Raw genomic sequence first — 54,381 nt, forward strand, 5'->3', positions numbered from 1 at the left:
CAGGTCGGCCCCGCGCTGCAGGAGATCCATGGCGCCATGGAGCTCGCAAAGGGGCAGCAGGCGACGCCATCGGGCGTCCTGCGGATCAACGCCTTCGCCACCGCGGCGCGAGAAGTCCTCTCGCCCCTGATCCTCGAGTACCTGCGGCGTTATCCCGAGGTGCATATCGACCTGGTTACCGAGGGCAGACTGGTCGACGTGGTGGCAGATGGCTTCGACCTCGGGGTCCGGATCGCCGACCTGGTGCCGACCGACATGATCGCCGTGCCGCTGGGACGAACGCTCCACTATGTCGTTGTGGGCTCACCCAGTTACTTCGCGACCCACCCAAAGCCCAAGTTTCCGGGTGACCTCGCCGGACACCGATGCATTCGGGTCCGCCTGCCGAACGGCGCCCTGTTCCGCTGGCCGTTCGACGTCCGCGGCGAGACCGTCCATCTCGACGTGACCGGTCCGATCACCCTGGACGAGGCCAGCCTCTCCAGGGCCACCGTGCTGGAAGGCCTAGCGCTTGGGTTCTTCATGGAGCCCGACGTGCGGAGCGACATCGATGCCGGCCGCCTGGTCACCGTGCTCGACGATTTCGCGGTTCGGCGCCCGCCAATCTGTCTCTACTATCCGAGCCGGCGAAATTCCTCGGCCGCGCTCAAGGCGTTCATCGGTCTGGCGCGCGAGCTGAGCGGACGCCCAACGGGGTAGCATCCAGCCTTCCGATCCCCCTCCCCCACAAGGCGAGTAGCCTCACGCTGCCGCAACGAACCCATCGACCTGCGAGAATATCGCCGACATCGCGTCCTGAGGCTGGCCCGCGTCTGCGCCAATCCGTCCTTCGGCATAGAACAGCGCCAACTGATCTCGAGCACGGCTCACGCGGCTCTTGATGGTGCCGATCGCGCAGCCGGTGATCGCCGACGCTTCTTCATAAGACAGGCCAGCGGCCCCAATCAGCAAGAGCGCCTCTCGGTGATCAGGTGAAAGCATGCCTATCGCGCGCCGCAGCTCATCGAGTTCGAGGCGATCGGTGTCTCCGGTGACCGCCACGAGGGTGCGCGCAGCCACGTCGGGATCAAGCGAGCTTGAGCGCCAGCTGCGGCGTTGCTCCGAGAAGAAGGCATTGCGGAGGATCATGAAGGTCCAAGCCGTCATATTGGTCCCCATCGTAAACCGATGACGCGACGCCCAGGCTTTCGCCAACGTTTCTTGAGCCAGATCTTCACCGCGTTGGACGTCGCCGCTGAGATGGCGGCCAAAGGCGCGCAGGTGGGGGATCAGACTGATCAGTTCGGCCTCAAAGGCTTTCGCTTCGCTCAATTCGGACATGGTCGTTCCTAACGTCTGGCCAGCCGTCCTCGGACGACAACGTCCTGGCCTGCCTCGATGGGAAGCCCCGCCCGGACATGAACCGGGCGAGCCCCCCTGGGGACTGCGCCAGCAGTGACTGGCGATTCATTCGAACATCGATACCTGGAAAGGTCTGTCGGCCAGGCGACAGTGCCCAGATAGCGGGGCGATCGCCGCCCGCCTGCTTCGCGACATTTTCCGTCTGAGGAGAAACCTTGGCTTTAGGTCGGGGTTAATCACCAACGGGTCGGCCAAGCAGGGCTTGGCCCTCAGGTCGAAAGATCTGCTGTAGGAGCGTACATGTCTGTCGATTTCCCGCCCCCTATGAGCGACCCGCGCGTCGCCACCGGCGTCCCTGGTTTGGACGAAATCCTGGGAGGGGGCCTTACACGTGACCGGATCTATCTCGTCGAGGGCACGCCCGGCTCTGGCAAGACGACCTTGGCGCTGCAATTCCTGCTGAAGGGGCGAGAGCTCGGCGAGAGCGGTCTCTACATCACCCTCTCCGAAACCGAGATCGAGCTTCGCGCCGCAGCCGCCAGCCATGGATGGTCTCTGGACGGCATCTCGCTGTTCGAGCTCGTCAGCGAGGAAGGATTGGACCCCGACAGCGAGCAGTCCGTCTTGCACCCGTCAGACGTCGAACTCGGCGAAACGACGCGCGGGGTCATGCGTATGGTTGAGGAAACCAAGCCAATGCGGGTCGTGTTCGACAGCCTGTCGGAGATGCGCCTTCTGGCCCAAAATCCGCTGCGCCATCGGCGGCAGATTCTGGCGCTCAAGCATTTCTTCGTCACGCGCAACTGCACAGTGCTGCTGCTTGACGACCAGACGGCAGAGGACGGCGACCTGCAGCTTCACAGTATAGCGCACGGGGTGATCAGCCTGCAGCGGACGCCTCAGGAATATGGCTCCCAGCGCCGACGCCTGGAGGTCGTGAAGATGCGCGGTGTAAAGTATCGCGGCGGCTTTCACGACTTCGAACTCGATACCGGCGGCGTCACTGTTTTCGAGCGCCTCGTGGCCGCCCGGCATCACACGGTCTTTCCCCAGGAAAAGGTGTCGACAGGAACACCGCGGCTCGACGCACTCATCGGCGGCGGCCTGTCGCGAGGTACAAACACGCTTATCAGCGGCCCGTCCGGGGTCGGCAAGACGACCACCGCGGTGCGCTGCGCGCTCAGCGGCTTGGAGCGCGGCGAAAAGGTCGCCTACTACCTGTTCGACGAAGGCCTGCCGACACTGCTGGCGCGGTCTAAGATCCTTGGGATGGACCTGCAGCCGTTTCTCGATAGCGGTCAGCTGCTGATACGGGCGGTCGATCCAGCAGAGCTGTCGCCAGGGGAATTCGCCTTCCACGTTCGCAACGCAGTTGAGAGCATGGACGCGCGCATGGTCGTGATCGACAGTCTCAACGCCTATCTGCAAGCGATGCCGGGGCAAAAATTCCTGCTCCTGCAAATGCATGAGCTGCTCACATACTTGAACCAACAGGGCGTTGTGACCCTCCTCATCCTTGGGCAGCACGGCTTCATCGGCGAGGTGCGTAGCGACGTCGACCTCAGCTATCTCAGCGACAGCATCCTCTTGTTCCGTTTCTTCGAGGCCGCCGGATCGGTTCGAACCGCAATATCGGTGGTCAAAAGTCGGACCAGTGAGCATGAAAAGACTATTCGGGAGATACGTCTCACCACCAACGGGATCGAGGTTGGCGAGGCCCTCAGCGACTTCCAGGGGGTGATGTCGGGCCTGCCGTCCTACGAGGGCAAGATCCCCATGCTGGGCGCCGAGAGATCTCGCGTCGATGGATGAGCGCATTCTGATCCTGGCTCCTCGCGGCCGGGACGCACCCGTGATCGCCGAGAGTTTGGCTAGTCTTGGGTATCGCTCCCTGATCTGCCCGGACCTGGGAGCCTTGACGGACGCCTTGCACGAGAACGCTGGGGCCGCCGTCCTAACGGAGGAGGCTCTTGCGCAGGACGGGACCCAAACGCTGAGCGCCTGGCTGGCGGCGCAGCCTCCTTGGTCTGACTTCCCCTTCATCGTCCTGGTCACCAAACAGCCAGGCAAGCGTGCCAAGGCGGACGCCGCACGGTTGCAGGCGATCGGCAACATTGTGCTGCTGGAGCGGCCGATCAACGCCGAGACCCTCGTGAGCGCCGCGGCCTCAGCCGTCCGCGCCCGACGCCGGCAATATCTGGCGCGTGATCAACTGAGCGATCAGGTGAAGGCTGAAGAACAACTGCGCTTCGTCCTCGAAGCAGGCCATCTTGGCGCCTGGGACCTGGACCTTGAAAGCCGTCGGCTGACCGCGTCCAAGCTGGCCAAGGCGCATTTCGGCCGCCAGGCGAACGAGCCCCTGACCCTGGATGATGTCCAAGCGGCCGTGCACCCGGACGATGCCGGCCGGCGCCTAGCCAACCTAGACGTGTCGATCACACAGGGCGGCGACTACGAAGTTGAGTATCGCGTCGTCTGGCCAGATGGGTCTGTTCACTGGTTGCAGGTGCGAGGCCGCCCCAACCGCGATCTGCCCGGCCAGTCGCGTCGGATGTCGGGCGTTACGCTGGACGTCACCGAGCGTAAGGCCGCCGAAGCGGCCTTGATAGAGCTGAACGCTACGCTTGAGCTGCGCGTCGCCGAGAGCGTTCACGAGCTTCGGCTCACCAATCAGCGCCTCAGAGACGAAATCGGCGAGCGCGAACAGGCGCAGGCCGCGCTGATCCAGGCTCAGAAGATGGACGCGATAGGCCAGCTCACTGGCGGTATCGCTCATGATTTCAACAACCTACTGACCGCGATCGTCGGCAATGTCGACATGATCGAGAAGCGCACCGACGATCCGCGCATTCAACGTATGGCTGCCAACGCGTTGGAGGGCGTCGAGCGCGCGACCAAGCTGACCGCGCAGCTGCTCGCCTTCTCCCGCAGCCAACAACTCGACCTGCGGGCCGTGGGCGTCGATGCCTTGATCTCGGGAATGGATGACCTCCTGACGCGAACCCTTGGTCACACCGTTGAGATCCGAACGGACCTGCGCGCAGGGGCCACGTGCGCCAACGCTGATCCCAACCAGTTGGAGCTCGCCATCCTCAACCTGGCGATCAACGCCCGCGACGCCATGGGCGAAGGAGGAACGGTTACGTTGCATAGCCGCTTGGCCGACGACTGGCATGAAGGCCTGCAGCCGGGCCAGCACGTCGTCATCTCGGTGAGCGACACCGGCCACGGCATTCCGGCCGACCTGTTGCAAAAGGTGTTCGATCCGTTCTTCACCACCAAAAGCGTGGGCAAGGGCACCGGCCTTGGTCTGAGCCAGGTTTATGGGATCGCAACGCAGTCTGGCGGCACGGTGCGTATCGAAAGCGCGGTGGGCGTGGGGACCACAATCGAAATCTGGCTGCCGGTCAGCCACGCAGACGAGCGTCTGAGGCCAAGTGAACTTCCGCCAAATGAAACCCCGCTCAGCCAGGGCGAACGAATACTCGTCGTCGACGACGATCCCGGCGTGCGGCAGTTCATCGTCCAGTGCCTCAAATCTCTCGGCTATAGAGTCACGGATGCGGCCAGTGGACAGGCGGGGCTCTATCGCCTCGCCAACGATCGGCCGCACCTGATGATCGTGGATTTCGCGATGCCGGGCATGAACGGCGCGCAGGTGGCCGCCCAGGCCAGGCAGGCCTCCCCGGACCTGGCGGTGCTTCTGGTGACCGGGTACGCCGACGCGCGAGCCATCAAGGACCTCGTCTTGTCAGAAGCTGTGCTACGCAAACCGTTCAAGGTCAGCGACTTGGCCGTGGCAGTCCGGCGCGCCTTGGAAGAAGCCAGATGGATCGAAGCCTGAGCAAGGTCCCGGCCCTTCAGCTCTGATCGTCCCCTGCCCCACTACAGTCCGCCGTGAGCGATCAGGCCTTGTTTGCCGGCGAGCTGCGCCGAGGCTTGGGGATCGGCTCTTCCGCAAGCTCGATCCAGGTCGGCGCGTGATCGCTCGTCTTCTCCCAAGCTCGCACGAAGCTGTCGACCTGAGCCGAATGCAGTCTTGGGGCCGCTGCGGGGCTGAGCAGCAGATGATCGATCCGCAGGCCCGCGTCACGGGCGAAGGCGTTCCGGAAATAGTCCCAGAACGTGTAGATGCGCTCGCCCGGATGAAGGCTGCGCAACGCATCGGTCCAGCCTTGGGCCGTCAAATCATGAAAGGCCGCGCGCACCTCGGGCCGAAAAAGGGCGTCGTCGCGCCAGCGTTCAGGTTTGTAGACGTCGAGCTCTGCAGGCATGACGTTGTAGTCGCCCGCAAGGACTACCGGAATATTGTGGGCTATCAGACCTGCAGCATAGGCGCTCAACCGGTCGAACCACTGCATTTTGAAATCGAACTTGGGTCCTGGCGCGGGATTGCCGTTTGGCAGGTAAAGACACCCGACCAAGACGCCGTCAATCGCCGCTTCAATATAGCGGCTTTGATCATCGCCGCCGCCCCCTGGAAGGCCGCGGCGTGTCTCTATCGGCACGCCGCCACGTTGCAGGATGGCCACGCCGTTCCAGCTCTTTTGGCCTAGCCAAATCGAGCCATAGCCGGCCTTCTCGATCTCCCCGACCGGGAACTTCTCCTGCGGAGTTTTCAGTTCCTGCAGGCAGACAACGTCCGGCTGGGCCGCTTCCAGCCACCGCAACAAGACGGGTAGCCGCCCATTGACGCCGTTGACGTTGTAGGTGGCGATTTTCATTGCTCAGGCGTCAGCATCTAATCGACCGTCCAAGCAAAACCCCAGGCCATCCTTTGGGAACGGCCTGGGGCCCCGGAACTAGAAGTCGCGCGGCGCGCCGAGGGGACCGCCGAAGCGATTGCCGTCCGGCGATGTGTCGCGGTCGTGCCGTTCAGTTGGCTCTTGCTGGGTGAAAGAGCGCTCCTCCACACGGTAGAGTTCACGCTCACGGTTGATGTCGTCGGAGCTGTAGGGCGCGGCGGTGTCGTCAAACTGCGACCAGCCCGTCTCGCGATACGCCGCCCCACGCGCCAGGGCGTCTACGCCCCGCGCCCCATCCAGAATGCCTTCAACCCGAACGGCGTCTTCGTCGCTGGTCTTGACGCTGACCAAGGTCCCGCCGCGGCGGACGCCTTCAGCATAGACATTCGCCTCTTCGTCAGAATGGCCCGCTTCCTTCAGCGCTCCTAGAATGCCGCCGGCCGCGCCGCCCGCCGCTGCGCCGACCACTGCGCCGACCGCTGTCGAGACCAGCCAACCTGCGGCCACGACCGGGCCAAGTCCCGGAATGGCGAGCATGCCAAGGCCTGCCAGCAAGCCAGCGCCGCCGCCGACGAGGCCACCCGTCGTCGCGCCCTTGCCCGCGCCGTCAGCTACGTCGTTCTCTCCGTCGCCGTTACGGTCACCGAGCGGCCCGCCGGCCCCTGGAGCGCCGCCGGCATGTTTGTGGCCGGCGTGCCAGTTGTCGGCGTTGTTGGAGACTAGGCTGATCTTGTGGTGATCGACGCCGGCCGCCTCAAGCGCCTCAACCGCGGTCAACGCTTCGTTGTGGCTGTCGAACAGCCGCGTAATGGTCTTGCTCATCGCATCTTCCAATTCTGCTGTTGTCTGTGGGTTAGGCGTCAGGAGGCGGTGACCGCGCCCTTGTAATCGACCGCGACGGTTGTCTGCTTGCCGGCCTTGGTGGCGCTGCCCTTCCAAATGCCGTTGGCGTCCTGCGTCAGGGCGCCGACATTTGTGTAACCGGCCCCTTCGATCGCACTTTTGGCCTGGGCTTCGGTGAACGAGTTCGCGCCGGCCGTAGGACCTGGCTCAGCGGTGGCCGGCGTCGTGTTGACCGCATCGTTTCGGGGGGTCTCGGACGCCGCGACGACCGGACCCTTGGTGTTGTCCGCTTCATCCGTCTTCTGACCGCAAGCCGCCACTAGCGTCGCTGCCAGGGCGACGCTCAAAATAGCTCTCATCATTGTTTCAAATCTCCCAGAGTGTGGGGAATAAGCCCGATCGTCGTGCTTGGTTCCACGGGTCGTTGAATTCAAATCGTGATTCAAGTTGTTGAAATAAAACGGAACTTATCTCGATGTGCGGAACCGCTCCCGCCGTCTGGCGCGGGGGGACGTCAGCAGCGATTGCAGTGTGGAGACGCGATCTCGCCGCGGCGTCCCGGCCCCGCCGCGCGGCGGCGAGGAGCTTCCCAAGCCTATTCGGCGGCCATCTGGAATGGCGTCGTCGACCAGAGCTGTGAGCGGTACGCCTCGAAGCACATGGCTCCGCACTTCAAGCGTATCAGAGCGCCTTCCGCGAGGTGCCGCGCCCGAGACGGGTCCTGGCTGACCAATGGGCGCAGGACATTGGCGATCCAGTCCTCGGCGTGTTTCACATCCAGAACAGCGTGGAGTTCGAAATACTTTCGAACCACCGGCGGCGCCTGGAGGCGCTTCAAACCTTCCGCCACGCGAGAAACCCGTGTCGGCGCGGTCAGTTCGACAACTCCAAGGGCCCCGATCGCGTGCCAGGCATAGCGTCGCGTCGTTGCAAAGGCCGTGAGGGTGTTGGCCAGCGCCAGGGAGGGCCAAACCGTGCCTTCAATGCTGGGCTTTAGCTGCAGCGCTTCAACTGCCCGGTCCAGCATCGGACCATGCATTCCGCCTTCGTTTCCCCTGCCCATCTCGTCCCAATAGTTGCGGGCCAGTTCGAGCTTCGCCGTCGTCGGCGCCTTGATCTGAGCCAAGGCGACAAGATCGTCGAAGCCGGCTTCGCCGGCGGCTTCCTGGGTGAGAAACCACTTCATGTCGTCAAGCGTCGCTGCGGTCGCCAGCCAATCGAATAGGCGGTCGCCCTGCCCTGGGCCATCGTGCTTCAAGGCCTCGAACCAGGCGACAAATTCGTCGACATCTGTCGGGGCGGCGGCCGCCTGCTCGGCTACTTCCTCGCGGAGATTTTCCACCCACACGCCTTCAAGCCATCGCATTCGAGATTCTTCTTTGAGATCAGCCTCCCAAGTGGGGCTGGGGGCGGAAGGCGCCAGTCGACGATGGTTCCAGCGCGCCAGGCTCTGATGCAGCCCCATCGGGTCGCAGATCGCGGGCGCGACATAGGTGGTTTTGGCGGTGTCGGTATATTGGGTGGTCATCTCTGAGCCTCCATTGCCGACGCCCAACGCTTCACCATCTGGGGGGTTTCAATGTCGAGCGTCCGACACGTCGCGCCTGGCGGCAGGAATCCATTTGCTTCGCCCGATGCCCCACGGCCTAGCCATCGCCAGGAATGACGACTAGATCGTTGGCGTGAGCACCGCCTCAAACATCCCCTCGCCGCCTACGCGCCCCCACGAGGACGAGTGCTGCCGACGCGGGTGCGACCCTTGCATCTTTGACTACTATGAGAGCGCGCTAGACCGCTGGTGTGATCGAGTTCGCAACATGGGAGCTGACCCCGACGCTATTCTCCTCCAGCTCGCGCCAATGTCCGGGCAATAGGTCAGCTACCCAGACGACCCATGACGAAATTTTCCAGTCGGCGTTGCTTCCCCTCAAGCCGCGAACCTGACAACGCTGCCCTGAAATGACCGAGCCAAACCTGCCTGTATGTGTCGCCGCCCTGTACCGGTTCTCGCCGTTCAGCGACTGCGAGGGGGTGCGCGACGGGTTGACTGTCGTCTGTGCCGACCACGGGATCAAAGGCACGCTGCTGGTGGCGCGGGAGGGCATCAATGGCACCATCGCGGGAACGCCAGATGGGATCGATGCAGCGCTGGCCTATATCCGCACGCTGCCCGGCTGCGAGGATTTATCGGTAAAGCTCTCCCGCGCCGAGGTCATGCCGTTCTACAGAATGAAGGTCCGCATCAAGCGCGAGATCGTCACCATGGGGCAGCCGCACATCGATCCCCTGGAGGCCGGGCATTATTTGTCGGCCGACGACTGGAACGCCCTGATCAGCGAGCCGGACACCCTCGTCATCGATACGCGAAATGACTACGAGGTCAGGATCGGCACCTTCGCAGGCGCCGTGAACCCAGGGACACGTAGTTTTCGGGAGTTTCCAGACTGGTTCCGCGCCAACCGCGAGGCCCTGCTGGATGGGCGGTCGTCGCCGAAGATCGCCATGTTCTGCACCGGTGGAATCCGCTGCGAGAAGGCGACCGCCTTCTTGAAGGCGGAAGGTCTGGACGACGTCTATCATCTCGACGGCGGCATCTTGAAATACCTGGAGACGGCAAGCGAGCCGACCAGCCTTTGGCAGGGCGAATGCTTCGTCTTTGACCAACGCGTGGCGCTCGGCCCTGGTCTGTCGCCGGGAAGCCATGTGCTGTGTCGCGCCTGCCGCATGCCTGTCACGCAGGAGGAGCGCTCCTCGGCCCTGTTTGAAGAAGGCGTCAGCTGCCCGGCCTGCCATGGTGAGCGGGACGCGCAACAGCGGACGGGCTACGCGGAGCGCCAGCGCCAGGTCGCTCTGGCTGCTTCCCGCGGCGTCGACCACTTCGCCAGCGGGCCACCGGTCAAGCCGGACCGCTAACTTGCGCCAAGCGCGAGGTGGTCTCGCCCGCTTCGAAGCCTCCTGAAGAGTTCGCTAGACCCCTGCCCGATAACGTTCGGCGGCATGAGCCTGAGCAAAACCGGGCAGCATGGCCTGCCGCGCGGCTTGATAGGCGTCCCAGTGGGCGGCGTCGGGAAGCGGCGGCACCGTCACCGGCTCGCGGCGGTCAAAGCCGACCAGGGCGGCGTCCACCAGCTCGCCGACCTCCATGACCGCGCTCAGCGCGTTTACATCAGCGCCGGAGCGCTCCCAGATTTCCGTGCGCGTCGCTGAGGGAAGCACCGCCTGGACGTAGACACCCTTGGGACCGAGCTCGAGGCTCAGGCCTTGGGACAGAAACAGCACAAACGCCTTGGTCGCCCCGTAGACGCTCAGGCCAAACTCCGGCGCCAGTCCCACGACCGAGCCGATGTTGATGATCGCGCCCTCGCCACTCTTCGCGAGACGCGGGGCGACCGCGCTGGCCAGCCGCAGAACTGCGGTGATGTTGAGAGCGGCCAACTGCGCGACGTCTTCCGTGGACTGATCCACAAAGCGCCCTCCCAGACTGGCCCCGGCGTTGTTGACCAAAATCCCGATCCCATCGTCATTGCGCAAGCGCGCCTCCACGACTGCAAGCTCGGCGGGGTTGGTAAGGTCGGCGGGCAGAACATCGATCGCCACCCCAGTCTCTCGGCGCAGATCGGCGGCCATGGCCTCCATCCGCGCGCCGTCGCGCGCGACCAGCACGAGATCATGTCCACGGCGCGCGAAGCGATCGGCATAGGTCGCGCCAATGCCGCTGGAAGCGCCGGTGATGAGGACGGAAGGCTTCTTGGCCATGGTGGTGCTTTCTTCTCTAGTGGATTCAATGCCCATGATGAGCGACCTGATCGAGACGCCATCACCACTTTTCGACCCAGGGCCGAAGGACCACTTCGAAGGCCCAGGTGGAGCGATGCTGGCGATGGAGCTGGAGATAGACTTCAGCGATGTGGGCGGGGTCGGCCATGTTGTCGTCCACCGTCGTCCCCGCCAGTCGATGGGCCCGCGTCCCGTCTTCCTGGATAAAGCCGATCGCGGCGTCGATCGGTACGTTGGCGACGTGAATGCCTTCGGGCATCAATTCTCTCGCCATGCTCTGCGCGAGCCCGGCTTTCGCATGGCAGGTCATCGCGAAGGCAGCGCTCATCGGGAAGCCCTTGAGGGCCGCGCTGGCGTTCGTAAATATGATCGTGCCCCGCGCGCCATTGGCGTCTGGAGGGTTGTCGCGCATCAACCGCGCGGCGCTCTGACCCACCAGGAATGCGCTGAACGCGGCGTTCTGGAACGTCTCGAACGCCATCGCCGGATCGGCGTCGGCGATGCCCTTGCGGAAGATACCGGGCACGCGCCCATCGATATTGTGCACCACCAGCCGCGGCGTCCCCAGATCGTTCGCCACGTTGCGGAACAGCAGATCGACCTCTTCGGCCCGACTGGCGTCGCAGGCGTAGCGGCGCACGCCGTGACTCCCTTCCAGGGCCTGAAGGACCGCCTTGTCCGGCGACCGTGCGGCCACGGCGACGCGCATGCCGCTCTCAGAGAATAGCCGGGCGCAGCTCGCGCTGATGCCCGGGCCGCCGCCCACGATCAGGGCGACCTCTTTCGTGGATGATTGGCTAACCGATGAGGACATTGCGTTGGGCTCTCTGTCTTGGGGGCTCTAGGCCGCCGCCTTGGCTTGTAGACGTCTCTGCCCCACCGGCGCGAAGACTGCTGCGGCCAGCAGCGACGCGCCCAGCATGATCGCGGCAAGCGAGAGAGTCGGCGGCATGGGAAGAACGCTCGCCCCGGTCGAGCCGACGGCGGCGCACCCCATCTGCAGAAAGCCTAGTAGCGCTGACGCCGTCCCGGCCTCCCGTCCAAAGGGCTGGAGCGCTATGGCGGTGCCGAGGGGGTTGATTAGCCCCATGCCGAAGAGAAACAGCGTCAGGCCCATCGTGATGCTGACCAGGTTCGGAGCCCCGGCGAAGGCGAGAATAACGGCGCTCCCCGCGACCGCGAATCCCAGGCCCAGGGCGCCAGCCGCCACCGGGCTCCAGCGCCGCGCCAGCCTCGGCGCCAGAAAGCCCGCAGCGAATACAATCACGACGGTCCCAGCGAAATATAGCGCCAACTGCAGGCCGGTCAGGCCCAGGACGCTGATCAGAACGGCGGGAGCCGCGGCGAAAAACGTGTAGAGCGCGCCGATGACAAGGCTGACCGCTAGAGCCGGCAGGATGAACCGCGGGTTGGTCGCCAACCGAACGTAGGCCAGCCCGACGGCTGACAGGCTCAGGCTCTCTCGGCGTTCGACAGGGTGGGTCTCGCCGAGCATCTTCCAGTAGTACCCGGCCAGGACGGCCGCGAATGATGCGACGCCTAGGAAGATGGTCTGCCAGCCGAACAGGCCGCCCAGCGCGCTGCCGATCAGCGGTGAGAAGCCCGGCGACGCCGCCATCGCGATCATGGTCAGGGCGAGTGCGCGCGCCAGCCCCTCTCCGTCGAAGAGGTCGCGCACAATGGCGCGCGACAAGACCGACGCTGCACAAGCTCCAAGCGCCTGGATGATGCGGCCGAGGATCAGGATGGAGATATCGCCGGCCAGGGCGCACACCAGGCAGCCGAGCACGAAGGTCGCGAGCCCGCCCACGACAAGCCACTTGCGACCAAATCGGTCCGACAAGGGCCCAACCAGAAGCTGCCCGAACGCGAAGGCGACGAAGAAGCTGCTTAGTGTGAGCGCAAGATCCCGCGGCGAGACGTTCAGCTCTGCGCCGATCTGCGGAAACGCCGGCAGGATGATGTTCGTCGCCAAGGACCCCAGGGCCGCGAGACCCGCAAGCAGGAAGAGCGTCCCTGGCGTCAGGCGGGTGCGCGCTTGATCAACGTCGGTGTCCGAAAGCGCTGCCAACACGATGTCCTTGTCTCGATCAGAGCCCAGTCACGACGGGCTTCGATCAGCGGTTGCCTGGGCGGCCTGGGATCGTTACTCCTATTATGAGAGCCACAAGGACGCCGTCAAATGAAAGCGAAATCTTTTGCGGGCATGCGCTGCTCGGTCGCCGGCGCGCTGGAAATGATCGGCGACCGCTGGACCTTGCTGCTGCTGCGCGACTTGGGGCTTGGCCTGTCGAGATACGATCAGTTCCAGGCGAGCACGCAGATCCCCAACACCACGCTGTCGATGCGCTTGAAGGACCTCGAGCGGAATGGGATCGTCGAGCGGACGCGCTATCAAGAGCGGCCGCCGCGCGATGAATATCATCTGACCGAGAAAGGTCGCGACCTCTGGAAGGTGATCGCGGCCCTGCGGGAATGGGGAGATCGTTGGGACGCGTCTGGCTACGGCGCGCCGACCATCGAAGTCGTCGATAGAGACACCGACCGGGAGCTGCGCTTGGCCCTGATCGATCCCCAAACTGGTCAGGCCGTTGCGCGCGAACGCGTCAAATACCGCCCCGGACCCGGCGCGGACAGCGCCGTGCACGCCCTTCTCGAGCGCTCCACCAGCTAGGTGGCGTCTGCTCTCCAACCCTTGAGAGAACCGAATATGTCGGGAAGCAGTTTCGCGAGCCTGTTGTCGTCCATGGAGGCCGATGCTGGAACGTTCTCGACGGTCTTGCCTGACGACTGGCTCCAGGGGCGCACGGCTTTCGGCGGACTGTTGGCGGCCCTTTGCTGGGAAGCGGCGCAGCGGGCGGACGATGCGCTGCCGCCTTTGCGCTCGGGGCAGTTCGCCTTCGTCGGCCCGGCCGGAGGACGCTTGCGGGTCGAACCCACGCTGCTGCGTCGGGGCAAGTCCGCCGCGTTTTACAGCGTGGACCTACATGGCGACGGCGCCCTCGCCGTCCGCGGCCTGTTGTGTTTCGGCGCCAGCCGTCCATCGCTGCTCAATCAGGTCGACCTGCCGGCTCCCACAGTTCCTAGCTGGGATGACTGCCCGACCTACTTCGAGACCAGTGATCAACGCCGTTTCCTGCAACATTTCGACAGCCGCTTTGCGGCTGGAGCTCGTCCGTTCACGGCCGGCGCCAAACCCGAAATGGTCGTCTGGCTGAGACACCGCGATACCGCGACGCCGTCAACCATGGCGGCCCTGATCGCCTTGGCGGATGCGTTGCCGCCTGCCGCCCTCGTCAACTTTCAACCGGGCGGCGGCCCGATCAGCACAATGACCTGGTCGATCGACGTACTGTCGGATGCGCCTCGCAGTGCGTCGGGATGGTGGCTCGTGCGATCGACCGCGCAAACGGCGGTCAACGGCTATTCAGCGCAGGACATGGTGGTCTGGGATGATCAGGGCGCGCCTGTCCTGGCGATGCGCCAGACCGTCGCGATATTCGCCTAACTCAGGCGTCAGCAGCGGCAGGCTAGCCCACGGCTACTCGGTCGGGATGAACTACAAAGCTGTCTAGGTCGACCAGCGTGCGCCGCCAGGCGCCGGCCATGGCTGGCGTCCATTCTGGGCCGCAGGCTTCTTCGACCACCTCGGCGACCAGGCCGAAGAAGGTGGCGAACACGTCCGGCGGCACGTCGTAGCCGGCGTGGTTCACGACCTCAGTCTTGATCAGGTGATCGGCGAATTGTCGATCGCGAATGAAGTCGAGAATGGCCTCGAACGTCCGCATCAGCATCTCGCCGCGGATGGCGTTGGTGGTGTCGCGCCAGAACAGCAGCTTCATCGCCGGTTGGCGTTCAAAGAGCCGTTCGTAGACGACCGGGGTCAAGTCCCCGCCCCGCTCGGCGGCGATCTCCAAGCTTGTCTCGATCGCGTCGGCGTCTTTCGGATCGGTGCGCATGATCGCCTCGCTGAGCATAGTTAGGGTCATACGGCCGGCGGCGGGCGCCCGCCGGCCGCAGTAGCGTCAGTTCTTGTAGGGAATGATCACCGGCAGGGTCTCGAACCCGTGCACAAAGGCCGACCAATTCAGGGTCGGCTCACCGACCACCTTGATCTCTGGGAAACGCTTGAGGATTTCTTCCCAGATGATGGTCAGCTGCATCTCGGCGACGCGATTACCGACGCAGCGGTGGACGCCAAAGCCGAACGACATGTGCTGGCGCGGCCGTTCGCGGTCGATGATGAACTCGTTCGGACGATCGACCACCTCTTCATCGCGGTTGCCGGAGATGTACCACATGGCGACCCGGTCGCCCTTCTTGATGGTCTTGCCGCCCATCTCGACGTCCCGCGTGGCGACACGAGCCATATGCGCCAGGGGCGTCTGCCAGCGGATCGTCTCCGACACCATCGGCAGCACCAGGTCGTGGTTGGCGCGCAGCTTGGCGTATTGATCCGGGTTCTTGTTCAGAGAGTAGACGCTGCTGGAGATGGTGTTGCGGGTGGTGTCGTTGCCGCCGACGATCAGCAGGATGACATTGCCCTGGTAGGTCGCCAGTTCCATATCGCGAGTGGCGGGATTGTGCGCCAGCATGGAGATCAGGTCCCCGGCCGGCTCGGCGTTGACGCGCTGATCCCACAGCTCCTGGAATGCACCAAAGCACTCCATCATCGCTTGGCCCTTGTGCTCCCAGCTCTTCACCGGCCCGTGCCCGGGCTGATTGGTGACCATATCGGACCAGTAGGTCAGCTTGCGCCGGTCCTCGAACGGGAAGTCGAACAAGGTGGCCAGGGTCATGGCCGTCAGTTCCTTCGACACAAGGTCGACCCAGTCGAACTCCTTACCGATCGGCAGGGAGTCGAGGATCTGGCCGGCCCGCTCGCGCACCAACGGGGCCATGTTGTGCAGGTTTGAGGGCGCCACCGTCGGGCTGACCGCTTTACGCGCCGGGCCGTGTTGGGGTTCGTCCATGGTGATGAAGCCGGCGCCGCCGCGGCGGCGAAAGCCCATGACCTTTTCCTGTTCGGCCATGGCTACCTGATTGATCAGGGTGATCCCCTCAGCCGAGGAGAAGGCCTCATGATCGGTATCGACCGCCATGATGTCGTTCCACTTGGTGATCGACCAATATGGCCCGTACTCGCTGTCGGGCGTAAAATGGATGGGATCCTCGCGGCGCAGGCGCTCGAATACCGGCCAGATGGTGTCGTCATAGAAACGCGACACCTTGGCGGGGTTCAGCTGCTCCAGCGGCATGGCGGCGATTTCGGCTGCGGCGTCGGCAGCTTGGATTTTCGCTGAGATGTTCATGGCTTCCTTCCCAGGTCGTGATCCGACGGCGTCTGAACGCACCGCTTTGGACTTCAGAAGGTAAGTTGAGCGCGCTCAGCATCTATGTCAACGGCGATTGACTTAGCGGGTCTGGCGGGCGCTTGTAGCAGGAACGCATCTAGGCGGGTCCGGCGGGCCAGTCTGCCCATTGGCCCCCGTTCGTGTAGAGATATGCAGATGACCGACCCTGCACTACTCGTTCGCTCAAGGCCTCGCAGGCGTGACGCCGAAGCCACTCGCCAGGCCATCCTTGAGGCCGCGAAAAAGCAATTCGCGCTCGTGGGTTACGACTGCACCTTGCGCGACATAGCCGGCGAAGCAGGCGCTGACGTAGCGCTGGTGAAGCGCTATTTCGGCGGCAAGGAGGCCCTGTTCGTCGAGGCGCTGAAGGCCTCGTTTGGATCAGATGACCTAAGCGAATGGGATCGCCAGACCTTCGCCCGAGAGATCGCGACGATGTTGGCCGATAGCCCGCATGCCGATGAGGCGCGGACCCACCGGTTCCAGTTCCTGCTCCGCGCGGCGACGTCGCCGACGACTGCTCCGCTGCTCAACGTCCTGGTCCAAGAACGTTTCCTGGGGCCGATCCGCGAGTGGCTTGGCGGCGTCGACGCCCAGGCTCGCGCCCGCGTTTTCGCGGCGAGCTACATCGGGTTTCTGGTGGAACGCCTGATCCGCGGCGAAGCGCTGCAAGGGCGCGAGCGCGAGATCTTCATTGATCGGGTGAGCGCGATATTCACGGTGCTGACCGCCGAAGCCGGCCCAGCCTGAGGGCCCCGAAAGAATCCATCGAGGATTTAGCGCTTAGCGGCCAACCGGGTCCGAGGCAGACTGCCGACGACAACTGCATAGGCGTCGGAGATCACCATGTTCATCGCGATGAATCGCTTCCAGGTGTTGCGCGGACAGGAAGCAGCGTTCGAGGCCGTCTGGCTCTCGCGGGAAACTCACTTGGAGACCGTTCCGGGCTTCCTGGAGTTCAGCCTGCTGCGCGGACCCGAACGCGAAGATCACACGCTCTACGCTTCCCACTCGACATGGGCCTCACGAGCGGCGTTTGAGGACTGGACCAAGTCGGAGGCGTTCCGGCTGGCGCATCGCGGGGCCGGCGACAACAAGCCGCTCTATATGGGCCATCCGCAGTTCGAGGGCTTTGAGACACTGCAGAAAGTCGCGGCGGCGACCGCCCGCTAGGACGCCGGTCGCCGCCGCTTTTGGGGCGGACGGCTGCTACAAGCTGGTCCAGATCGCGGCGGCCATTCCGAGCCCACGTTCGTCGCCGATCGTCGTGACGCCCATCCGGTTCATGGCGAAGGCGTAGGTGGCCCGTGCGGCCATGTCGATGATGATCAGCGAGCCGCCATAGCCGCCCCAGAAGATGCACTCCGGACCTGGCAGTGGGATCATCGGCGCCAGGCCAAACCCCAGGCCGAAGCGGGCAGGCATGCCGAGCACAAGATCGACTCCCTCGACCTGCGGTTCCAGGGCTTTGCGGCAACCGGCCTCTGACAGAAGGCGCTTGCCATTGGCCACTCCCCCATTGGCCAGCAGCATGTGGATCTGCGCGATGGACCGCGCATTCCCCTGCCCGTTCACCGCCGGCATTTCCGCCGCCCGCCAAGCTCGGGTTCGGGTTTCCAGCGGATTGGTCGCCGGATTGGTCATGACGTTGATGAGCAGCGGACTTGGCTCTCCCAGGTCAGCCGGAACTCCGGCGGTCGGCGGGATCAAGTCGGCGACCCGCGCGTCGTGCTGGGGACCCATGCCGATGTGGAAATCGGCCCCAAGCGGTTCTGCGATCTCCTCGCGGAAGACCGTGCCAAGCGAACGCCCGGTGATCCGCCGGACCACCTCCCCCACCAGATAGCCTTGAGTCGTGGCGTGGTAGCCGGGCGCGGTCCCCGGCTCCCAGAACGGCGCCTGAGCCGCCAGCAGCGCCGTCGCCTTATCCCAGTCATAGAGGTCCTCTTGCGTTACTGGCTCTCGCCAGCCGGAGAGACCGGAAGAATGGGCCATCAACTGCCCCACCTTGACCGCCGCCTTTCCGTTGGCCGCGAATTCCGGCCAGTAGCGAGCGACCGGCGCGTCGAAGTCGAGTTCGCCGCGATCCGCCAGCAGTAGAGCGGTCAAGGCGGTCATCGTCTTGGTGGTCGAATAGACGTTGACCAGGGTGTCCGCTTCCCAGGGACGCGTTCGAGCTTCATCGGCCCAGCCGCCCCAGATATCGACCACAGTCTCGCCTTCGATCGTGGCCGCGAAGCTCGCCCCGACGTCAGCCCCGCTGGCCAGATTGGCTTCGAACAGGCCGATGACTGCGTCGAAACGCGGATCGCACGATCCAGATACAGACATTGTGGTCATGAGCGATCGGCTCCTCGGCTGAAAACAGGTCTCTTGGGATCGCGCATCACCAGTCAACTCCCACGGTCACGCCGAAGGTGCGCGGCGCGCTGTAGATCTTCGTTCCAAAGCCCAGGCCCGTAAGATCGATCACCTGGGTGAGGTAACGCTCGTCGGTCAGGTTCTTGCCCCACACCGAGAAAGTCCAAGCCGAGCCCGCGGACGACAGCCGGATGTTGCCATCGTAGCTCCAGTAGCCAGGTGTCTTGGCGATCTGGGTATTCTCCGAGTCCCGGAAGGCGCTGGTGGCATGGCTCGGTTGGAACGTGATCTGGGCGACGTAGTCGTTGGGCAGATGGACGTCATACGACGCCGAACCCTTGAAGCTGAACTTGGGAGCATTCGGCATCTGGTTGCCGTTTTGAACCACACCCGCCGCGTTGACGAATTCGCCAAGCTCGGAGTCGAGGATCCCAATCGCGGCCTGCAGGGTGAGGTCCTGCGTCGGCCGCCACGCGACATCGGCGTCGATGCCCATGATGGTCGCCTCATCCACATTGCCCAGGATCTGGATTGGAATGAAGCCGACCGTAGACCGCTTGAAGGTCTGGATGTCGCGGTAGTCGTAGTAGAACCCGCTCATGTTGACCTGAAGCGAGCGCTGCAAGAGCGCGAGCTTCACCCCGAGTTCGTAGGAGGTGAGCTTTTCCGGGTCATAGGGCAGCAGCTGCCGCGGATCGGTGGCGAGACCCGAGAAGAACCCGCCGCTCTTCTGGCCCTGAGAGATCGAGGCGTAGATCAGGCTGTCGTCGTTGGGCGTGTAGTTCAGCCCCACCGTGCCGGTGAGGTTTTTGTCGCTGATGGTCTGGTCGATCGCCGCGAGAGTGAAGGGTTGGCTGCAGCCGCCACACAGCGCGCTGGCGCCAAACGTATTCAGGTCGAAGGAGCCGCCAGCGTAATGGCGTTCCTCCCAAGTGTAGCGCAGGCCCAGAACCCCAGTCAGTTTCGGGGTGATGGCGTAGAGCCCATGAGCGAAGGCGGCCGCCGACTTCGTCGTCTGGTCCGCGGTGATCAGGGTGTTGGTGTTGAACAGCGCCTGGTTCTGTCCGACGGACGAGTAGGTGTAGTGATCCCACGAGTAGAAACCGCCCACGATCCAGTCCAGCGGACCGGACTTTCCGCCTAGCCTGACCTCTTGGGAGAACTGGTCGATGGCGTACTTATTCAGATAGTCGAGGATGGGCGCCGGTGTCGTATCGATGTTCGCGTCTGTGCGCTGGATGAAGCTGCGATAACCGGTGACGCTGGTCAGAGTCAGATCGCCGATGTCTAGATCGTTGCGCCAAGTGACATCCCAACCGTCGCTGTTCAGGATAGGCTTGCGATCCCAGTCTCCCTTGTAGGGATCTCCGTCGCGGTCGGTGTAGCCCAGGAAGTTCGTGCAGTTCGTATCGTCGGTACGGCCGGCGAGAACTGAGGCGCACGTCGTGAAGGTGGTGGGATCAATGGCGCCGAAGAACGCCGTCTGCCCCTGCTGTCCTCGCTGCCGCAGTCCTTCGACCTTGAAGAGGCTGCGGAAGTCCTCGGTTGGGGTCCAGAGCAGCATCGCCCGACCGGTCTGGATGCTCTGCTTGCCAATGGTCCCCGGCAGCAGCCGGCTCTCCCAATAGCCGTCCTGCTGCTCGATCAACTTACCCGACACCCGCAAGGCGAGGGTGTCCGAGATTGGCATGTTGAGCATGCCGTCCAAGGTGAAGGTGTTGTAGTTGCCGTAGCCTAGCTGCGCGCGGCCGCCCGCATCTGGGGTCGGCGCCGCTGAAATGAAATTGATAGCTCCCGCGGTGGAGTTGCGGCCGTAGAGCGTCCCTTGCGGCCCCTTCAGAACCTCGACACGGTCCAGGTCGAACAGTTGGCCGTTCATCATCACCACGGTCGAGAGGAAAACCTCGTCGACATAGATCCCCGCCGGTGGACTGGTGTTGCCGCCAAAGTCGTTGAGCCCCACGCCGCGGATCGTCACGACCGGCAGCACGCCTGGCGCGTTCTGCTTGATGTCGACGTTGGGAACGATGTTGATCGCCTCCGACATGTTTTGGAGGTGTCGCTGGGCGATGGCGTCGCCGGAAACCGCCGTGATGGTGGCCGGCACGTCCTGAACGCTGACGGCGCGCCGGTCGGCGGTGACCACGATTTCCTCGATCGGCGGGGGCGTTGGGGTTTGCGCTAGCGCGGTCTGCGCCGCGCACAGTCCCGCCAACGATACGGTGCAGAGAAGCGCCCAGCGGCGCGTGGCCGCAAGGGCGGCTCTGGTGGTTCCTGAGTGCATTCCGTTCCCCGTCCCGAACTGCGTCGGCTTTTAGTTACGATTAGGTGCGCACATTCCGCAAATCGTTACGGTGTCGTCAAGGGGCTTTCGAACCGGTACAGTTCCGCCCTCATTCGAAACTTCTCTGGAGCTAGCTTGGACGAGCAGAAGACAAGGTCGCGCCCCGAGAACCGGGAGCAGCAAATTCTGGATGTCGCCTCTCGGCACCTGAACACCATGGGTGTTTCGGTGGAGTGGTTCGGAGAGATCGCGGCCGAGTTGGGACTGACCCGGCCGGCGATCTACAAGTACTTCGCCGATCGGGAAGACCTGCTGTTCCGGTGCTATGCGGACGCGTGCGACATGATGAGTGCACGTCTGGACGCCGCCATCAGGTCAACCTCCAGTTCCGCCGAGGCCTTGTCTGCTTTCCTGAGCAGCACTGACGACGCGGCCCACGAACCGGCGGTGCTCAGCGAGATGATGGCTCTACCGCTCGACAAGCGCGAGGTGATCTGGGGCCGCCAGCAGGCGATTGTTCAGCGGATCGCCGGGCTGATTGAGACGGGGGTGGCGGCGAAGACATTTCGCCCGGTCGACGCGAGCATCGTGAGCCACGCGATCCTAGGACTGGTCAGTTGGGCGCCGATCTACCGGCGATGGGCGCCCGCCGCGAATCTCGAACTCGTCGCGATCGGATCGAGCGAAGTTCTGTTTCACGGTCTCGCCGCCAACAAGGCCGCCCGGGTGCGGAAGCTTGATCCCCTGGCTCCACTCGCCCCGCCCCACGCCGATATCTTCAATAGGAATGCCGTCGACGCCGCCAAACGCGAAGGCATTCTCATCGCCGCCTCGTTGCTGTTCAACCAGCGCGGGATCGGCGCGACCCGCATGGAGGATGTCAGTGCGGCGGTCGGCCTGAGCAAGCGGGCGATCTATCATCATATCGGGCAGAAGCAGGATCTCATCGACGCCTGCGTCGAGCGTGCCTACGCCCACTTCCTTGGTGTGATGGCGGCCGGCGAGCGATCAGACGCCTCGCGACTGGACGTAGTCTATGCCGCGGTGCGCGACATCGTTTGGGCGGCGAGCGAGCCTTCCGTCTGCGTCCTGGCCCCTCACGTCGGGTTTGGCTTGTTGAGCGTGGGCGAACGTCAGGCGGCTGTCGGCTATGCTCAACAGTTGACGGACGGATACCGCAGATTGCTGGCGCAAGGCGTCGCGGAGGCCAGCCTGCGCCCCATGCCCATCGACGCGATTATCGCGAGTCTGCCTGGGGCCTTTTCGTGGGCCGCCAATGGTCCCGAGCAGACCCCGGCGGCGCGCGTCCACATCGCCGACGAGGTCGCCACGCTGGTCACGCACGGGCTGTACCGGGATGTACCCTAAGGGCACATCCCGGCCTTCACCGGAGCGGTCCGGCTGACAGGCGCCACCCGGCGACTACTGCCGGGACATCTCGGCGCGCGCCTGGGCGCGAACCTCACCGCCCGTGGGCGACCCGCCGACCTCGAAGACGACCGTATCGATCTTACCGCCATAGATGAACGGCGCGACGTATCCTTCGCAGACCGGCGCCAGGCTGCGGCCCAGATCCATCCCGATGCTGGAGAGCATGGCCAACATGCGTGGCAACTTTCCTGCAGCGACTTGCTCGCCATCAACGGTGAGCGCGAGATCCGCCCCGCCGGCTTCGTCGCGCTCGACGACCAGTTCGATGCTGTGCTTGCCTGGGGATAGCGACTTGCTGGCGGTCAGGTGAGTGTGCTCGTGGAATGCGTTGTAATCGAAATGCAATTTACCATCGGAGATGTAGATCACATAGCCGCTGTTGATGGTGCCGCGAGAGACCAGGGCTCCATCACCGTTTTCCGGCGGATGCTCCAGCTCGACAATCGTGCGCCACCCCCGCGCCACCGGCGGACAGGCGTCGGCCACGACGCGGGTGATCGGGGGCCTGTAGACGAAACGGCGCCGTGAGCTGGGCAAACCGGGGCGCATGGAAGAGCGGAACAGCGCCAGGGCCCCCCGATCGTCCAGCGGAAGGACGCCGTGTTCCTCGGCCTCCTGCCACCACTGGTCTATCATGGCCTTCAAACGCTCGGGTTCCTGCGCCGCGAGATCATTCGTTTCCGAGAAGTCCTCGGCGAGATTGTAGAGCTCCCAGGTATCTTCATCGAACGAGACCCCGGAGGCGTGCCGCGTGACGGCCTTCCAGCCATCCATGTAGAGGCCGCGGTGTCCCCCCATCTCGAAATACTGCGGACCTCGATCCACCTTGGCGCCGGACGACTGGAACGTTGGCGCGAAACTGGTCCCGTGCAGCGGGGTCTGCGGCACGCCCCCAACGACATCCGGTGCGGCGAGGCCAAGAGCCTCAAGAATGGTCGGGGTGACGTCGATGGCGTGACAGAACTGGGTGCGGGTCTCCCCGGCCCCCTCGATCTTTCCCGGCCAGTGGATAACGAGAGGATCGCGCACCCCGCCACCGTGGGTATTCTGCTTGTACCAACGCAGCGGCGTGTTGCCGACCTGGGCCCAACCCCACGGAATATTGGAGTGGCTGTTCGGTCCGCCGATATCGTCGAGGCGTTCAACCGCGTGGTCGATGTTCTCCGGAATCCCGTTGAACCACTTCATCTCGTCCAGCACGCCGGCCGCGCCGCCTTCCTGGCTGGCTCCGTTGTCGGAGAGCACGAGGAACAGCGTGTTCTCCCACTTGCCGAGGCTCTTCAACTGCTCGATCACCCTGCCGATCTGGTGGTCGGTGTGGTCGAGCATCGCAGCGAAGGCTTCCTGAAGACGCGCCGCAAACTTCTGCTCGTTGGTCGAGAGGTCGTCCCAGGCCTTCACGCCCGGATTTCGCGGCGACAATTCGGTGTCGGCCGGAATGACGCCCAGGGCTTTTTGTTTGTCGAACCAGCGCGCGCGCTCGACATCCCAACCGGCGTCGAAGCGGCCCTTGTACTTGTCGAGATAGGCCTGCGGCGCCTGGTGAGGAGCGTGCGTCGCCCCGAAGGCGAGGTAGAGGAAGAATGGTCGTTCCGGCACAAGCGAGGTCAGGTCCCGGATGAAGCCGCCAGCCTGGTCGGTGATGTCCTCGGAGACGTGATAGCCTTCCTCGGGGGTATAGGGCGGATCAATGTGATGGTTGTCGTAGGTCAGTTCTGGGTGGAACTGATCGGTCTCGCCCTGCAGAAACCCGTAATAGCGGTCAAAGCCGCGCTGAAGCGGCCAGTTGGCGAACGGCCCGGCGGCTGTGCATTCCGCCATCGGCGCGAGGTGCCACTTGCCGGCGGCGAAGGTGGCGTAGCCGTTCTCTCGAAGGATTTCCGGCAGGGTCGCGGCGGTCTTAGGAATGGCCCCGCGCATGTTCGGGTAGCCAGTATCGAAATTGGAGACCGAGCGCATACCCACGGCGTGGTGGTTGCGGCCGGTGAGCAGGCAGGCTCGGGTCGGCGAGCAAAGCGAGGTGGTGTGGAAGCCGGTGTACTTCAGGCCCCCGGCGGCCAGGGCATCCACATTCGGAGTCTCAATCGTCGAGCCGTAGCAACCAAAGTGCGAAAAGCCGGTGTCGTCCAGAACCACAACAACCACGTTGGGCGCGCCTGGCTTCATGGGCGACGGCGGCCACCAAGGTTGGGATTCCTGTACGGTGCGCCCGATGACGCCCTGAAACGCGTCGCGTTCGGAAACCTTGTCGGTCATCTCGCCGTCCCTTGAAATGGTTGTGTTCCGCGCCTGCTAGACACGCGCCCGGATCAGACCATCGATCACGGCGACGATCTCGCCTGGGCAATCTTCCTGCAGGAAGTGACCACCTTTGAGCGTGACATGGGGCTGACCTTTGGCGCCCGGGATCCGGGATTGGAAGGCTGCCTCCCCGCCTCGCGTGATGGCGTCGCCATCGCTGAAGGCGGTGATCACGGGCTTGTCGAATGCCTCCAGCACCTTCCAAGCGGCGAGATTTTCGGCCACCGAGCCATGCTCGGGCGTCACAGGGACCAGCATCGGAAACTGCCTGGCCCCCTCCTTGTAGGTCTCGTCCGGGAACGGCGCGTCATAGGCGGCGATCTCTGTGGGCGAGAGGTCCCGGCCCGAGCCGCCGCTGACAAAGGCGCCGATCGGCATCTGCGGGACGTTCTGGCTGATGTCCAACCAGGCCTTGAACCCGGGCGTCATCCCCGAACCGGTCGGCAGGCCGGTATTGGCGATCACTAGTCCGGAGAAGCGTTCCGGGTAGGCGGCCACCAAGCGCAAGCCGATGAGGCCGCCCCAGTCTTGGCAGAAGAGCGTGAGATCCGTCAGGTCGAGGCCGGTGAGCCATTGGCTCATCCAGTCGACGTGGCGTTCGTAGGTGTAGTCGGTGCGCAAGGCCGGCTTGTCCGAGCGACCAAAGCCGATCAGGTCAGGCGCGACGACTCGGAAGCCCTGGGCGGCGAGCCCGGCTATGATCTTGCGATAGAGGTAGGACCATGACGGCTCGCCATGCATCAGCAGCACGGTCGGGGCGTCGCGCGGCCCCTCATCGACATAGGCGACGCGCAGCGTCGTCCCGTCGGCGGCGATCACATCGCGATAGTGTGGCGCATAGGGCCAGTCCGGCAGATTGGTGAATCGGTCGTCTGCTGTTCTCAGCACCTGCATGGCGTCCACCCTGTCGCGCCGCTGTTCGCACGGCTGTATATATTGGCACAATGGGTGCCATTATGTCGATATAAGGTCAAGCGGGACCAGATCGGCGCTTCAGGGAACACAGATTTGCGGGTGGGCTATCTTTGGCGCAGCATGGCGGTCGCACGAGAGGAACCCCATAATGCGACGCGTGGCCGAAGCGGCGTTTGTCTACTTCTGCGTCCTGTTCACTGGACTAGGCATTGCGAAGGTCGTCCGCGATGTCTTCGAGCTTCTGGGAATTGAGCCGCTGTTGGGGCAGCTTGTCGGCGCCTTGCTGGTCGCTTTCTTGCTGTTGCCTGCCGCAGGCTTCGCGGTCCGCACCTTCGACATAGCTCCGACCGCTGCGCAGCGATTGGGTGTCGGCGTCGCAGCGGTGCTGTTGATGTTTGCCGTCGGCGTTGTCGAGTTGGTGTTTTTTCGGCGTTTCTTCGAGGCGGATATCGCACGGCCGACCGACAATGCCTCTACGCTCATCACGCTTGGCCTGTTGGTGTTTGCTGCGGTCCTGCCGCTGTTTCGCGAGCGTCATGGCCCGCGCTGAACCAACGCTAAAGGGTGGGCTTCAGGAGTATCTGCAAGCTACTGGCGGAGGGCCACGCCAAACCGCGCGCGCCCAGTTTGAGCAAGGCCGGTTCGTCCACGGCGCTGGCGTCATTGAGCGCGGCGCAGATGCGTCCCGCGCGTAGCTCGGCCTGGAGAATATTGTCCCGCCCGCCCAAGGCCGCGGCCCAACGATCAAGATCGATCGGATGGGATGGAGACTTGGACGCCGGCCTTTGAATGGTGCTTTGGCCGACAAGCGCACCGCGCATCTCGCCGGCGACCTGATCGGCGATCGGGCCCACCACGACCTGGAGGGCCTTGTCCGAAGGCCGAACCATTCCCCGCGAACCAAGCTCCTTGAGCGCCTGTTCGTTCACGGCCTTCTGATCCACCAGGATCAGACGCAGCCTTGTGGTGCGGGCGTCGACCAGCCCCGCCGAGAAGCCGAAGCCGAAGCCGAAGCCGAAGCCGAGCTTTACGTCCAGCACGCTCATGACGATGAACGACAGGCCGGTCAGCAACGCGTGGATCGCGTACAGCACCGGAGCCAGGAACATGAAGCTGAATTCGATAGGCTCCGTCACCCCCGTCAGGAAGGTGGTCATCGCCAGCTTCAAAAGGCGCTGCGGGAGGCCATCGCCAATCAGGTGCTCGGCCCCGACGACGCTCTGCCCGCCGAGCGCGACTTCGCCGATGATCTCGGAGTCTCGCGCATCACGGTGCGCAAGGCCTTGGACGGGCTGGTCAGCGAAGGCTTGCTGATTCGCCGGCAGGGTGCAGGCACCTTCGTGGCGGTGCGCGTCGAGAAGAGCTTCTCCAAGCTCTCCTCCTTTACCGAAGACATGATCTCGCGCGGCCGGGTCCCACATTCGACCTGGCTTTCGCGCAGCGAGGGCCAGGTCACTCCGGAGGAGTCCCTGACCCTGGGGCTTTCACCTGGCGCGCCGGTCTATCGTTTCAGCCGGATCCGCTATGCCGACGGCGCGCCGATGGCGTTGGAATACTCAACCCTGGCTGCCTTCTGCATGCCCAGTTCGGACTTCGTCGAAACCTCGCTCTACGAGGCTTTGGAGAAGACGGGGCATCGGCCGGTGCGCGCCTTGCAGCGCCTGCGCGCGGTGCTCTTCACGTCCGAACAGGCCGAGCTTCTGAAAGTGGCGCCCCGTGATCCGGGCCTGCTGATCGAGCGTCGCGGATTCCTCAAGGATGGGCGAGCCGTCGAGGTCACTCAGTCCTATTATCGCGGCGACGCCTACGACTTCGTCGCCGAGCTGAACGCCATCTGACGTGAACACGCTGCGGCCTGGAGAACGCGCTTGCCCCTGACGCCCCCTGCCCCGGAAACCACGCGGATGTTTCGCGAGGCCGCTGAAGCGCCGGTCATGGTCGCCAGGCTCCTCGCCGCCAATAGCCCGCTGGTCCAAGCGCTGGGCGCAGCGTTGCGCGCCAATCCCCCTCGCGCCGTGGTCACTTGCGCCAGAGGGTCGTCCGATCACGCCGCCACCTACGCCAAGTATTTGATCGAAACCTCGACAGGCGTGCTGACCTCTTCGGCGGCGCTATCGGTCAGCTCGGTCTACGCCGCTGAGCCCAAACTCGAGGGCGTGCTTTACCTGGCCATATCGCAGTCGGGACAGAGCCCGGACCTGCTCGCCGCCGTCGAGGCGGCCAAGCAGGCTGGAGCGCTGGTTGTCGCACTGGTCAATGATGAGGCCTCGCCCTTGGCGGCGCTCGCCGACCACGTATTGCCGCTGCACGCCGGACCTGAAATCAGCGTCGCGGCGACCAAGTCCTACATCGCCGCCCTGACTGGGATCGCCCAACTGGTCGCGGCGTGGAGTCAGAACTCCGGGCTCGAGAAGGCGCTTGAGGAACTGCCGGCGGTCTTGAGCCAGGCCTGGACGCTAGACTGGGCGCCGGCCTCTGATCGCCTCAGGACCGCCACCAACCTCTATGTGCTGGGACGCGGCGTCGGCTTTGGGATCGCACAGGAGGCGGCGCTCAAATTCAAGGAAACCTGCGGGCTGCATGCAGAGGCCTTCAGCGCCGCCGAAGTGATGCATGGCCCTATGGCCCTAGTGCAACGCGGCTTCCCGGTCCTGGTCTTCGCCCAGGAAGATCAGAGCCAGGCCAGCGTCCTGGAGCTCGCTGAGGATCTGATGGCGCGGGGCGTCGATGTGATGGTGGCGGGCGGCGGAAGCGGCCCTGGCGTCCTGCCCACGGTGAAAACGCACCCAAATCTTGAACCGATCGCGCGCATTCAGAGCTTCTATCGGATGGCCAACGCACTTTCGATTCTGCGCGGGCACGACCCGGACAAGCCGCCCCACCTGAACAAGGTGACCGAGACGATCTGATGGCTGTAGCTCTCGTCAATGGCCAGGTGCTGACCGACGCCCAGTTCGAACCCGTTACCGTGGTTATCGAGGGTGATCGCATTATCGCGGTCGGCCGCGACATCGATCTCGCGACGACAACGGCGCAGGTCGATCTTGAGGGCGACTTCCTGCTTCCCGGCTTCCTGGACACCCAGGTCAATGGCGGCGGCGGCCTCCTCTTCAATGACGCACCGACTGTGGAGACGATCGCCACCATCGGCGCGGCTCATCGGCGATATGGGGTCACCGGCTTCCTGCCGACGCTGATCAGCGACGATCTGGAGAAGGTCGTCTGCGCGATTGAGGCGGTCGATCAGGCCATCGAAACTGGCGTCCCGGGCGTGCTGGGCATCCACATCGAGGGCCCATTCCTGAGCGAACGCCGAAAGGGCGTTCACGACGCCTCGAAGTTCCGCACTCTTGATGAGGCGGCGCTCACGCTACTGACATCATCGCGCCGCGGCCGAACCTTGGTCACCCTGGCGCCCGAGACCACCACGCCGGAAATGATCGGCCGGTTGGCGGGCGCCGGCGTCACGGTCGCGGCAGGGCATACCAATGCAACCTATGAGCGGTTGATCGAAGCGCTGAGCGCCGGCGTCACAGGTTTCACCCACCTGTTCAACGCCATGTCGCCGTTGGCCAATCGCGAGCCCGGCGCGGTCGGTGCGGCGCTGGACCATCAGGACAGTTGGTGCGGCGTAATCATCGACGGCCGCCACATCCACCCGGCCGCCCTGCGCATCGCCTTCCGCGCGAAACGGCATGACCGTTTCATGCTGGTGACCGACGCCATGCCCAGTGTTGGCATGGTGGATAAGAACTTCACGATCCAAGGCCGTCCCATCCGGGTGGTGAACGGGGTCTGTGTTGATGAAAACGGGACCTTGGCGGGTTCGGATCTCGACATGGCGAGCGCGGTGCGAAACGCCGTCGAACTGACAGGCCTCGACCTGGCCGACGCAGCGGCTATGGCCTCGACGAATCCGGCCGCGTTCCTTGGGCTGGGCAAGGAGCTGGGAAGGATCGCGCCGGGGTACCGCGCCAACCTCACCCTGCTCGACCGCGGCCTCAAGGCGACGCGCACCTGGATCGACGGAAGCGCGGCCTGAGTGGAAAGGGCTCCACAATCGGCGGCGGCTGTCCTAAAGCAGCTCCGTGATCCGGGCACTCGATCAGCGCAGAGGAAAATCGGGCGGCATCTTCATGGTGCTCGCCGCCTTGGCGCTTGCGATCAAGGTGATGATCCCCGCTGGGTTCATGACCGCCCCGCCAGCCTCCGACGAGCTTCCCTTCGCCCTGGTCCTCTGCACCTCACAGGGCGCCGTCACGGTGGAGCCCGGCGATCTAACAGCGCCGTCGCATGATGACCAAGGCTCCAAGTCCGACGTCGCGCACGATAGTCCCTGCGCGTTTGCTGGGCATGGCGCCGGGGCGCCGCCGCCGAACCTGCTCGATGCGCACAGCGTCGAGTTCGTCGCCTATCGCGCGCCGGCCGCCAGCCGGATGGTCCATTTGGCGCCCGGCCGCGGTCTCTCCGCGCCGCCGCTGCCTGCACGCGGTCCTCCAGCCCAGCTGATCTGACGCGGCGGCCTCTCGGCCGAGCGCGCTTTCGCACGTCCGCCGCTCGCCCGCGGCCCAAGTCGTGCGCTTCCTGTCCCTCCCCTTTACCGCCGCTCGCGGAGCTGCGGTCGCCTCCAGCCAGGAGTCCCTCCATGAAAGCTCTTCTCGCCCTCATTCCGCTGGCCCTTGTCGCGGCCTGTGATCGCGCGGCCCAAACCGCGCCAACCGTGACCGTCGCCGACGCCTGGTGCCGCGCTGCGCCTGCGGGCGCCCCGACCGGCGGTTGCTATGTCACCCTGACCGCCAGCGCCGACGACAAGTTGATCGCCGTCGAGACCATGGCCGCCGAACGGGCCGAAATCCACAGCATGGACATGACCGACGGCGTCATGCGGATGCGCAAGCTTGACGACCTGGCCTTGCCGGCCGGAAAGGCCGTCATGCTATCGCCGGGCGCCGAACACCTGATGATCATCGCTCCCAAGGCCACTCTGGCGGATGGCGGCGTGGTTCCGTTGACGTTCAAGTTCGCCAAGGCCCCAGTCCAGAGCATTGAGGCCCCGATCCGCGCCGCCGGCGGAATGGATCACAGCATGGCGCATGGCCAATGAAGCCGCGCCTTCGTATCCTGATCGGCTGCTTTGTCCTGGCCTTGGGGTTGTTCGCCGCGGTCGCCTTCATGCAGCTTCGGCAGGCGCCTAGCCCTACCGTTGCAGCCGTTGAGATTGGCGGGCCGTTCCAGCTCGTCGACACTGCGGGACGGCCAGTCACGGAAAAAACGCTGCTGGGCAAGCCGTCGGCGGTCTTCTTTGGCTTCACCTATTGCCCGGAGGTCTGCCCGACCACGCTGACCGAGATCACCGCGGCGCTGAACGCACTCGGCGCCGACGCCGACAAGCTGAATGTCGTCCTGGTCTCGGTCGATCCTGAGCGCGACACTCCCGAGCAGATGAAGCTCTACCTGTCGAACTTCGATTCCCGCATCCAGGGCTTCACAGGCACGCCGGAGGCCGTGGCCAAGGCGGCGAAGGCCTACCGCGTCTATTACAGGAAGGTCCCCGTCGATGGCGGCGAATACACCGTCGATCATTCGTCGGCTGTCTATCTGTTCGACAAGAAGGGCCGTTTCGTCGAGCCGATCGCCTATGGCGCCCCGCATGATCGCGTGGTCGCGCAACTGAAGAAGCTCGTGACCCAGGGCTAAATCGGCGGCGAAGGGTGTCGAGCTTGGCGTCCAACTGCACATGGGCAATTACTTCGGCCGGGCGAACCAGATCGTGATGCTGATCGCCTGCCTGGGCGTGGTCATGCTGTCGGTCACGGGGCCGATCATGTGGTGCCGACGCCGCCACGAAAGGTGGGCTGGGCGCGCCGCGTGAACTCACCCCACCCCAGCTTCGGACCCTCGCCCTGATCACCTTGGCGCTGGCCGTGGTCTTTCCGCTGGTCGGCGCTTCGCTGGTCGTCGTTCTCGGGCTTTACGAGGTTCTCCGCCGTTTCGGCGGACCCCGGACCTTGTCGCAGGACAACGCCTAGTCGGTTTGACCGCATCCCACGGCCTGATAGGCTTTTCTGAACAACGATAAGTCTGGGAGGCCCCGGTGGCAGAGACGCGTCTACCCAAGGCCTGCATCATTGGGGCGGGATGCTCCGGCTTCACGACCGCCAAGCGGTTGAAGGATTTCGGAATCCCCTACGACTGCTTCGAGATCTCAGACGAAGTGGGAGGCAACTGGTACTACAAGAACCCGAACGGGATGTCGGCTTGCTACGAGAGCTTGCACATCGACACTTCGAAATGGCGCCTCGCCTTCGAGGACTACCCCGTTCCGGCCGATTGGCCGGACTTTCCGCACCACGCCCAGTTGCATCAGTACTTCAAGGACTATGTCGATCACTTCGGCTTGCGGGAGACGATCACCTTCCGCACCGCGGTCGAGAAGGCCAAGCGCAATGCCGAGGGATTGTGGGAAGTCACTCTGTCGACCGGCGAGACGCGGCTCTACGACGTTCTGTTCGTCTGCAATGGCCACCACTGGAGCCCGCGGATTCCGAACTACACCGGCGAGTTCGACGGCGCGGCCTTCCATAGCCACGCCTATTCCGACCCGTTCGACCCGGTGGACATGCGCGGCAAGAATGTCGTGGTCGTCGGCATGGGCAACTCGGCGATGGATATCGCCTCTGAGCTTTCCCAGCGGCCGATCGCCAGAAACCTGTGGGTCTCGGCTCGGCGCGGGGTCTGGGTTCTGCCGAAGTACATGAACGGTAAACCGGCCGACAAATCGGCCATGCCCTCCTGGATGCCCAAGAAACTAGGCTTGGCCATGGCGCGCAAGGTCATCAAGAAGGCCATCGGCGCCATGGAGGACTATGGCCTGCCCAAGCCTGACCATGAACCGCTGGAAGCTCATCCTTCGGTCAGCGGCGAATTCCTGACCCGCGCGGGCTGCGGCGACATCAAGTTCAAGCCGGCGATCGAGGCGCTGGACGGCGATCAGGTCCGGTTCGCCGATGGCACGGTCGAGGATGTCGACGTGATCATCTTCGCCACCGGCTACGACATGCGCTTCCCATTCTTCGACGATCCGGCCCTCGCCCCCGATGGCGACCATCGGTTGCCGCTGTTCAAGCGGATGATGAAGCCGGGCGTGCCGAACCTCTTCTACATGGCGCTGGCCCAGCCGTTGCCCACCCTGGTGAACTTCGCAGAGCAGCAGGCCAAGCTGGCCGCCGCCTATCTCGCCGGGCTCTATCTGCCGCCTTCGCCCTCGGAGATGGAGCAGGTCATCATCAAGGACGAGGCGATCCACCTTGGCCAATATTATCGGTCCAAGCGGCACACCATCCAGGTCGATTTCAACGCCTATGTGTCCGACCTGCACAAGGAGATCGCCAAAGGCGCCAAGCGCGCCAATGCGGCGGGCAATCGGCTACCTGTACCAGGCCGAGTCGTCGACGTGTTGGCTCAACGCCCGGTAAGCGCCAGCTAGGAAGGCAGCGCCAAGTCGCCCTCGGCGATCTGGCGTAGGGTCTCAACGAAGAACGTTGGCTCCAGGGCGGTCACCCGCGCCTCAAGACTTTCAGCGGTCTCCCCGGACTGCAGCGGAACCGAGCGCCGCGCGATCACCGGACCATGATCGTAGATCTCATCGACCGCATGGATGGTGACGCCGCTCTCAGCGACTCCGGCGGCGATCACCGCTTCATGGACCCGGCGCCCATACATGCCCTCGCCCCCAAACGCCGGCAGAGTCCCCGGATGTATGTTGAGGACACGGTTGCGGTAGCGGCCAAGAGTCTTGGGGCCCAGCCGTCGCAGATAGCCCGAGGCGATGATCAGATCGACGCCGGCGGCCTTCATGGCCTCGCACAGCCGTGCGTCGGCGGCTTCTGGATCGCCTTGGGTAGGGATGACCAAGGTCGGCATGCCGCATGCGGCCGCAAACTCCAGCGCGCCGGACTTCTTGTTGTTGCTCACCAGCAGTCGCGGCTCGGCGGCCAGTTCTCCAGCTTTGATCGCCTCAAGCATCGCCCGCATGCTGGACCCATTCTTGGACGCCAAAAAGCCAAGCTTAAGCGGCGGATAACTAATCATAAATTGCCGTTCAATTGATGTTCGAACCTCAAGCCGTCGAAGGCCGGCTCAACCCCGGCCGGCAATTTTCCGGCGAGATCGTCGAAGTCGAGGTCGATATGCATGTTGGTCAGGATCGCACGGCGCGGCTTGACGCGTTCGATCCACTCAAGGGCCATATCGACATGGGCGTGGGTCGGATGCGGTCCCCAACGCAAGGCGTCGACAATCCACACATCCAGGTCCGCCAGCGCGTCGAACGCCGCCTCGTCAAGCCCGACGACATCGCTGGAATAGGCCACATTTCCAAAGCGGTAGCCAAGAGACCTAACGCCGCCGTGATCCTGGTCGAACGTCGTAACCGGGATGACGCCAGACGGCCCCTCGATCGCCCAAGCCTCGCCATGTGGCGGCACGATCTTGATATCGCCAATCGCCGGATAGCCGCCTTCGCCTACGAAGATGTACCCAAAGCGCCGACGCATGGATTCGGCGGTCGCTTCGTCCATGTGGCAACCGATCCGGGCGCGTTGGCGGATGAAGAAGGCGCGAATGTCGTCGATCCCGTGGGTCTGATCGGCATGGTCGTGGGTCAGCAGAACCCCGTCCATCCGCTTGGCGCCGGCGTCCGATGTCTGAGACACAAGATCGGGCGAAGTATCGACAATCAAAGTCGTTTCGGACTCGGGGCTCACACCCTTCCGGCGAACCAGCAGCGAACAGCGGCGGCGACGGTTCTTCGGATTGGCGGGATCGCAGTCGCCCCAATCACCGTCCGCCCGCGGCACCCCGCCCGATGAACCGCAGCCAAGGATCGTGAACTCAAGCGCGCCGCTCATGGCCGGGGGATCCTGTCGAACAACGCAAAAAAAGCGTCCTCGGTGTTCTGCTCGGCTTCCTGCGCCGACCAGCCGCGAATTTCCGCGAGCTTTGCGAGCACCGCCGGCAGATAGGCAGGTTCATTGCGCCGCCCCCGATGCGGGATAGGGGCCAGATAGGGGCAGTCCGTTTCCACGATAATTCGGTCGGCGGGCATATCACGCACCACGGCGCGAACGTCCTCGGCCGCCTTGAAGGTGGCGATGCCAGACACCGAGAACCAAGCGCCCAACGCCGCGGCCCGCGCCGCAAGTTCGGCGCCGGACGTGTAGCAGTGCATCAACATCTTGAAGGCGCCGCGGGCGTATTCCTCCTCCAGGATGTCGCCCATCAGTTGGTCGGCCTCGCGCGTGTGGACCACCAACGGCAGGCCGGTTTCACGCGCCGCGGCGACATGGGCCCGGAAAACCTTGGCCTGGATGTCGCGCGGGCTGAGATCGTAGTGGAAATCCAGCCCCGTCTCGCCAATCCCGACCACACGCGGATCGGCGGCCAGCGCCACCAGTTCGGCGGCCGAAAGCTCCGGGTTCTCCTTGGCCTCGTGCGGATGGGTGCCGACCGTGCACCAGATGTCCGGGTGATCGGCCAAGGCGCGCACGGCTTTGAAGTGGGAGACCTTGTCGCTGATATTGACCATCAGGGCGATCCCAGCCGCGCGGGCTCGGGCGATCACCTCATCCCGATCTTCATCGAAGTGGGGAGCGTGCAGGTTGACGTGGCTGTCGATCAGCATGGCGCGAAGAAACTCAAGCGCGCGCGGCGGCGCGCAATTCGGAAAGTGCGGTGAAGAAGGCGTCCGTCCGGTCGAGGTTGACGGCTTCCACCTCGCGCGGAAGGCGTTGCAGCGTCTCCCATGCCGAGGCCCAGCGATCAAGGTCGCCATATCCCTCGCCGGCCAGGCGCGTCGCATGGCTATGGACGCGTTCGGCGAGGCGTTCGAACAGCAGGTTGAATTGGGCTTGGCCCTCCCCGCCTCGGAAGCGATCAGCCAACGCCAAAGCTGCAGCCTCATTGATCTGCGGCAGGCCGATCAGGATTTCCTTCGCCGCGTCGTCCACGGCCACCGCGCCGGCCAAGGCCAGGGCCAGGGCGCGCCCGGGCGCCCCGTTGGACATGCGGGCCAGCCGGATCGAATCCTCAGCGTTGGCCGTGGTTCGCGATTGGACAAAGCTCGTCACATCGCTTTCAGCCAGCCCGCCAAACGCCAGCCGGCGGCAGCGCGAGCGGATCGTCGGAAGGAGCCGTCCTGGCGAATGAGAAATCAGGAGAATGACGCCGCGCTCGGGCGGCTCCTCAAGCGTTTTCAGCACCGCATTGGCCGAATTGACGTTCAGGTCGTCGGCGGCGTCGATGATCGCCACGCGGTGCGGAGAGCTGGCGGGCGACTTGGAGAAGAAGTCGGAAAGCTTGCGCGCCTCGTCGACCGGAATGGCCTTGCGGACCTTGCCGTCCTCGCCGATCCGCTCGAGCACCATGATGTCAGGGTGCGAACGCGCGATGATCTGGCGGCTGACCGGATGGCCGGGCGAGGCGCCTAGTACGCCATAGGAACGTTCCGGCGGCGCGCCCAGCAACCGACGTGCGGCGCGATAGGCGAAGGTCGCCTTGCCAACGCCCTCAGGACCGGTGAGCAGCCAAGCATGATGCAGGCGCCCGCGACTGCGCGCTTCCTCAAAGGCGATCTCAGCGGCCTCATGACCCTTCAGATCGAAGACTTCGCGAGGATGAGTCGGTTGCTCAGCCATGGACCGCCAACCGATCGCTAACCGTGGCCCAGACTTGCGCCTCGACCTCCTCGATGGAGCCGGAGGCGTCGATCAGCGCGCAGCGGTTGGGCTCGGCCTTGGCGATGGCGAGAAACGCGCCGCGCAGCCGTTCATGGAAGGCCACGCCCTTTGACTCAAACCGGGTCTCAGCATGACCGGCGGTGTTCGCAAAGCTCTCGGCCCGCGCCAGCCCGACATCGACCGGCAGGTCGAAGACAAGGGTCAGGTCCGGCCGCACCTCGGCCAGGACGTGAGCCTCTAGCGCCGAGATCAAGGCCGGCGCCACGCCGCCCGCCCCGCCCTGATAGGCGCGCGTGGAATCGGCGAACCGGTCGCAGATCACCCAGGCGCCGCGCGCCAGCGCCGGCTGGATGATCCGCTCGATATGATCGCGTCGCGCGCCGTACATCAGCAGCGTCTCGGTCACCGGGCTCCAGCGGTCGGCCTCGCCCTTCAGGACAAGATTGCGGATCGCCTCGGCTCCGGGAGAGCCACCCGGCTCGCGGGTCTGGACGACATCCAGACCCTCGCCCTGCAGGCGCGCGACCAGGCGGCGAACCTGGGTGGATTTCCCAGCGCCTTCTCCGCCTTCAAAGGTGATGAACCGCCCGCGCGTCACGCCGGCCAAAATGGCCCGTTCGCTCGGTTTGTCCAGCCGCTATGCGCCGTCAGAGACCAGGACGTACGACCCGAGCCTCGGCGAAGCCAGACGCCGCAACCCGATCGCGCAAGGCCCAGGCCTCGGCCTCGTCCGGCGTGCCCTGCACCATCACGCGGTACAATGTCACGCCGTCGGCCCGCTGGTAGGGTTCGACCGTCGCGGTCACCCCGCCGCCGAGCTGGTTGACGACGCGCTGAGCGTTGGCTGGATCAGCGAAGGCGCCGGCCTGAACACGATAGGCCAGGCCCGTCCCACTGCCAGGCGACGCAACCGGTATCGGCGCATTGAGCGGCGGCAAGGCGCTCGAACCGACCGCAGGCGGCAGTGGGGCTGTGCCTGGCGAAGGGTTTAAGCCGACATAGGGCGTCGGGCCGGTGGGCATCTGGTCGGTCGGCATGCTGGGCGTATAGCCTGCATAGCGCAGACCGGCGTCCGGAGCGCCCAAGGGCGCAGGACCCACATAGCGAACGCGGACATTCGTGCGTCCTTGTTGCTCGAAGCCAAGCTGCTGGGCCGCGGCCTGGGAGAGATCGATGAGGCCGCCGTCGTGGAACGGTCCGCGGTCATTCACCCGCACCTGGACCGACTTGCCGTTCTCGAGGTTGGTCACCTCGACGATGGATGGCAATGGCAAGGTCGTGTGTGCCGCCGACAGTGCATATTTGTCGAAAATCTCGCCGTTCGCCGTTGGCTTCAGGTGATGTTCGGCGCCGTACCAGGTCGCCAAGCCTTGTTGATCATAGCCCGGCTCCTCCTTGGGCGAGTACCAGACGCCGGCGACCTGATAGGGCGAGCCGACTTTGTACTTGCCGCCCGCTCCGGTCGGCATCTGGCCGGGGGTCGGCCCGGTCACCGGATGCTTGGCGGCGAATTTCGGTTGTGGCGTGGCGCAGGCGGCCAGCGCCGCGCTGCCGATAAGCACCAAGGCCAGGCTTTGGGCGCGCGCACGCGAACGGTTACGGATCATGACCGCAGGTCCTCTAGTCTACGCTCCCCAGCGCCAAAACGTCGGGAACGATGGTGACCGCAGAACTTTGCGTCAGGGTTAACGACGGAGCCTTTTTCGTTAAGGCTGTTTGGTGGCTTGGAGCCGCCGCCCGGCTCCTGCTATAGGCCCCAAATCCGGATGGGTGGCCGAGTGGTTTAAGGCAGCGGTCTTGAAAACCGCCGTAGGTGAGAGCCTACCGTGGGTTCGAATCCCACCCCATCCGCCAAGCGCCTTCTTCTTGAAACGACCGCGCCCCGAATATTCGCGATATGCCGGGCTTACGCGGCGGCCGCCGGTTGACCGCGCCAACGCCCCGGATTTGCCAATAGTTCACGTAGCGCCGCCACGATGGCGGCGATCGGCTCCTCCCACATGCTGGGCGATGGGGCGTCGTTGTGCAGCACGTTCATGCAGGCGTTGGCCTCAAACACCAGCAAGCTGCCGTCAGGGCGAAGCGAGCAATCGATGCCGAAGTAGTCCAGGCTCAGGGCCTCGGCCACAGCCATCACCGACGAGCGGATAGCCGGTGCGGTCTGCTCGGCGAACGCGGCCAGCGCGGCCTGCTCCTCTGCCTCGGTGTTTTGCGTACGCCGCGAAGCGTGCAGCAACCAGCTTTCGCCAATGATCACGTGGCGCAGGAATATTTGATCGCCAACCACCACGACCCGGTGCTTGCGATAGAGCCCATCGGCATCGGCGAAATCGACGAACTCGGTGACATAGACCAGTTCATTTCCGAACCGGATCTTCGCGGCCTGTAGGTCTTCAGGGCGGTCGACCTTGATCATGTCGTCGCCGCCGTGCGCTCCCACGGGCCGGATCAGGAGTGGGAAGTTGAGGCCCTCAACCGCTATCGTTCTGCCCAACGCCTCCGGATGGGGCGCTGGCGTCCGAATTGTCCGCGGCATGCAGACTCCCTCCACGCCAGAGAGACCCTTCGCAACTTCATCGCGTCCGGTGCGCAGAACCGCAGCGGGGGCGTTGAACGCCGGCTTCCGGAGCTGCTGGACGATGAGGTCGGCCTTGCGCAAGGCGACCTCATATATGTCGGCGTCCGCCAGGTAGTTGATGACCGGCAGCCGCCGCATCGGTAGCGGCTTCAGCCCGCGGCGCGGGCTAAGCCATAGTTGCCGGGCGCGCGACAGCAACTCCGGAACGTAGGGCAGAAAACTCGCGGTCCCGCTGAGAACAAACCGGGGCGGATCGAAGCCATCCTGCACGTCGATCCGGCAGTGACGGTTAAACGGCGCGCCGCGGATTAAAATCACCTCGTCCGGCGCGCGAAGCTGGGAATCGGAACTCATCGGGGTCTTTCGCACACGGCTCCACTGTCTGGCGCGCCAAACCCAACGACACCGAGAAAAACTTCCAGGGCCCGCGGCAGGACGACAAGCTTGCCGCCGCGTCACACTTTTCGAACATTCGGGATGGAGCCATAGTGTCCTCTGTCGGATACGCAGGTGCGGACTGAATGACGCCTGCGACGGCTCCAAGCGAGGGCGGAAGCATGCACGATCTGGTCATCCGTAACGGGCGCGTGGTGGACGGCGCCGAGACCGCGGCCTTCACGGCCGATATCGCCGTAGACGGCGGAAAAATCACAGCGGTAGGCAAGATAGACCAGCCCGGCCGGCGCGAGATCGACGCCGCGGGCCTGGTCGTCACGCCGGGATGGGTGGACATCCATACCCACTACGACGGCCAGGTGACCTGGGATCCCTATCTCGCCCCGTCCAGTTGGCACGGCGTGACAACCGTGGTGATGGGCAATTGCGGCGTAGGTTTCGCGCCGGTTCGCCCTGATCGCCACGAATGGCTGATCGAACTGATGGAGGGTGTCGAGGATATCCCCGGCGCCGCTCTCTCCGAAGGCATCACGTGGACGTGGGAGAGTTTCCCCGAATACCTCGACAGCCTGGACGCCCAGCCGCGCGTTCTGGACGTCGCGACCCAGGTCCCGCATGGCGCGGTGCGCGCCTATGTGATGGGCGAACGCGGGGCGCGCAACGAGCCGGCGACCGCCGAGGACATCGCCGAGATGTCGCGCATCGTCGGCGAGGGTGTGGCCGCCGGCGCACTGGGGTTCTCCACCTCGCGAACCATGTTGCACCTGGCCAAGGACGGCGAGCCGGTCCCGGGGACCTTCGCGGCCGAGGACGAACTGCTGGGTATCGGGCGGGCCATGGGCGCGGCGGGCCACGGGGTGTTCGAAATGGCCTCCGACATGGCGCCGGCCGAAGACGAGTTCGCGTGGATGAAGGCCATGTCGGCGGAAACCGGCGTGCCGGTCACCTACGGCCTGCTGCAGTCTCCGACCAAGGCCGACAACTGGAAGCGAATGCTGGCTCTGACGGAGGAGGCGCGCGCTGAAGGCGCCCAGATCACCGCCCAGATCGCCTGCCGGCCAACCGGCATGGTGCTTGGCTGGCAGAGCACCGTGCATCCGTTCATTGGCCGCGAAAGCTATCGCAAGTTGGCCGCCCTGCCCTTCGCCGAACGGATCGTCCACCTGCGCGATCCTGACGTGCGCGCGCGTATACTGAGCGAACCTTCGAAGCCGATGGGCGCTATCGGCATGATCCTGACCCAGGGCTTTGACCGGATGTTCCGGCTGGAGCACGACGGCGGGCTCGATTACGAGCCGCGCGCCGAGGACTCGATCGCCGCCCTGGCCGCAGCCACCGGCCGGCAACCGGACGCTATCGTCTACGACATGCTCATGGAAAAGGACGGCGCCGGCTACATCTACCTGCCGCTGTTGAACTATGCGGAGTTCAACTTCGACCACATCCACGAGATGATGAACCACCCGAATACGGTGCTCAGCCTCTCGGACGGCGGCGCCCACTGCGGGGTGATCTGCGACGCCAGCTTCCCGACCTACATGCTGACCCACTGGACCCGCGACCGCGCGCGTGGACCACGCTTGTCGCTGGAAAAGGTCGTGTCGATGCAGACCCGCGACACCGCCCGCCTCTATGGGCTGCATGATCGCGGCGTCATCGCCCCCGGGATGAAGGCGGACTTCAATCTGATCGACTACGACAAGTTGGCCATCATGGCGCCGGAAATGGCGTTCGACCTGCCGGCCCAGGGACGGCGTCTGATCCAGCGTGCGCAGGGCTACGCCGCCACGATCGTAAGCGGTGTGGTGACCTTTGAGGCTGGGGAAGCCACCGGCGAGATGCCCGGCAAACTGATCCGAGGACCCCAGCAAGCCAATCTGGCGATCGCCGCCGAATAGCGTCCCGTCATGGCAAGGCGCCGTTGCGTCAAAGCGACGGTTGACCTCGCGGCTTTATGTTTCTAATTTTCAGGAATTCCTGAAAGTTCACGAAAATGAATTTGCCGCCTCTCACCCAGTCCTTTGTCCTCCACTTCGGGGAGATGGGAAGCCGATGGGGAATCAGCCGCACCGTCGGGCAGATCTACGCCCTGCTGTTCCTGGCCGAGGAGCCGCTGAACGCCGACGACATCACGGAGAAGCTCGGCTTCTCGCGCTCGAACGTCAGTATGGGGCTGAAGGAGCTGTCCTCCTGGCGGCTGGTGAAGCTGCAGCACAAGCCCGGCGATCGCCGCGAGTACTTTTCCACGCCGGAAGACATCTGGGAGATCGTCCGCATCCTGGCCGAGGAGCGCCGGAAGCGGGAAATCGACCCCACGCTATCGATGCTGCGACAGGCGTTGGTCGAGACGCCGGCCACCCCGGGCGAGCGCCATGCCCAGGATCGTATGGCCGAGATGCACGGCCTTATCGAGCTGATCACCCGCTGGTCGGTCGACATCCAGAAGCTTGAAACCGAAACCCTGATTCAACTGTTGGAGGTAGGCTCCAAGGTCCAGAAGGTGTTCGAAATGAAAGATCGCCTGAAGGTCGTCGCCGGGGGCAAGTCACGCCGACGGACCAGAACCGAGGGGCAGTGAGATGTTCGACGACATAAGCGCCCTGACACTCGCGCGCGCGCAGTTCGCCTTCACCGTCTCATTCCACTTCATTTTCCCGGCCTTCTCGATTGGCTTGGCTAGCTACCTCGCCGTCCTGGAAGCGCTTTGGCTGCGGACGAAGAACGAGGTCTATCTCAACCTCTTCAAGTACTGGCTGAAGATCTTCGCCCTGGCCTTCGCCATGGGCGTCGTCTCGGGCATCACCATGTCCTACCAGTTTGGCACCAACTGGTCGGTGTTCTCCGACAAGGCTGGACCGATCATCGGCCCGCTGATGGCCTACGAGGTCATGACCGCCTTCTTCCTGGAGGCTGGTTTCCTGGGCGTCATGCTGTTCGGCATGAACCGCGTGGGGCCCAAACTGCACTTCATGGCGACACTGGCCGTGGCGGTCGGAACCTTCATCTCGGCCTTCTGGATCTTGTCCGCCAACAGTTGGATGCAGACCCCGCAGGGCTTCACGATGAACGCCGCGGGCCAATTTGCGCCCGCTGACTGGCTGGCGATCATTTTCAACCCGTCCTTCCCCTACCGCTTGGTCCACACGGTGCTCGGCGCCTACCTGACGACCGCGCTGGTCGTCGGCGCGGTCGGGGCCTGGCACCTGCTGAAGGACAAGGCCAACGCCGGCGCGCGGGTGATGTTCAACATGGCCATGGGCCTGGTCGCGGTCGCCGCGCCGATCCAGATCTTCGCCGGCGACATGCACGGCCTCAATACGCTGGAGCACCAGCCCGCCAAGGTCATGGCGATGGAAGGCCACTTCCAGAGCCACCCTGACGGCGCGCCGCTGATCCTGTTCGGCATTCCCGATCAGAAGGCCGGCGAGGTCCGCGCGCAGATCGCGATCCCCAAGGCTTCCTCCCTCATCCTCAAGCACGACCTCAACGCGCCCTTGGCGGGTCTCGAGACCGTGCCGCGTGAAGACTGGCCGCCGGTGCCGATCGTCTTCTGGTCATTCCGCATCATGGTCGGCCTCGGCATGCTGATGCTCGGCCTGGGGGCGTTCAGCATCCTGGCGCGAGTTCGGCGCAGTCTCTACGACTGGCCGCTGCTGCATCGCTTCGCCCTGGTGATGGGTCCTGCCGGCTTCGTCGCCGTCCTGGCCGGCTGGGTGACGACCGAGGTCGGGCGCCAACCGTTCACGGTCTATGGCCTGCTCCGAACGGCCCATTCGGCCGCACCTCTGGACGCTCCTGCGGTCGCCGCCTCCCTGCTCGCCTTCGTCATCGTCTACTTCGTCGTTTTCTCGGCGGGCACTGGCTACATCCTCAAGCTGATGAGCCACGCGCCCCACCCCGGCGAGCCTGGTCTGGAGGAAACTCCTGACCAGCCCATCCGTACCGCCGGCATCACACCGGCCCCTGGCATCCACCACGCCGCCGAGGGAGACGCGTCATGAGCCCCGCCCTGGATCTCCCGACGGTCTGGGCGTTCATCATCGCCTTTGCGGTGTTCGCCTATGTTGTGATGGACGGCTTCGACCTCGGGATCGGCATTCTGTTCCCGACCTTCAAGCCCGGCCGCGAACGTGACTCGGCCATGAACTCCGTGGCTCCTGTCTGGGACGGCAACGAGACTTGGCTGGTGCTGGGCGGCGGCGGCCTGATGGCGGCCTTTCCGCTCGCCTACGCCATCATCCTGCCGGCGCTCTACGCCCCGATCATCATCATGTTGCTGGCGCTGATTTTCCGCGGCGTGGCCTTCGAGTTCCGTTGGCGCGACCCCGCCCATCGGGCGTTCTGGGACGTAGCGTTCACGGGCGGCTCGATCATCGGGACCCTGGCCCAGGGCGTCACACTGGGCGCTTTGCTACAGGGCATCACCGTCGAAGGCCGCCAGTATGCCGGCGGATGGTGGGACTGGCTGACGCCGTTCAGCCTGCTCACCGGCGTCAGCCTGGTGGTCGGCTACGCCTTCCTGGGCGCGACATGGTTGGTCATGAAGACAGAGGGTGACGTTCAAGCCCACGTCCGGCGCATGGCCGGGTGGCTCGGCGCGGCGACCATCGGCCTGATCGGCGTGGTCAGCGCCGTGACGCCCTTCCTCAAGGGCGCCTATTACGAAAACTGGTTCGCGTGGCCCAACGTCCTGCTGACGGCGCAGGTCCCTTTGCTGGTGCTCGTCGGTACGGTTCTGTTCTTCCGAAGCCTGATGCGCGGCCATGAGTACTGGCCGTTCCTGCTGGCGCTGGGCCTATTCGGCCTCAGCTTCGTCGGCCTGGGGATCAGCATGTTCCCCTATGTGGTGCCTGGCGCCGTCACGATTTGGCAGGCGGCGGCCCCGGACTCGAGCTTGATCTTCATGCTCGTGGGGGCGGTCGTGCTGGTGCCGATCATCCTGGCCTATACCGGCTACGCCTACTGGGTGTTTCGCGGCAAGGTCGGCCAGGAGGGCTATCACTGATGACGGCCCGTCCTCCGCAACTGTGGCGCCGACTATTGTGGTTCGCCGGGCTGTGGCTCGGCGGCGTCCTTACGGTAGGCGCGATCAGCATGCTGATCCGCACCTGGCTGCTCTGACGCCGCCAGGACCGATCACGCCTCGATGGAAATGACCTTCACAGCCCGCAATCGGCCATCGGCGTCCGTCCAACGGAAGATCGCGCCCTCCATCAAGCCGATCAAAGCCGCACCTAGCGGCGACAATAGCGAGACGTCGCCGGCCGTTTGATCTGCGTCGGCCGGATGCGAAAGACGAACTCGGCTCTCCTGTTTGGTCCGCAGGTCCAGATAGGTCAGGGACGATCCGGGACGCACGAAGGGCTCCTTCCCGCCATGGGATAGAACGCAGAGGCGATCGAACTCCTCAGCGAACAGGGCCGCACCGGGGGCGTTGGTCCCTGCGGTTCCCGCAAGGACCTTGAGCTTGGGGACGTCATCGGCAAGCGCGTAGACGGGTGGGCGTGTGAACATGACTATCCTCGTATGGCCGTCAGAATTCGACGGGCGGTTTGAAGCTCGACAGCAGAGCGGCCAACTCAGGTTCCTGAACCAGCCGGGCGGCCTGTTTGGGCGCGCACCAACGCAGGACCCGCTGGCCCTTCTCGGGCCAGGTCTTGGCAAGGCCGGAGACACGCAGGGCGAACACTCCGACCCGGCAAGTCGCGGCGACACCATCCTTTCCCGTCTGTTGGTAACGATAGGCGCCAATCTCCTTGAGACCGACGACGTCACCCTGGACGCCGGCCTCCTCGAAAGCTTCCCGCCGGGCGGTTTCGCCGTTCGTCGCATCGGCCCCATCAGGCCAGCCCTTCGGCAAGACCCAGCGGCCGGTTCCCCGCGATGTGATCAGCAGGACGCGGGGGTCGCCGTCCACGCCGATCGTGAACGGCAAGGCGGCGAACTGGCGAGAGAGCTTTGGCTCCGCCCCACTCACTTGCCGATATCCAGGACGTGGACGCTGCGCATCCCGCCGTTGGTCCACCAACTGAACACGTCATCGACGCCCAGTCCCAGCAGAGCCGCGCCGACCGGCGAGGTGACGGGGATGCTGCTCTCATGAATGCTGCCATCGCCGGGCATGACCACGCGCGCAGTGCGCACGCGTCGGCGTTGGACATCGCAATAGGTCACTCGTGAGCCGATCCGGACGAAGGGCGCTCCGGCTTTCGGGTCCTCGACGACCGACAGGCGGCCGATCTCGGCAGCCAGGAGCATGGGCCCCGGCGCCGTCGCCCCTTCGAGTATTTGCCCCAGGCTCGAGAGGGCGCGGAAATCATCGTTCGAAACGAAAACGGGCGGCGGCGTGGTGATGGTCATAGGAAAGCTCCTTGGAAATAAGGGGATGGCTGGCGACGTCAGACGCGGCCGCGGGGATCGCCGCGATCCAGCCAGACGGCGAAGATCGCCCCGACCGGGTCATCGAAGCGTCCGCTGCGAACTGCGCGGCGGAAGGTCACCCACCGCGCCACGCCGGCGAGAGCGGCGAGGGCCGCCATCAACAAGGTGGTCATGACGGGACCGATCACGACCGACCTCGCGAGGCGGCCCCCTGCCCCCGTCGCAGATCGACGGCATAAGCGCGCGGGGAGAAGACCGGCGTCAGGAACTGGAAAGCGTTGAGGCTCGCGCCTGAAGGGGCCACGACTGCTTCGCCCGCGCTGGAAGGCGCAGGTTCTTTGATCTTGTGAGACACGATTCATTCTTGGCGGGTGAACGCCCGCTCCAAGCTTTCATGCAATTTATGACGAGGACAATGAAGTCTTCCCCGAACCGCGCGACATTGGCCGCAAGCAGTTCGGGGTTAAGACTGTTCGATGGCGCCGCGTTGTTGCTTCCGGCGCGGGCTGTTCGATGTCCGCAAATTCATGATGCGGCCAGGATGGGCCAGGCCATGCCGCATGTCAAATCGCGGTTTCTTAACTGGATTTCCGGGATCCCGAGCGGCCGCCGATTGACTTTCCCGGTCGGCTAGCCATGTTCAGAGGGTCATGTGGTCCCTCCCTCCTCCCGATGGCCGCCGCTGCCATGCAGGCCGGCGCGTCGAAGGCGAGCTGCCCCGAGCTTAGGCGTCCCCCTGCCGAGCTCGGGGCCGGCTGGCCTGAGCGTCAGCCTTTGACGGGATAGAACTCACACCCAAATCGCCTCTCCGTCGACGCTTCCGCGCGCAGGTGCGGCGCGCCCTACGGGAGACACCTCATGTCTTTGAGCCTTCACGACCAACAGCTGCGGATCGCCGATCTGGAAACCGCCCTGGTCACTCTCGTCCAGACCTTCGCTGGAACTCATCCGGCAAACGCCTTCGCGGTCAGCGAGGCAGCACGCGCCTTGCGGGCCCAGGGCTCAAAGGGCGCCGCCGGCCTGCTTGAAGGCGCGGCCGCGAACGCCGCCTATCGCCGCTAAGAGGGCCAAAGCCATGACATCCGCGCCCTCGACGATCGGGATCGCCGATTCCATCGTCGCCTCGGCGGCCGCCACAGCGATTATCGAGGTTCACCAGGAAATTCATGACCTCGCGACCCAGGCAGGCCGCGCGGGCGTTGTGGCGCGTCTTCGCGAGCGCTCCGCCGAATTAGCCCATTCGGGGGCCGCCCGAGAGCAACTGAAGAGCCGCGCCTTGGAAGTCGCCGCCGACGACTTGGCCTGGGGGCGCGCGGCTCTGTCCAACTGGCCGACATTCTTCGCCGAAGAATGGCGCCCCAGCCCGGAAAGCCGGGCGGAGCTGAGACGGCTGGTCACGCCCTACCAACCGGCCGACACCGTGGCCTCCTCGGTGGCCGCGGCCATCGAGGCGCGCCTGATGCAGGATGGCGAAGACTCCTTCGCCGCGGCCCGCCAACTGGCCGAGCGCCTAGCCGACGAAATCACCTTACAGTCGGCCTTGTGGGACGATCCGCGCCTCGCTGCGGACCTGAACGCGCGCCGGCTCATGCGGGCCGGTGAGATCGGCCTCAGCCTGCGCCTTGAGGCGATCGAGCGTCGAAGGATGGAGCACGCAAGGCAGCCGAGAAAGGGCGGCGTCTGGAAATGGTTGAAGGTTCCGTTCGGGCCACGGGCGTCGCGGGCCTAGGCGTCTGGATCACACGGACTTTGCCGGGCGCTGCATCGACCGCCGACCGCGTTCGGGCGCTGGGCTGGGCGGCTCTCGTTAGCCCGCTGCTGGAGGTCAGGCCGCTCAATGAACCTCTCTGTCTGAACGGCGTCGGCGCCCTGGCCTTCACGAGCCCGAACGGCGTCGCCGCCTTCACGCGCCTGGACGACGAACGCGGCCTGCCGGTGTTTGCGGTTGGCGATGGCACGGCTGATGCGGCCCTCGCGGCCGGGTTCGCTACCGTCACCTCGGCGGCTGGCGACGTTCACGACCTGATCGCCTTGATCCCCGCGCGACGGCAGGACTTCTCCGGTCGCCTGGTTCGCCCTGGAGCGCGGGAACCGGCCGGCGATCTCGACTCCGCCCTGGCCGCACGTGGAATCGAAGCGACGAGCTGCGTGGTCTACGAAACCGTCGCCACCGCGCTCCACGCAGATAGCCCCGAAGTGCGCAAACTAGTGTCGGGCGAGCTCGCGGCGGTGATGATCCACTCGCCGCGGGCCGGACGCCTTTTGGCCGGCATGCTGGACGGCATGACCCCTGTCCCGGCGCGCATCGTCTGCATCTCGGCCGCGGCGGCTCGCCCTCTGGTGGAGGCGGGCTGCACGACTGTCATCGTCGCAGCGCATCCCGGCGAAGCGGCCATGCTGGCCGCGCTGGGCGCGCCGTGAGACGTGTCCCGGCAGGCCCAGCCCACCGGGACCTCATCACTAGATTTGAGCCAGCGCTTGGTCGAGATCACCGATGATGTCGTCGATGTGCTCCAGCCCGACCGATAGCCGCACCACGTCCGGACCAGCGCCAGCCGCACGCTGAGCGGCCTCTTCCAGTTGCCGGTGCGTGGTCGAGGCCGGGTGGATAATCAGGCTTCGGGTGTCGCCCAGATTGGCCAGGTGTGAAAACAGCTTCACGCCGCCGACCAGCTTGACCCCCGCGTCGAACCCGTCCTTCAGCCCGAAGGTGAAGACCGAGCCCGCCCCGCGCGGCGTGTATTTCTGCGCCTTGGCGTAATAGGGATCAGTCGGCAGGCCGGCATAGGAAACCCACGCCACCTTCGGGTGCTTCTGCAGCCATTGGGCGACGGCCATTGCGTTCTGGCAGTGCCGCTCCATCCGAAGCGGCAGGGTCTCGATCCCGGTCAGGATCATGAAAGCGTTGAACGGCGACAAGGCCGGCCCAAGATCGCGCAGGCCGAGCGCCCGGCAGGCAACGATGAAGGCGACCGGACCAAAGGCCTCAGTGAACACCTTGCCGTGGTAGCTGGCGTTCGGCTCGGACAGGTAGGGGTACTTACCGCCCGCCTTCCAGTCGAAACGCCCGCTGTCGACGATAACCCCACCCAGCGAATTGCCGTGACCGCCCAGGAACTTGGTCAGCGAGTGGACCACGATGTCGGCCCCGTGCTCGAACGGCCGGCAGAGGTACGGGCTGGCCATGGTGTTGTCGACCACCAGCGGCACCCCGGCTGCGTGGGCGACCTCTGCGATAGCCGCCAGGTCGGTGATCACGCCACCCGGATTGGCGATGGATTCCACGAAGACCGCGCGGGTCTTGTCGTCGATTGCCGCCGCGAAATCAGCGGCGTCGTCACTGTCGATGAAGGTGACGCCCCAGCCCATCCGCTTGAAGCTCTGGCCAAGCTGGTTGATCGAGCCGCCATAGAGCTTTCGCGAGGCGACGATGTTGCAGCCCGGCTCCATCAGGGTGTGGAAGACGATGAACTGCGCGGCGTGCCCGCTGGCGACGGCCAAGGCGGCCATGCCGCCCTCCAACGCCGCAACCCGCTCTTCCAGCACGCTGGTCGTCGGGTTCATCAGACGCGTGTAGATGTTGCCGCCCTGCTCGAGATTGAACAGCGCCGCGGCGTGGTCGGCGTCGTCAAAAACATAGGAAGCCGTCTGATAGATCGGCGTGATCCGCGCCTTCGTGGTGGGATCCGGAGCGGCTCCGGCGTGGATGGCCAGGGTTTCCATCTTCGGCGAGGTCATAGGCTTCCTTCCTGCGTCGCAAGGCGCTTTGTCTGTGTTGTTGGGTACTGGCTCTCACACTCCAGGCCGAGTTCCAACCTTCGGCTGCAACGCCAGATCGCTTTTGCGCTCTGAGAAGTGGAGAGCGGCGTCTTCATGGATCATTCCGGCGTCAGGACTAAGGGCTTCACCCCACAGAAATGGTCGCCGAGCAGGCTCATGGTGACGCCTTAGGGCGAAGGACTGCTCATGCGCGACCTCACCAAATTCCTCGCCGCCCTGGCGACCGGACTAGTCGCGGCGACATCCGCACAGGCGCAGGACGATTGGCGGGTCAACGTCACGCCCTACCTCTGGCTCGCGATGCCCAAGGGCGACATCGCCGCGATCTTCGAAAACTCCGATCCATCGGTCGGCGCTCACTTCGACGACGTCGGTCTATCAGGCATCTTCACGGGCGCGGTGGACGTTCGCTATGGTCGCTTCGGCATGCTGGGGGACCTGACCTACTACAGCATCAAGGCGGACAAGGACATCACGCTAGGGTCCCTCCCCGCCATATCCGGCGAGGTGGAAGTCTCGGGCACCAAGGCCCTGCTGGTCGGCTACTACCGAGCCTATGAAAATGAAAAGTCGTCAGTCGATGTCATGGCGGGGCTTCACTACCTGGGCACCGAACTAGACATCGACGTCACTGGGCCCAATCGGCAGATATCGCGCGGCGTCAATGATGACCTGTGGGACCCGATGGTCGGGGTTCGCGCCAAGACGCGGCTCACCGAACACATCGGATTGTCCGGTCTCGCCACTTATGGCGGCTTCGGCGCGTCGTCGGATTCGCTCTACGAACTCCACGGCTACGTGACCTACAGTTTCACGCCGACCATCACCGCCGAACTTGGCTATCGCTACTATTCGGCCGACTGGTCAACCGATCGTATCGACTACAACGCGGCGTTCGGCGGTCCCGTTCTCGGGATCACCTTCGGGTTCTAGCTACCAGAAGCGCCGAGTCGCCGGCTGCTGATCGCCGCCCTGTTCAGGCGTTTCTGGCTGTGGAGGCGTCGGAACCGGTCCAATCGGAGCGTCGGTATTCCCCGACGTCATCCCGGTGGCCACGACCGAAACCCGCAGCTTGCCCTCAAGCGATGCGTCGAACGCCGCGCCAAAAATGATGTTCGCATCCGGATCGGCCTGGTCGGCGATGTCGGTGGCGGCCTCATCGACCTCCAACAGGGTCATGTCCGAGCCGCCGGTTACGTTCACCAGCACGGCTTTGGCGCCGGCCAGCGAGGTCTCGTCCAGCAGCGGGTTCTGAATGGCGTTGTGGGCCGCGACGCTGGCGCGGCCTTCGCCGGTCGCCTCGCCGGTGCCCATCATGGCGTTGCCCATGCCACCCATGACGCTGAGCACGTCGGCGAAGTCGAGGTTGATCAGGCCCGGCAGCACCATCAGGTCGGTGATGGAGCGGACGCCCGCATGCAGCACCTGATCGGCCATGTTGAAGGCTTCGGCGAAGGTCGTTTGTTCGGTGGCGATCCGGAACAGGTTCTGGTTCGGCACGATAATCGAGGTGTCGACGAACTGCTGCAGCTCGCGCAGGCCGGCCTCGGCCAGGCGCATCCGGTGACGACCCTCGAAACGGAAAGGCTTGGACACCACGGCGACCGTCAGGATGCCGCGTTCGCGGGCGCATCGCGCCACGAAGGGCGCCGCGCCGGTGCCGGTGCCGCCGCCCATGCCGGCGGTGATGAAGACCATGTCGGCACCGTCCAGATAGTGGACGATATCGCTCATCGATTCTTCGGCGGCGCTCAAGCCCGCGTTGGGGTTCGCCCCGGCGCCTAGGCCTTGAGTCACATGCATGCCGAGCTGAATGCGCTGGCTCGCGAGCGCCAGCGAGAGCTGCTGGGCGTCAGTGTTGGCCACGACGAAATCGACGCCTTCCAGGCCCGATTCGATCATGTTGTTGACCGCGTTGACCCCAGCGCCTCCGACGCCGAACACGACGATACGGGGTTTCAATTGGGTGACCGCCGGCCGCGAACCGTTATGGGGTGACACTGCCATGCTCCGAAAATCCCTCATACGTCCCTGTCGTGATCAGCAGCGGTTCCGCAACCGAACGCGGACCAGTTCCACAGGATTGTGGTGCGAACCGGGCGGCTCGCGACCTATCCCCAGCTCTTAGAAAGTGTTCGCAACCTGCGTGATCCACATGACCAGCGCGCACAGGGCGGCGCCGGTCACCACACCACGCATAAATGCGCCGTGCCGATCCCACCAGATCCGGCGCGCCCGAAAGCGCTGCGCCCGATCTACTCTCCTGCGTCCAATAGCCATGGCGGTCACTTCGCCTATCAGGCGACAAACGGCAAGCCGAAGGTGGGCGATTGGGCGCTAGGCCGCAGCCGCCAAGCCTCGGCGAGAGGTGGTGATGACCCCGCGCGTGGTGCTCCGCAGGAAGGCCGCCAGGCGCTTCACCCGCTCGTCCCTAACACCTGCTTCGACCGCCGCGATCCGTTCCGCCAGTGGGCCTTGGCCGAGGAACAGCTCACGATAGGCTCGCTTGAGCGTCGCGATCTCCAAGCCTGAAAGTCCCGCTCGCTTGAGGCCGACAAGGTTCAACGAGACCAGGCGCGCGCGGTCGCCTTGGACCAGGCAATATGGAGCGACATCCTGGGTGACGATGGAGCCTCCGGCGACGAACGCCTGGGTTCCGATTCGCACATGCTGATGAACGGCGCACAGCCCGCTGAGCTGGGCCATGTCTCCGATCTCTACGTGACCTCCCAAGGTCGCGGCGTTGGCCAGGACGATCTCGTCGCCCAACCGGCAGTCGTGGGCCACATGCGCGGTCGCCATGATCAAATTGCGCGAACCCAGGACCGTGACGTCGTCGCCGCCCGAGTGAACGGTGACGAACTCTCGAAAGACGTTGCCGTCGCCGATCACCAGTCGCCCAATGTCCCCGCTCCGCCCGGTGATCTGCGGACTGGCCCCTATCGAGCAAGACGCCAAGAAGCGGTTGCCGACACCGATTTCCGTATCGCCCTCGATCACAACATGCGGACCGACGACATTTCCCGGTCCCATACGAACCCCTGGTCCGATCACGGCGTAGGGGCCAATCTCGCAGCTCTCATGGATAGAGGCGCCGGCGGCGATGACCGCGGTTGAGTGAATGCTCGACATCGCTGGACCCTAGGCCTCGCACCCGGCAGACCAACTCAACTTGCGTGTCCAATTGCGACGAGCCTGGCGTGGTGTTCAATGATCGTCGCGGCGCTGCGCCGCGCGATCGCTTACACATAGCTCTTGAGATTCGCCGCTTCGGACCTGCCCATTGCCTGCCGCTGTCTATGGAACACCGCCCAACGACGTCCTTGAGACGCCCAAGGGCGCCCGCCAACTTTCACCCCTCATTCCGGGCTCCGACGATGTGGCTCAAATCGCCGATGCGTCGCTGGATGAAGTGGCGCTGCTGGTCCCGCCCGGGGCTGTCGAGGCGCGCTACGTGGTCGCCCAGGCGCTGCGAGTCCTGGCCCCTGGGGGCGCGTTGGTCGCCGCCGCCCCGAAGGATCGTGGTGGACTGCGCCTGAAGCGGACCTTGGAAGGCTTCGGCTGCGAGGTCGCCGAGACGGCCCGGCGCCATCACCGCATCTGCGCCGTTGAACGGCCTGCGACGCTTATCGGTCTTGAAGAGGCTATCGCCGAAGGCGCGCCGCGCCAGATGCCCTCGGGTCTATGGTCGCAACCGGGCGTGTTCAGTTGGGAACGCCTCGATTCCGGCAGCGAGCTGCTGCTCAAACACCTCCCCAAGCTGAAGGGCCAGGGCACCGACCTTGGGGCTGGCATTGGCTGGCTGTCGCGCGCTGTGCTGACCTCGCCCGACGTGACCAAGCTTCGGATTATCGAACTCGATCGCCGCGCCTATGACTGCGCCCGGCGCAATATCGAGGACGAGCGGGCGACCATCGAGTGGGCCGATGTGCGCAACGTGGCGCCGCCGCTCACCGACCTCGACTTCGTGGTGATGAACCCCCCCTTCCATGATGGCGGTGCGGAAGATCGGGCGCTTGGCCAGGCCTTCATCCGGGTCGCTTCCAGCGCCCTTCGCAAGGGCGGCACGCTCTGGCTGACCGCCAACCGTCACCTCCCCTATGAGACCGTGCTCAACGAGGCGTTCAAGGTGGTTAAGCCGGTGGCCGACGCCAGCGGCTTCAAGATCTACGAGGCCCGCCGATGAGCAAGACCCCGACCATGCGGATCGACCGTCTGCTGTCCAATCTGGGCTATGGCAGCCGTAAGGAAATGCACGGTCTGGTCAACGCCGGAGAGGTCACCCTCGACGGGGCCGAGCTCACCGACGCCAATGCACGGATCGCCATCGGCGCAGACCTCCCCTCGCGTATGCTGATCATGGGCAATCCGGTCGATCCGCCGCCGCCCGTCGTCATCATGCTGCACAAGCCGGTGGGCGTGGTCTGCTCGCACAAGGAAGCCGGTCGCCGGATCTACGACCTGCTGCCGCCGCGTTGGCGCGTTCGCGACCCGGCGCTCTCAAGCGTGGGCCGGCTCGACAAGGACACTTCGGGCCTGTTGCTGATCACCGATGACGGCGATTTCCTGCATCGGGTGATCTCGCCCAAGCGCCATGTGCCCAAGAGCTACATCGCCACGCTCGACCGGCCCCTGACCGGTGAGGAAGGCGCAGTGTTCGCCGCCGGGACCCTGATGCTGGAGGGCGAGGAAAAGCCCTTGCTGCCGGCGATCCTCGAACCATTGTCCGACAACACGGCGCGCCTGATCATCGAGGAAGGCCGATATCACCAAGTGCGCCGCATGTTCGCGGCGGTCGGCAACCACGTGGTCGAACTGCATCGTGACCGGATCGGCGGCCTGACCTTGCCGCAAGATCTTGAACCCGGCGCCTTCCGCGTTCTACCCGCCGCGACCGCTGAACAGGTCTTCGGCGCCTAGCGGTTCACCACATGGTCTTGGCGGCGCGCTCGGGCCATTCTTCGTCATAGGCCCTGCCGCCGACCCGGGCCTGGCTCATGGCGGCCAGGATGTCTCCTGGGGTCGGGAGGCTTGCCGGATCGACGTGCCGCTCCGGATTCCAAAGCTCCGAGCGGACGATCGCTCGCGCGCACTGGAAGTAGACGCGCTGAATGGCGATCACGATCACCGACCGCGGGGCCTGTCCCTTCACAGCGAA

General features: G+C 64.6%; 58 protein-coding genes, 1 tRNA gene and 2 pseudogenes (1 of these 61 only partly in view). 31 read left to right on the top strand and 30 right to left on the bottom strand.

Annotated elements, in window-relative coordinates; all coding sequences use genetic code 11:
• Positions 1–699 (top strand): LysR substrate-binding domain-containing protein (locus tag Q8M13_RS11025; RefSeq protein WP_305300001.1); only part of this gene is annotated, 699 nt, incomplete at its 5' end.
• Between the two features lie 42 nt (positions 700–741).
• Here Q8M13_RS11025 and Q8M13_RS11030 read toward each other — a convergent pair.
• On the bottom strand, positions 742–1,320 hold the full coding sequence (locus Q8M13_RS11030; RefSeq protein WP_305300002.1) for a sigma-70 family RNA polymerase sigma factor: 579 nt from the start codon (positions 1,318–1,320) through the stop codon (positions 742–744).
• Positions 1,321–1,641: 321 nt separating this feature from the next.
• Here Q8M13_RS11030 and Q8M13_RS11035 point away from each other — a divergent pair, with 321 nt between their 5' ends.
• Together Q8M13_RS11035 and Q8M13_RS11040 are read left to right on the top strand one after the other, a co-directional pair.
• Complete coding sequence (locus Q8M13_RS11035) at positions 1,642–3,153, top strand: ATPase domain-containing protein (protein WP_305300003.1); 1,512 nt, start codon at positions 1,642–1,644, stop codon at positions 3,151–3,153.
• Positions 3,146–5,185 (top strand): PAS domain-containing hybrid sensor histidine kinase/response regulator, encoded by a 2,040-nt coding sequence (locus tag Q8M13_RS11040; protein ID WP_305300004.1) that lies wholly within the window; start codon positions 3,146–3,148, stop codon positions 5,183–5,185. The genes Q8M13_RS11035 and Q8M13_RS11040 overlap by 8 nt, the downstream gene beginning before the upstream one ends.
• 61 nt (positions 5,186–5,246) lie before the next feature.
• On the opposite strand, the gene xth is transcribed toward Q8M13_RS11040, so the two are convergent.
• From xth to Q8M13_RS11060, 4 genes are all read right to left on the bottom strand, one after another.
• Positions 5,247–6,065 carry an exodeoxyribonuclease III gene (gene xth / locus Q8M13_RS11045; RefSeq protein ID WP_305300005.1) on the bottom strand — a complete coding sequence of 273 codons (819 nt, stop codon included), beginning with the start codon at positions 6,063–6,065 and terminating at the stop codon, positions 5,247–5,249.
• Between the two features lie 78 nt (positions 6,066–6,143).
• On the bottom strand, positions 6,144–6,908 hold the full coding sequence (locus Q8M13_RS11050) for a hypothetical protein (protein ID WP_305300006.1): 765 nt from the start codon (positions 6,906–6,908) through the stop codon (positions 6,144–6,146).
• A gap of 38 nt (positions 6,909–6,946) precedes the next feature.
• Positions 6,947–7,276: a hypothetical protein gene (locus Q8M13_RS11055; protein WP_305300007.1), complete on the bottom strand. Its 330-nt coding sequence runs from the start codon at positions 7,274–7,276 to the stop codon at positions 6,947–6,949.
• A gap of 248 nt (positions 7,277–7,524) precedes the next feature.
• Complete coding sequence (locus Q8M13_RS11060) at positions 7,525–8,457, bottom strand: iron-containing redox enzyme family protein (protein WP_305300008.1); 933 nt, start codon at positions 8,455–8,457, stop codon at positions 7,525–7,527.
• Between the two features lie 154 nt (positions 8,458–8,611).
• On the opposite strand from Q8M13_RS11060, the gene Q8M13_RS21040 reads away from it, so the two are divergent.
• Both Q8M13_RS21040 and Q8M13_RS11065 read left to right on the top strand, forming a co-directional pair.
• Positions 8,612–8,803, top strand: a complete 192-nt coding sequence (locus Q8M13_RS21040; RefSeq protein WP_370870027.1) for an oxidoreductase-like domain-containing protein — start codon at positions 8,612–8,614, stop codon at positions 8,801–8,803.
• Positions 8,804–8,888: 85 nt separating this feature from the next.
• The gene (locus Q8M13_RS11065) at positions 8,889–9,842 is read left to right on the top strand and encodes a rhodanese-related sulfurtransferase (protein WP_305300009.1); all 954 of its coding nucleotides are present in this window, start codon (positions 8,889–8,891) and stop codon (positions 9,840–9,842) included.
• 54 nt (positions 9,843–9,896) lie between these two features.
• Here Q8M13_RS11065 and Q8M13_RS11070 read toward each other — a convergent pair whose 3' ends face one another.
• The 3 genes from Q8M13_RS11070 to Q8M13_RS11080 all read right to left on the bottom strand — a co-directional run bounded on the left by Q8M13_RS11070 (position 9,897) and on the right by Q8M13_RS11080 (position 12,777).
• The gene (locus tag Q8M13_RS11070) at positions 9,897–10,685 is read right to left on the bottom strand and encodes an SDR family oxidoreductase (protein ID WP_305300010.1); all 789 of its coding nucleotides are present in this window, start codon (positions 10,683–10,685) and stop codon (positions 9,897–9,899) included.
• 61 nt (positions 10,686–10,746) lie between these two features.
• On the bottom strand, positions 10,747–11,520 hold the full coding sequence (locus Q8M13_RS11075; protein WP_305300011.1) for an SDR family oxidoreductase: 774 nt from the start codon (positions 11,518–11,520) through the stop codon (positions 10,747–10,749).
• A 27-nt stretch (positions 11,521–11,547) separates the two neighbouring features.
• Positions 11,548–12,777, bottom strand: a complete 1,230-nt coding sequence (locus Q8M13_RS11080; protein WP_305300012.1) for a multidrug effflux MFS transporter — start codon at positions 12,775–12,777, stop codon at positions 11,548–11,550.
• A 111-nt stretch (positions 12,778–12,888) separates the two neighbouring features.
• Here Q8M13_RS11080 and Q8M13_RS11085 point away from each other — a divergent pair, with 111 nt between their 5' ends.
• A complete protein-coding gene (locus Q8M13_RS11085) occupies positions 12,889–13,380 on the top strand; it encodes a helix-turn-helix domain-containing protein (protein ID WP_305300013.1) in 492 nt (163 codons plus the stop codon).
• Between the two features lie 36 nt (positions 13,381–13,416).
• A complete protein-coding gene (locus Q8M13_RS11090) occupies positions 13,417–14,214 on the top strand; it encodes a thioesterase family protein (protein ID WP_305300014.1) in 798 nt (265 codons plus the stop codon).
• Between the two features lie 22 nt (positions 14,215–14,236).
• Here Q8M13_RS11090 and Q8M13_RS11095 read toward each other — a convergent pair whose 3' ends face one another.
• Both Q8M13_RS11095 and Q8M13_RS11100 read right to left on the bottom strand, forming a co-directional pair.
• Positions 14,237–14,695, bottom strand: coding sequence for a globin (locus tag Q8M13_RS11095; RefSeq protein WP_305300015.1), 459 nt, complete (start codon positions 14,693–14,695; stop codon positions 14,237–14,239).
• 36 nt (positions 14,696–14,731) lie between these two features.
• Complete coding sequence (locus Q8M13_RS11100) at positions 14,732–16,018, bottom strand: cytochrome P450 (protein WP_305300016.1); 1,287 nt, start codon at positions 16,016–16,018, stop codon at positions 14,732–14,734.
• Positions 16,019–16,216: 198 nt separating this feature from the next.
• Here Q8M13_RS11100 and Q8M13_RS11105 point away from each other — a divergent pair, with 198 nt between their 5' ends.
• Positions 16,217–16,810, top strand: a complete 594-nt coding sequence (locus Q8M13_RS11105) for a TetR family transcriptional regulator (RefSeq protein WP_305300017.1) — start codon at positions 16,217–16,219, stop codon at positions 16,808–16,810.
• Between the two features lie 96 nt (positions 16,811–16,906).
• Positions 16,907–17,233: an antibiotic biosynthesis monooxygenase gene (locus Q8M13_RS11110; protein ID WP_305300018.1), complete on the top strand. Its 327-nt coding sequence runs from the start codon at positions 16,907–16,909 to the stop codon at positions 17,231–17,233.
• Between the two features lie 36 nt (positions 17,234–17,269).
• Here the strand turns inward: Q8M13_RS11110 and Q8M13_RS11115 are convergent, their stop codons facing one another.
• Positions 17,270–18,400, bottom strand: coding sequence for a serine hydrolase domain-containing protein (locus tag Q8M13_RS11115; protein ID WP_305300019.1), 1,131 nt, complete (start codon positions 18,398–18,400; stop codon positions 17,270–17,272).
• A gap of 46 nt (positions 18,401–18,446) precedes the next feature.
• Positions 18,447–20,705: a TonB-dependent receptor gene (locus Q8M13_RS11120; protein WP_305300020.1), complete on the bottom strand. Its 2,259-nt coding sequence runs from the start codon at positions 20,703–20,705 to the stop codon at positions 18,447–18,449.
• A gap of 135 nt (positions 20,706–20,840) precedes the next feature.
• Here Q8M13_RS11120 and Q8M13_RS11125 point away from each other — a divergent pair, with 135 nt between their 5' ends.
• The gene (locus tag Q8M13_RS11125; protein WP_305300021.1) at positions 20,841–22,073 is read left to right on the top strand and encodes a TetR/AcrR family transcriptional regulator; all 1,233 of its coding nucleotides are present in this window, start codon (positions 20,841–20,843) and stop codon (positions 22,071–22,073) included.
• A gap of 54 nt (positions 22,074–22,127) precedes the next feature.
• On the opposite strand, the gene Q8M13_RS11130 is transcribed toward Q8M13_RS11125, so the two are convergent.
• Together Q8M13_RS11130 and Q8M13_RS11135 are read right to left on the bottom strand one after the other, a co-directional pair.
• Entirely contained in the window at positions 22,128–24,392 is a 2,265-nt protein-coding gene (locus Q8M13_RS11130; RefSeq protein WP_305300022.1) for an arylsulfatase, read from the bottom strand.
• 36 nt (positions 24,393–24,428) lie between these two features.
• Positions 24,429–25,331, bottom strand: a complete 903-nt coding sequence (locus tag Q8M13_RS11135; RefSeq protein WP_305300023.1) for a haloalkane dehalogenase — start codon at positions 25,329–25,331, stop codon at positions 24,429–24,431.
• Between the two features lie 178 nt (positions 25,332–25,509).
• Here Q8M13_RS11135 and Q8M13_RS11140 point away from each other — a divergent pair, with 178 nt between their 5' ends.
• Positions 25,510–25,902 (top strand): hypothetical protein, encoded by a 393-nt coding sequence (locus Q8M13_RS11140; RefSeq protein WP_305300024.1) that lies wholly within the window; start codon positions 25,510–25,512, stop codon positions 25,900–25,902.
• A 7-nt stretch (positions 25,903–25,909) separates the two neighbouring features.
• On the opposite strand, the gene Q8M13_RS21045 is transcribed toward Q8M13_RS11140, so the two are convergent.
• Positions 25,910–26,509, bottom strand: a complete 600-nt coding sequence (locus Q8M13_RS21045) for a hypothetical protein (RefSeq protein WP_370870028.1) — start codon at positions 26,507–26,509, stop codon at positions 25,910–25,912.
• 42 nt (positions 26,510–26,551) lie between these two features.
• Between Q8M13_RS21045 and Q8M13_RS11150 the strand changes: the two genes are divergently transcribed.
• The 8 genes and pseudogenes from Q8M13_RS11150 (at position 26,552) to Q8M13_RS11185 (ending at position 32,838) form a co-directional block, all read left to right on the top strand.
• Complete coding sequence (locus Q8M13_RS11150) at positions 26,552–27,190, top strand: GntR family transcriptional regulator (protein ID WP_305300025.1); 639 nt, start codon at positions 26,552–26,554, stop codon at positions 27,188–27,190.
• Positions 27,191–27,256: 66 nt separating this feature from the next.
• Positions 27,257–28,261, top strand: a complete 1,005-nt coding sequence (locus Q8M13_RS11155; protein WP_305300110.1) for an SIS domain-containing protein — start codon at positions 27,257–27,259, stop codon at positions 28,259–28,261.
• On the top strand, positions 28,261–29,394 hold the full coding sequence (nagA, locus tag Q8M13_RS11160; protein WP_305300026.1) for an N-acetylglucosamine-6-phosphate deacetylase: 1,134 nt from the start codon (positions 28,261–28,263) through the stop codon (positions 29,392–29,394). Before Q8M13_RS11155 ends, nagA begins: the two co-directional genes overlap by 1 nt.
• Before the next feature lie 46 nt (positions 29,395–29,440).
• Positions 29,441–29,866: a DUF2946 family protein gene (locus Q8M13_RS11165; RefSeq protein ID WP_305300027.1), complete on the top strand. Its 426-nt coding sequence runs from the start codon at positions 29,441–29,443 to the stop codon at positions 29,864–29,866.
• A gap of 131 nt (positions 29,867–29,997) precedes the next feature.
• Positions 29,998–30,456, top strand: coding sequence for a copper chaperone PCu(A)C (locus tag Q8M13_RS11170; RefSeq protein WP_305300028.1), 459 nt, complete (start codon positions 29,998–30,000; stop codon positions 30,454–30,456).
• Complete coding sequence (locus Q8M13_RS11175) at positions 30,453–31,049, top strand: SCO family protein (RefSeq protein ID WP_370870029.1); 597 nt, start codon at positions 30,453–30,455, stop codon at positions 31,047–31,049. Before Q8M13_RS11170 ends, Q8M13_RS11175 begins: the two co-directional genes overlap by 4 nt.
• A 16-nt stretch (positions 31,050–31,065) precedes the next feature.
• A pseudogene (locus Q8M13_RS11180) lies at positions 31,066–31,224 on the top strand (PepSY domain-containing protein); the annotation flags it as partial.
• Between the two features lie 222 nt (positions 31,225–31,446).
• Entirely contained in the window at positions 31,447–32,838 is a 1,392-nt protein-coding gene (locus Q8M13_RS11185) for an NAD(P)/FAD-dependent oxidoreductase (protein ID WP_305300029.1), read from the top strand.
• On the opposite strand, the gene Q8M13_RS11190 is transcribed toward Q8M13_RS11185, so the two are convergent.
• The 6 genes from Q8M13_RS11190 to Q8M13_RS11215 are packed head-to-tail and all read right to left on the bottom strand — an operon-like array spanning position 32,835 to position 37,695.
• A complete protein-coding gene (locus tag Q8M13_RS11190) occupies positions 32,835–33,443 on the bottom strand; it encodes a phosphoribosylglycinamide formyltransferase (protein WP_305300030.1) in 609 nt (202 codons plus the stop codon). The genes Q8M13_RS11185 and Q8M13_RS11190 overlap by 4 nt on opposite strands.
• Positions 33,440–34,261: an MBL fold metallo-hydrolase gene (locus Q8M13_RS11195; RefSeq protein WP_305300031.1), complete on the bottom strand. Its 822-nt coding sequence runs from the start codon at positions 34,259–34,261 to the stop codon at positions 33,440–33,442. The genes Q8M13_RS11190 and Q8M13_RS11195 overlap by 4 nt, the downstream gene beginning before the upstream one ends.
• Entirely contained in the window at positions 34,258–35,034 is a 777-nt protein-coding gene (locus Q8M13_RS11200; RefSeq protein ID WP_305300032.1) for a TatD family hydrolase, read from the bottom strand. The genes Q8M13_RS11195 and Q8M13_RS11200 overlap by 4 nt, the downstream gene beginning before the upstream one ends.
• A 13-nt stretch (positions 35,035–35,047) precedes the next feature.
• Positions 35,048–36,046, bottom strand: a complete 999-nt coding sequence (locus tag Q8M13_RS11205) for a DNA polymerase III subunit delta' (protein ID WP_305300033.1) — start codon at positions 36,044–36,046, stop codon at positions 35,048–35,050.
• Entirely contained in the window at positions 36,039–36,686 is a 648-nt protein-coding gene (tmk, locus tag Q8M13_RS11210) for a dTMP kinase (protein WP_305300111.1), read from the bottom strand. The genes Q8M13_RS11205 and tmk overlap by 8 nt, the downstream gene beginning before the upstream one ends.
• 49 nt (positions 36,687–36,735) lie before the next feature.
• Positions 36,736–37,695 carry a septal ring lytic transglycosylase RlpA family protein gene (locus Q8M13_RS11215; RefSeq protein ID WP_305300034.1) on the bottom strand — a complete coding sequence of 320 codons (960 nt, stop codon included), beginning with the start codon at positions 37,693–37,695 and terminating at the stop codon, positions 36,736–36,738.
• A 157-nt stretch (positions 37,696–37,852) separates the two neighbouring features.
• On the opposite strand from Q8M13_RS11215, the gene Q8M13_RS11220 reads away from it, so the two are divergent.
• Positions 37,853–37,942, top strand: a tRNA-Ser gene (locus Q8M13_RS11220).
• Between the two features lie 52 nt (positions 37,943–37,994).
• On the opposite strand, the gene Q8M13_RS11225 is transcribed toward Q8M13_RS11220, so the two are convergent.
• Positions 37,995–39,020: a RimK family alpha-L-glutamate ligase gene (locus Q8M13_RS11225; RefSeq protein WP_305300035.1), complete on the bottom strand. Its 1,026-nt coding sequence runs from the start codon at positions 39,018–39,020 to the stop codon at positions 37,995–37,997.
• A gap of 203 nt (positions 39,021–39,223) precedes the next feature.
• On the opposite strand from Q8M13_RS11225, the gene Q8M13_RS11230 reads away from it, so the two are divergent.
• From Q8M13_RS11230 to Q8M13_RS11250, 5 genes are all read left to right on the top strand, one after another.
• On the top strand, positions 39,224–40,960 hold the full coding sequence (locus Q8M13_RS11230; RefSeq protein WP_305300036.1) for an amidohydrolase family protein: 1,737 nt from the start codon (positions 39,224–39,226) through the stop codon (positions 40,958–40,960).
• Positions 40,961–41,055: 95 nt separating this feature from the next.
• Positions 41,056–41,640, top strand: coding sequence for a GbsR/MarR family transcriptional regulator (locus Q8M13_RS11235; RefSeq protein ID WP_305300037.1), 585 nt, complete (start codon positions 41,056–41,058; stop codon positions 41,638–41,640).
• 1 nt (position 41,641) lies between these two features.
• Complete coding sequence (locus tag Q8M13_RS11240) at positions 41,642–43,063, top strand: cytochrome ubiquinol oxidase subunit I (RefSeq protein WP_305300038.1); 1,422 nt, start codon at positions 41,642–41,644, stop codon at positions 43,061–43,063.
• Entirely contained in the window at positions 43,060–44,067 is a 1,008-nt protein-coding gene (gene cydB, locus Q8M13_RS11245) for a cytochrome d ubiquinol oxidase subunit II (RefSeq protein WP_305300039.1), read from the top strand. Before Q8M13_RS11240 ends, cydB begins: the two co-directional genes overlap by 4 nt.
• The gene (locus tag Q8M13_RS11250; RefSeq protein ID WP_305300040.1) at positions 44,067–44,183 is read left to right on the top strand and encodes a DUF2474 domain-containing protein; all 117 of its coding nucleotides are present in this window, start codon (positions 44,067–44,069) and stop codon (positions 44,181–44,183) included. The genes cydB and Q8M13_RS11250 overlap by 1 nt, the downstream gene beginning before the upstream one ends.
• Before the next feature lie 15 nt (positions 44,184–44,198).
• On the opposite strand, the gene Q8M13_RS11255 is transcribed toward Q8M13_RS11250, so the two are convergent.
• Genes Q8M13_RS11255 through Q8M13_RS11270 form a run of 4 tightly spaced genes read right to left on the bottom strand, consistent with a single transcriptional unit; the run spans position 44,199 to position 45,631 of the window.
• Positions 44,199–44,576, bottom strand: a complete 378-nt coding sequence (locus Q8M13_RS11255; protein WP_305300041.1) for a GreA/GreB family elongation factor — start codon at positions 44,574–44,576, stop codon at positions 44,199–44,201.
• 19 nt (positions 44,577–44,595) lie between these two features.
• Positions 44,596–45,039, bottom strand: a complete 444-nt coding sequence (locus tag Q8M13_RS11260) for an NUDIX hydrolase (RefSeq protein ID WP_305300042.1) — start codon at positions 45,037–45,039, stop codon at positions 44,596–44,598.
• Positions 45,036–45,422 (bottom strand): GreA/GreB family elongation factor, encoded by a 387-nt coding sequence (locus tag Q8M13_RS11265; RefSeq protein WP_305300043.1) that lies wholly within the window; start codon positions 45,420–45,422, stop codon positions 45,036–45,038. The genes Q8M13_RS11260 and Q8M13_RS11265 overlap by 4 nt, the downstream gene beginning before the upstream one ends.
• A gap of 38 nt (positions 45,423–45,460) precedes the next feature.
• Positions 45,461–45,631 carry a hypothetical protein gene (locus Q8M13_RS11270; RefSeq protein WP_305300044.1) on the bottom strand — a complete coding sequence of 57 codons (171 nt, stop codon included), beginning with the start codon at positions 45,629–45,631 and terminating at the stop codon, positions 45,461–45,463.
• 670 nt (positions 45,632–46,301) lie between these two features.
• Between Q8M13_RS11270 and Q8M13_RS11275 the strand changes: the two genes are divergently transcribed.
• Genes Q8M13_RS11275 through Q8M13_RS11285 form a run of 3 tightly spaced genes read left to right on the top strand, consistent with a single transcriptional unit; the run spans position 46,302 to position 47,864 of the window.
• Positions 46,302–46,505 (top strand): hypothetical protein, encoded by a 204-nt coding sequence (locus Q8M13_RS11275; protein WP_305300045.1) that lies wholly within the window; start codon positions 46,302–46,304, stop codon positions 46,503–46,505.
• A gap of 13 nt (positions 46,506–46,518) precedes the next feature.
• The gene (locus Q8M13_RS11280; protein ID WP_305300046.1) at positions 46,519–47,172 is read left to right on the top strand and encodes a hypothetical protein; all 654 of its coding nucleotides are present in this window, start codon (positions 46,519–46,521) and stop codon (positions 47,170–47,172) included.
• Entirely contained in the window at positions 47,130–47,864 is a 735-nt protein-coding gene (locus Q8M13_RS11285) for a uroporphyrinogen-III synthase (RefSeq protein ID WP_305300047.1), read from the top strand. The genes Q8M13_RS11280 and Q8M13_RS11285 overlap by 43 nt, the downstream gene beginning before the upstream one ends.
• Positions 47,865–47,903: 39 nt before the next feature.
• On the opposite strand, the gene Q8M13_RS11290 is transcribed toward Q8M13_RS11285, so the two are convergent.
• On the bottom strand, positions 47,904–49,181 hold the full coding sequence (locus Q8M13_RS11290) for an O-acetylhomoserine aminocarboxypropyltransferase (RefSeq protein WP_305300048.1): 1,278 nt from the start codon (positions 49,179–49,181) through the stop codon (positions 47,904–47,906).
• Positions 49,182–49,409: 228 nt separating this feature from the next.
• On the opposite strand from Q8M13_RS11290, the gene Q8M13_RS11295 reads away from it, so the two are divergent.
• Positions 49,410–50,156 (top strand): hypothetical protein, encoded by a 747-nt coding sequence (locus Q8M13_RS11295; protein WP_305300049.1) that lies wholly within the window; start codon positions 49,410–49,412, stop codon positions 50,154–50,156.
• A 69-nt stretch (positions 50,157–50,225) separates the two neighbouring features.
• On the opposite strand, the pseudogene ftsZ reads toward Q8M13_RS11295, so the two are convergent.
• Together ftsZ and lpxA are read right to left on the bottom strand one after the other, a co-directional pair.
• Positions 50,226–51,230, bottom strand: a pseudogene (gene ftsZ, locus Q8M13_RS11300) (cell division protein FtsZ); the annotation flags it as partial.
• A 330-nt stretch (positions 51,231–51,560) separates the two neighbouring features.
• On the bottom strand, positions 51,561–52,355 hold the full coding sequence (gene lpxA, locus Q8M13_RS11305) for an acyl-ACP--UDP-N-acetylglucosamine O-acyltransferase (RefSeq protein ID WP_305300050.1): 795 nt from the start codon (positions 52,353–52,355) through the stop codon (positions 51,561–51,563).
• A gap of 151 nt (positions 52,356–52,506) precedes the next feature.
• Between lpxA and Q8M13_RS11310 the strand changes: the two genes are divergently transcribed.
• On the top strand, positions 52,507–53,409 hold the full coding sequence (locus tag Q8M13_RS11310; protein ID WP_305300051.1) for a class I SAM-dependent methyltransferase: 903 nt from the start codon (positions 52,507–52,509) through the stop codon (positions 53,407–53,409).
• Positions 53,406–54,143, top strand: coding sequence for a 16S rRNA pseudouridine(516) synthase (locus Q8M13_RS11315; protein ID WP_305300052.1), 738 nt, complete (start codon positions 53,406–53,408; stop codon positions 54,141–54,143). The genes Q8M13_RS11310 and Q8M13_RS11315 overlap by 4 nt, the downstream gene beginning before the upstream one ends.
• A 4-nt stretch (positions 54,144–54,147) precedes the next feature.
• On the opposite strand, the gene Q8M13_RS11320 is transcribed toward Q8M13_RS11315, so the two are convergent.
• Positions 54,148–54,381: the 3' portion of a pyridoxamine 5'-phosphate oxidase family protein gene (locus Q8M13_RS11320; RefSeq protein WP_305300053.1), read on the bottom strand. The gene runs 378 nt beyond the window's last position; 234 of the gene's 612 nt are visible here — the last part of the coding sequence; its start codon lies beyond the right edge, outside the window; the stop codon is at positions 54,148–54,150.

The sequence above is a fragment of the Phenylobacterium sp. genome (assembly GCF_030681155.1).
Taxonomy (GTDB): Bacteria; Pseudomonadota; Alphaproteobacteria; order Caulobacterales; family Caulobacteraceae; genus Phenylobacterium.

Excerpts from the sequence above, each read along its gene's own strand:
- lpxA (WP_305300050.1), bottom strand. The coding sequence starts at position 52,355 with ATGTCGAGCATTCACTCAACCGCGGTCATCGCCGCCGGCGCCTCTATC.
- Q8M13_RS11240 (WP_305300038.1), top strand. The coding sequence starts at position 41,642 with ATGTTCGACGACATAAGCGCCCTGACACTCGCGCGCGCGCAGTTCGCC.
- Q8M13_RS11155 (WP_305300110.1), top strand. The coding sequence starts at position 27,257 with ATGTTTCGCGAGGCCGCTGAAGCGCCGGTCATGGTCGCCAGGCTCCTC.
- Q8M13_RS11170 (WP_305300028.1), top strand. The coding sequence starts at position 29,998 with ATGAAAGCTCTTCTCGCCCTCATTCCGCTGGCCCTTGTCGCGGCCTGT.
- Q8M13_RS11200 (WP_305300032.1), bottom strand. The coding sequence starts at position 35,034 with ATGCTGATCGACAGCCACGTCAACCTGCACGCTCCCCACTTCGATGAA.
- Q8M13_RS11295 (WP_305300049.1), top strand. The coding sequence starts at position 49,410 with ATGCGCGACCTCACCAAATTCCTCGCCGCCCTGGCGACCGGACTAGTC.
- Q8M13_RS11070 (WP_305300010.1), bottom strand. The coding sequence starts at position 10,685 with ATGGCCAAGAAGCCTTCCGTCCTCATCACCGGCGCTTCCAGCGGCATT.
- Q8M13_RS11040 (WP_305300004.1), top strand. The coding sequence starts at position 3,146 with ATGGATGAGCGCATTCTGATCCTGGCTCCTCGCGGCCGGGACGCACCC.
- Q8M13_RS11275 (WP_305300045.1), top strand. The coding sequence starts at position 46,302 with ATGTCTTTGAGCCTTCACGACCAACAGCTGCGGATCGCCGATCTGGAA.
- Q8M13_RS11315 (WP_305300052.1), top strand. The coding sequence starts at position 53,406 with ATGAGCAAGACCCCGACCATGCGGATCGACCGTCTGCTGTCCAATCTG.
- Q8M13_RS11095 (WP_305300015.1), bottom strand. The coding sequence starts at position 14,695 with ATGACCCTAACTATGCTCAGCGAGGCGATCATGCGCACCGATCCGAAA.
- Q8M13_RS11105 (WP_305300017.1), top strand. The coding sequence starts at position 16,217 with ATGACCGACCCTGCACTACTCGTTCGCTCAAGGCCTCGCAGGCGTGAC.
- Q8M13_RS11285 (WP_305300047.1), top strand. The coding sequence starts at position 47,130 with ATGGTTGAAGGTTCCGTTCGGGCCACGGGCGTCGCGGGCCTAGGCGTC.
- Q8M13_RS11100 (WP_305300016.1), bottom strand. The coding sequence starts at position 16,018 with ATGAACATCTCAGCGAAAATCCAAGCTGCCGACGCCGCAGCCGAAATC.
- Q8M13_RS11175 (WP_370870029.1), top strand. The coding sequence starts at position 30,453 with ATGAAGCCGCGCCTTCGTATCCTGATCGGCTGCTTTGTCCTGGCCTTG.
- Q8M13_RS11120 (WP_305300020.1), bottom strand. The coding sequence starts at position 20,705 with ATGCACTCAGGAACCACCAGAGCCGCCCTTGCGGCCACGCGCCGCTGG.
- Q8M13_RS11250 (WP_305300040.1), top strand. The coding sequence starts at position 44,067 with ATGACGGCCCGTCCTCCGCAACTGTGGCGCCGACTATTGTGGTTCGCC.
- Q8M13_RS11030 (WP_305300002.1), bottom strand. The coding sequence starts at position 1,320 with ATGTCCGAATTGAGCGAAGCGAAAGCCTTTGAGGCCGAACTGATCAGT.
- Q8M13_RS11255 (WP_305300041.1), bottom strand. The coding sequence starts at position 44,576 with ATGTTCACACGCCCACCCGTCTACGCGCTTGCCGATGACGTCCCCAAG.
- Q8M13_RS11115 (WP_305300019.1), bottom strand. The coding sequence starts at position 18,400 with ATGACCACAATGTCTGTATCTGGATCGTGCGATCCGCGTTTCGACGCA.
- Q8M13_RS11225 (WP_305300035.1), bottom strand. The coding sequence starts at position 39,020 with ATGAGTTCCGATTCCCAGCTTCGCGCGCCGGACGAGGTGATTTTAATC.
- Q8M13_RS11215 (WP_305300034.1), bottom strand. The coding sequence starts at position 37,695 with ATGATCCGTAACCGTTCGCGTGCGCGCGCCCAAAGCCTGGCCTTGGTG.
- Q8M13_RS11280 (WP_305300046.1), top strand. The coding sequence starts at position 46,519 with ATGACATCCGCGCCCTCGACGATCGGGATCGCCGATTCCATCGTCGCC.
- Q8M13_RS11205 (WP_305300033.1), bottom strand. The coding sequence starts at position 36,046 with ATGGCTGAGCAACCGACTCATCCTCGCGAAGTCTTCGATCTGAAGGGT.
- Q8M13_RS11265 (WP_305300043.1), bottom strand. The coding sequence starts at position 45,422 with ATGACCATCACCACGCCGCCGCCCGTTTTCGTTTCGAACGATGATTTC.
- Q8M13_RS11110 (WP_305300018.1), top strand. The coding sequence starts at position 16,907 with ATGTTCATCGCGATGAATCGCTTCCAGGTGTTGCGCGGACAGGAAGCA.
- Q8M13_RS11190 (WP_305300030.1), bottom strand. The coding sequence starts at position 33,443 with ATGATTAGTTATCCGCCGCTTAAGCTTGGCTTTTTGGCGTCCAAGAAT.
- Q8M13_RS11195 (WP_305300031.1), bottom strand. The coding sequence starts at position 34,261 with ATGAGCGGCGCGCTTGAGTTCACGATCCTTGGCTGCGGTTCATCGGGC.
- Q8M13_RS21045 (WP_370870028.1), bottom strand. The coding sequence starts at position 26,509 with ATGACCACCTTCCTGACGGGGGTGACGGAGCCTATCGAATTCAGCTTC.
- Q8M13_RS11135 (WP_305300023.1), bottom strand. The coding sequence starts at position 25,331 with ATGCAGGTGCTGAGAACAGCAGACGACCGATTCACCAATCTGCCGGAC.
- Q8M13_RS11075 (WP_305300011.1), bottom strand. The coding sequence starts at position 11,520 with ATGTCCTCATCGGTTAGCCAATCATCCACGAAAGAGGTCGCCCTGATC.
- xth (WP_305300005.1), bottom strand. The coding sequence starts at position 6,065 with ATGAAAATCGCCACCTACAACGTCAACGGCGTCAATGGGCGGCTACCC.
- Q8M13_RS11290 (WP_305300048.1), bottom strand. The coding sequence starts at position 49,181 with ATGACCTCGCCGAAGATGGAAACCCTGGCCATCCACGCCGGAGCCGCT.
- Q8M13_RS11235 (WP_305300037.1), top strand. The coding sequence starts at position 41,056 with ATGAATTTGCCGCCTCTCACCCAGTCCTTTGTCCTCCACTTCGGGGAG.
- Q8M13_RS11090 (WP_305300014.1), top strand. The coding sequence starts at position 13,417 with ATGTCGGGAAGCAGTTTCGCGAGCCTGTTGTCGTCCATGGAGGCCGAT.
- Q8M13_RS11130 (WP_305300022.1), bottom strand. The coding sequence starts at position 24,392 with ATGACCGACAAGGTTTCCGAACGCGACGCGTTTCAGGGCGTCATCGGG.
- Q8M13_RS11230 (WP_305300036.1), top strand. The coding sequence starts at position 39,224 with ATGCACGATCTGGTCATCCGTAACGGGCGCGTGGTGGACGGCGCCGAG.
- Q8M13_RS11050 (WP_305300006.1), bottom strand. The coding sequence starts at position 6,908 with ATGAGCAAGACCATTACGCGGCTGTTCGACAGCCACAACGAAGCGTTG.
- cydB (WP_305300039.1), top strand. The coding sequence starts at position 43,060 with ATGAGCCCCGCCCTGGATCTCCCGACGGTCTGGGCGTTCATCATCGCC.
- Q8M13_RS11035 (WP_305300003.1), top strand. The coding sequence starts at position 1,642 with ATGTCTGTCGATTTCCCGCCCCCTATGAGCGACCCGCGCGTCGCCACC.
- Q8M13_RS11085 (WP_305300013.1), top strand. The coding sequence starts at position 12,889 with ATGAAAGCGAAATCTTTTGCGGGCATGCGCTGCTCGGTCGCCGGCGCG.
- nagA (WP_305300026.1), top strand. The coding sequence starts at position 28,261 with ATGGCTGTAGCTCTCGTCAATGGCCAGGTGCTGACCGACGCCCAGTTC.
- Q8M13_RS11060 (WP_305300008.1), bottom strand. The coding sequence starts at position 8,457 with ATGACCACCCAATATACCGACACCGCCAAAACCACCTATGTCGCGCCC.
- Q8M13_RS11065 (WP_305300009.1), top strand. The coding sequence starts at position 8,889 with ATGACCGAGCCAAACCTGCCTGTATGTGTCGCCGCCCTGTACCGGTTC.